Origin of the sequence: Bacillus sp. AFS073361 (assembly GCF_002567005.1) — a bacterium.
Classification (GTDB): Bacteria; Bacillota; Bacilli; order Bacillales; family Cytobacillaceae; genus Neobacillus.
On sequence record NZ_NUZU01000029.1, the window covers coordinates 1 to 57671 of the forward strand.

Here is a 57671-nt window from a genome sequence, read left to right on the forward strand (position 1 = left end):
TGTTTGAATACGGGCTTACAAAAGACACTTGGATTCTCCCAAGTAATATGTAACTTTACTGCCGAAGGTAGAGCAAAGATTCATAATAGCCTCAAGGCTATTGATAAAAATACGCTTTCTTACATCATGAGAAATTACATTCCAAACAGATCCATTGAATATAACGACAATAGAATCAGTAAATTTATAGCCCAGTATGGTAAGTGTGCCATATTAGGAGAAGAGTTAGGGATACATGAATGGCATTGTCATCACATAAACCCTTATTATCTTTCGAAAGACGATAGTTATTCAAATTTGATTATTGTTCATAAAGCAATTCATCAATTAATTCATCTAAAAGATAATGTCAAAATAGAAACTCTTTTACAATCTTTAAAGCTTACTAGTAAGCAGAAAGAAAAAATAAATGAGCTACGATTAAAATGTCTAAATGAAATAATCTAACTTTGGAAAAACAGCACTCGTCTGCTTAATACATAGAACGAATAAATTGGATTAGTTGGAACGCCGTATGATTCGAAAGTTTCACGTACGGTGTGAACAGGGGGGTGCGACAAGAAGCAACTTCTTCCGCACAAAGTCAGTGTCTCTTCGAGACTATCTAAGTTGCATAGGATATTCCCTTCCGAAACTGCATTATGAGTAATCGTTATGTGGGTTGCAAGAGGAGATGCCAAACCAAATGCTAGTGTCTAAGCAGATGGAGGCTAGGGAAAGAGTAGTACGGTTAACGATAAGTGAACCTTTATAAGCATCGTCACCACAGTCGTTAGGTAAGACACAGGTATACTAGCGTTTTATAGGTAGGGAAAGTATTATCCCCTTAAATACTTTCAATGCAACCCACAGACCTATCGGTGTATTGGAGGAACCTAACCTACTCGCATCTGACAGAAGTTGAACTTGATAAGTCCAATTGGGGTCCTAAAACTTAGGTAAGCTTAGCGTAAGCGATGCCCAATTCCCCAAGGGGATATAGGAGATTGGAAAAAGCAAATGCCAACAAGTCGAAAGACAACAGGAATCGGAAATAACTGGGTGGATAATGTCATTTTACATAACCCGAAAGGGTGCAGAATTCCAATAGGTGTGCAACATGGGATAAAGCGTTAAAGAACAATTCAAAGGATGGTAAAAGTCGATGAATACTTCAATTAAGAAGTCCGCATTACCAGACATTACTGACTGGGATAATATTAATTGGATAAACATTAGTCAGTATGTAGAGAAATTCCAACAACGAATATACCATGCCGAACGTTTTGGAAAAATCCGCAAAGTAAGGGAAATGCAAAGGCTACTAATGAGAAGCCAAGCCGCATTACTGCTCTCAGTTCGCAGAGTTACCCAAATTAACAAAGGGAAACGTACAGCGGGAGTTGATGGATATAAAGCCTTAACTCCGTATGAGAGAATAGAACTCTACTATAATATGAAGGATATGGACATTTTTCGTCATAGACCTAAGCCAACTTATCGGACATATATCGAAAAAAAGAACGGTAAACTTAGACCATTAGGGATACCAACCATAAAAGATAGAGTCTATCAAAATATTGCTAAATTAGCACTTGAACCACAGTGGGAAGCCAAATTTGAACCAACAACATATGGGTTCAGACCAAAAAGGAATTGTCACGATGCAATTGAAAGAATCTTCAATACTATTGGAAACAAAAAGCAATGGATTTTCGAAGGGGACTTCAAAGGTTGTTTCGATAACCTAAATCACGACTATATCCTTGAACAAATAAAGGGCTTCCCAGCCTTTAATGTAGTAGACAAGTGGTTAAAAGCAGGCTTTGTGGACAACACGGTATTTCATATATCAGAAAATGGCACCCCGCAAGGGGGGATTATCTCACCTCTTCTAGCTAATATTGCATTACATGGTTTAGAAAGTCTGCTCAATATTAGTTATAGAGAAGAAAAGAGAAAAACTAAGCTATATTTTGTTAATCAGACTAAGTATGCAGTGGCAAAGTATGCAGATGACTTCGTCATCATGTGTGAATCTGAGGCAGAGGCTAACAATTTATATAACAAGCTAAAACCCTATCTAGTAAAAAGAGGTTTAGAGTTAGCATTTGAAAAGACAAAAGTAACTCATATCGAAAATGGGTTTGATTTCTTAGGTTTTAATATAAGAAAATACAAAACTCACAATGGGAGCAAAGTTCTTATCAAACCTTCTAAGGATAGCATCAGAGTTACTAAAAAGAAAATAACCGATAAAACAAGACAATTCTATGGAAAAAATGTACAAGTTCTTGTCAGTACCCTAAATCCAATAATTATAGGTACGGCAAATTATTGGAGTCCAAGTGTCGCCAAAGAAGTGTTTTCCGAAATGGATTCTCATATTTGAAAAATACAATATAAGTTTCTAAGAAGGCTGCACCCGAAAAAGAGTGGGCGATGGATTAGTCAGAAGTATTACAAACCTGACAAAACTGGTCAAAGTAAGAATAATTGGATACTAACTGATCCAATAACCAATAACCAACTCAAAAGGATGTCATGGACACCAATTGTAAGGCATGTACAAATCAAATATGACTACAGTCCTTTTAACAAAAACCTCAAAGGATACTTTGAGAAACGTGATATTAAAGAGTTCGATAAAAATAATGTGGCTTATAGGCAGAAGTTAGCTAAGAAGCAAAAAAACAAATGTCCGCTATGCAGCCATTCAATAACAGATGGTGCTGAAGGATTAGAAACACATCACAAAATCCCTAGAGTTAAAGGCGGAAGTAATGAATATAAAAATCTAGAATTAGTCCACATTTCTTGTCACCTGGAATACCATAAGGTATTCCCTGCAAAGGGAGAAACTCCAAATGACATTCAACTTAGAAGCATTAAGAGATATATCAAAGGAAAGAAATTATCAGGACTAATCTAGCTAAAACTTGGATAAAGGCATGCTTGAGCCGTATGTTGGGAAACTAACACGTACGGTTCTTAGGGGGGACGGTGACTGAGAGGTTGCCCTCCTACCCGACAAAAGGGAGCGATTACTTCAAACCCTTACCTATCTGTATTAAGAAGGAATCTACTAACAAGGGAAGGAAACTAAGCATTTCTCCACTAAATTGTACATTAGCTTATAAGTAATTAAGAAGATTAATGATCACAATTCCTAGCATGCAAACGATAAGCAAATAGGACCCATTGTCTTTTAATCCGACACCAATACTGGATTTTTTCACCAAAGTGCTGACCAAAAGATTGATTGGATTTACGGGACTCAATACGGAGGAAGCAGACCAAGCAATCATTATGACCATCGCGAGAATTTCTTTGGACGTGCCAATCATCTCCGGATCCATTTGGGTAGCCAAGACAGTCACCACAACCAACTGATGGATCCCTACAAACGTCACACAAATCATGGTGATGAGAATAAATAAAGCAAAAAGTAAGAAAGATTTCTGCGCGACATGAGTCATGAAAACATTAATCCCCTGTCCAAAGACGGTACCTTTGAGTGATTGTCCGAAGAATCCGGCACTAATATACATGATAATTTCATTATTCATGATGGGAACGGCTTTGTCCCGGTAATCCACAAAATGATGCTTCAACGAATCCCACTGTTTAGAAAATAGCCCCCAGATGCCGGGAAAAAGAATCGATAACAGGCTGACGATGACAAGCATCGACCAATGAGTGATGGATTCTGTTGCTATCGTTACGACCATGATGGAAAGGATCATATAGACCAAAATCTTTATCTTTTTACGGTGGTCCGGCGTAATGACTTCCCGATGACCCCCTTCTACATCGAGATTATGTTTTTTTGCCCAGACCCCAAACATGAAATTGCCGATCAATAAAAATAAAACAGCAAAACCAACTCCATAAGACATATAGTCTTTAACAGAAACGTGCAGATACAATAAAGTGACACCTACTGCAGCGTAATAGGGTGACCATAAAATGGTCGTAGAAAATCCGATAAGGTATGCTTTGGACAGAAAAGTGGGCTTCAAACGCAACCCCTTTATTAATTCATCAATAATGCGAATAGCCCCGATATTCAATATAGGACCGAGAAAAAACAGAACGGTTGTAATCCCCATAAACATTTTCCGAGGATGGTTTTGGTATCGATTAAGATACAGCAAGATAGAGTCAAAAAAACCACCCATTTTCAGCGGTATCGATAATAAAGGCACAAGCACTAGGAGGGTAAGCAAAGAAAGGTTGGATGTAATCCCTTCGGCAGCTGCACCGATTCCTTGCCCTTTCGCGTAGGTTAATGCGAGACCGGCAGCAAACATAAGAACACTAAAGAATCGCGGGACCTTCTTTGCCAGCGGTACACTAGCCAGAAAAGCAAGGGTTGCCATAATCGCCAAAATATATTGGAATGTCTGAAAATGAACAAAATATTGGACCAAAAATAAAAGACACATTCCCAGTATAAAGTTACTTCTCAATGAAGGATCCTCTCCCTTTAAAATGGATTGTTCATTTTCTAATGGTATATTGTATACAATTTGTGAATTTACATTTATTATAAAGAGTGGTCTATTTTCCGTCAATGCGAAATAAAATTTTCACCTCTTTGCTATTTGAAACCATTTCTGTTCATTTAAATTGATTTTTGTCATTCCTTTATCTCCTTTTAATTCATTTGAAATACCATTTAATTATGCTGATTTTTAGTAAGAATTTCTCATATGAAGCGTAAAAGTATTTTGTGAAATACTCTTAAAGGGATTATTGACAGGGTTTTCGAAATCGAAACGGAGAGCCTCATCAACTATCTGGGCAGGCATGTTGAACAAGAAAAATTTTCCATTTTTGGATAATGTAACTTCATATAAATACATTAGAAAAAATTTAGATGGTAGATGTTAAAGATTACAAGTATAATAAAGTTAGAACATTAAATTATAAGCAAACTAGGTGCCCGTGTGAAAACATGGGGTAACAGGGAATCGGGTGAAAATCCCGAGTGGTCCCGCCACTGTAATTGAGGAGCTTTCTATCATTGTGTCACTCAACTATGTAGTTGGGGAAGACGATAGAGCGTGATGATTCAAAAGCCAGGAGACCTACCTAGGTTGTAACACCAAAACAGCCTTCGCGGAAAGGAGAGGTGTACGAAGATGAAACGACAATTGTATTCTGCCAGTTTGTCGTCTATTTGCACGTACCCATAAATCCTCAATCTGTCAAAGGTTGAGGATTTTTTATGTTGTATTTTGTTTATAAAGGGGAGGAATTTTTAATGGAAACTGTATCACTGTTTTTACTTGTTTTTGTATTGGGACTTCGACATGGGTTAGATGCGGATCATCTTGCCTTTATTGATGGACAAACCCGTTATAACTGGAGAATGGGAAGTCCATTTGCACGTTGGGTTGGTACGTTATTTTCATTTGGTCATGGAGGAATGGTAGCGTTGACGGCGGGGATTTTGGGAATGGTGATAAAGAATTTTTCATTCCCAGCTTATTTTGATAATTTTGCATCATGGGTATCCATTATTTCTTTATTCCTCATTGGCACTTTAAATACTTACAATCTGTTACGCACTAAAAATAATAAGGAAGAATTTCAACTTAGTGGATTAAAGGGAAAGTTTATTCCGAAAGTTGCGAAGGGAACAACAAATCCCTTTCTTATCATTTTAGTAGGGGCTTTGTTTGCCTTAGCTGCAGAAACGGTAAGTCAAACAGCTGTCTGGTCCATGGCAGCAAGTAACTCTGGTAAATACACACCTTTATTTTTAGGATTAGTTTTTATGTTTGGCATGATGATTACAGATACAATTGATTCCATGATTGTTTATAAAATGGTGAATCAGTCCAGCAAAATCGGTCAAGCTGCGTCAAGACTAATGGGTTGGGTGATTGTCTTCTTAGCATACGGAGTTTCCTTCTATCTGGCATTTACTTTCTTTAACCCTTGGGCAGAACTAGATTTCGAAATCGTGGGAATCATTCTTTTCATTTTCTTAGTCACTTCATTTATTTTTATAAGCTTTCGCTCTAAGAGACAAATACATGAAATAAATACTACGAATTAATTAAAAACGCTCTGACAATTTTATTGTGTCAGAGCTCTTTTTTTTACCTATCAATTCTATTGTCTACACATTATGTAGATCATCTGAGTAATCCGGTTTTATCGATGGATAATTTTTTAAAAGCACTATTTCAACCTAAGAAGGAGATTATATTAAATTTTCAAAAAAAAAAATAGTATGTTAACTTTCGAGATTATATGGTATAGTTATAAAAAAATTTAATAAATACTTTAAATAAGTGCTCACTATTGTGAGGTAAAAGGGAAACTAGTGAAAGTCTAGTACAGCCCCCGCTACTGTAAGAGCTGATGAAATTACAATGCCACTGAGAAATTGGGAAGGTGTAAGAGTAAAAAGAAGCTTAAGTCAGGAAACCTGCTTATTTAAACGACACTTGCTTTTCGGAGGGAGAAGTATAGGCGGGACAATGATACCTATTGTTTTTTGTGTTTCAGTATGCTTTTTTTATACTGCCATTTCACATGCCTGTATTCCTTTTAAAAGGAGTGCAGGCATTTTTTATTTGGAGGTAAGTTTATGAAAAAGGGAAAAATTTTTGTTGTTGGCTTTGGTCCCGGTGATCGTGAGCATATTACAAATCGAGCTGTAGTTGCATTGCAGCAAAGTGATTGTATTATTGGCTATAAAACATACGTGGAGCTAATTGAACCTTTTGTGACAGCAAAATCCATTGTCAGTACGGGAATGACAGAAGAAGTGTCACGTGCACAGGATGCAGTTAAGAAAGCTGAAGCAGGCCATATTGTCTCAGTCATTTCCAGCGGAGATTCAGGCGTTTATGGTATGGCTGGATTAGTGTATGAAGTGCTGATTGAAAAGGGGTGGACTGAAAAAGAAGGAATTGCAGTAGAAATTGTTCCAGGTATTTCAGCCATTAATTCTTGTGCGAGTTTATTGGGTGCGCCAGTCATGCATGATTCCTGCACGATCAGTCTAAGTGATCATTTGACGCCTTGGACTGTAATAGAAAAGCGTATTGAAGCAGCTGCGATGGCGGATTTCGTTATAGCTTTATATAATCCGAAAAGCGGTAGACGGACACGCCAAATTGTAGAGGCGCAAAATATTCTATTAAAATATCGTTCGCCTGAAACACCGGTGGGACTTGTGAAAAGTGCTTATCGTGAAAATCAAAATGTAGTGCTGACAACACTGGCTGAAATGCTTGAACATGATATCGGAATGCTGACAACGGTTATTATCGGGAATTCTTCTACTTTCTTTTATAACAATAAAATCATTACCCCTCGAGGTTATCAGCGTAAATATACGTTAGGTGAAGAAAAGCAAAGCTTAAAACCACATCAGCGTTTGAAAAAGGAAGCCGAACCATGGGCATTAAATCAAGAAACAGGGGAAGCGCAAGCCGGTTATGAGCAAATTGAAAGAAAAAAACAGGAAGTAAGCTCAGTAGATTTGGCCTTAAAGGCTTTATTTATGGTGTCAAAATCGGAAATAGAACATCCGAATTTGGTTCACCAGCCGATCGAAAATATATTTGAATTTGCAGTTTCACCTGGTGTTGCTAATAAATTTATTAAGCCAGATCAAATGCGCTTATTGGCAGAAACCATTGGCGAGACAGGCACCATGGAATATACACCAGACCATCGTTTTTTACTTAAGATTCCAACAGACCAGCCTGAATCGATTGTTGAAAAACTTGAACAAAATCATTTAATTGTCATGCCTGTGGGCGATGTATTAAATTTAAAAGCTTGTGATTTTTGCTACGGTGAAAAAGCAGAATCGATTCCATACGCAGAAGAAATAGCAGCAAAATTAGGGGGCTTAAAGCTTCCAAAAGAATTACATATTGGTTTCAACGGCTGTGGTATGGCCTGTTATCGGGCAGTATTCGATGATATCGGGATCGTTTACCGCAAGAAAAAATTTGATTTATTCATTGGCGCAAAGCCGGTTGGCCGTACAGCCCATGCAGCACAGCCAGCAGCAGAAGGAATTGAACCAGATCAGCTGCTGCCGTTATTAACGAAAATTATAGAAGAGTACAAACAAAATGCTCATCCAAACGAACGCCTTTTTAAATATTTTAAAAGAGTGAAAAAAATTCAGTATTTTAACTATCAGGATATGAGCTCAAAAATTGAAGTCGAGCCGGCACCATGTGGAGATTAGGAGGAAGACATGATTTTATTTTTAGCAGGCACAAGTGATGCGAGAGCATTAGCCATTCAATTGCAAAATCAAGGCTATCCTTTATTAGCAACAGTTGTCACAGTATCTGCAGCCGAAAGTTTAAATGCCCACAATATTCCTTATCAAGTCGGGCGGTTATCAGTTGATGACATGATGGCGCTAATTCAGAAGCAAAAGATGACCTGTGTCATCGATGCCAGCCATCCATATGCGGAAGAAGCGTCGAAAACCGCAATGGCAGCAGCACAAGCATGTGATATTCCCTATATTCGTTATGAAAGGCCAGAAGAACAGTTTATTTCTCCACTAATAACAGAAGTTGAAAGTTATGAAGAAGCAGCAAAATTAGCTCAATCTCATAAAGGGACGATCATGCTGACAACAGGCAGCAAAACGTTGGAGATATTCACCAAATATTTAATACGTGATGAAATCCGGCTTATTTGCAGAATGCTTCCAAATATAGGGAACATGGAAAAGTGCAATAGTTTAGGTATCAGACAAAAGGACATTATTGCGATCCAGGGACCATTTTCGGAATCTTTAAATAAAGCACTATGTGAGCAATATAATGTGACTCTAATGATTACAAAAGAAAGTGGCAAAGTAGGCTCTGTAGATGAAAAAATGACAGCTGCTCTGCAATTAGGGATTCCTGTAATTTTAATTAAGCGGCCAGCGATAGAATATGAAAATTTTGGTACTTCTTTCGAAGAAGTAACTCAACTATTGGGAGGTTTTATTCATGGCAAACATGAACTTTAATACAAAATTTATTCCTGTAACGGTCGATCCAGACAAGATTTATGATCACAGTTTCGCCATTATAAAAGAAGAAATGGGCGAACATTTATTTACAGATGAACAATGGCTAGTTGTTCGGCGGGTGATTCATGCTTCAGCAGATTTTGAGTTAGGCCGCAGCATGATTTTTACACCTGATGCCATTGAGGCAGGGATTCAATCCATTTTAGCGGGCCGTCATGTAGTGGCGGATGTACAAATGATTGAAAGTGGTTCAGGTCGGAAACGATTCCAAAAGCATGGCGGGGACTTGCATTGTTATATTGCGGATGAGGATGTCTCAAAGGAAGCAAAGGCTCAAGGAACAACACGGGCTATTATTTCCATGCAAAAAGCAACGCGTTTACATGAAGGAGGAATTTATGCCATTGGCAATGCGCCAACCGCGCTGCTGGAGTTAATTCGTTTAATAAAAGACGGTGTGGCAAAACCGGATTTAATTATTGGAATGCCAGTCGGCTTTGTATCAGCAGCAGAGTCGAAAGCGGAGTTAGCAGTGCTGGAAGGGATTCCATTTATTACGAACGCAGGGAGAAAGGGTGGCAGTACAGTGACGGTCGCTGCACTTAATGCCATTTCGATTATGGCGGATGAACGAGCAAAAGAAACGAAATAAAAAAGATCCTTCACAAATGCGCCACGGCTACACGACAGGAGCTTGTGCAACAGCGATGACAAAGGCAGCACTGCAAGCTCTTGTCGTGGGAAAGGTACCAGATGAAGTCACGATTTATTTACCCGTTGGACAGTATGCAACATTTAAAGTAACCGCATTTGAAGTGTCAGATAGCAGAGTAATGTGTGAAACGATTAAAGATGCCGGTGACGACCCTGATGCTACGCATCAAGCACGAATTCAGAGTACCGTTTGTTATTCCAAAGAAAAAGGCATCCATTTAGATGGCGGGGTTGGTGTAGGGCGTGTGACAAAAGCGGGACTACCAGTACCAGTGGGTCAAGCAGCGATAAACCCTGTACCGCGTAAAATGATATGTGGTGTTGTACAAGAAGCAATTGAAAAATATAAATTGGATTGTGGAATTGAAGTGGTCATTTCCGTACCAGATGGTGAAGAAATTGCTGAAAAAACATTGAATGGGCGTTTAGGCATTATAGGCGGAATTTCGATATTAGGCACACGAGGAACAGTTGTTCCGTTTTCAAGTTCTGCTTATATGGCAAGTATCGTACAAGCGATCAATGTAGCAAAAGAATCAGGATGTGATCATTTAGTCATTACAACGGGTGGACGCAGTGAAAAATATGCTATGCAGCAGTATCCTCATTTACCAGAAGAAGCATTTATTGAAATGGGCGATTTTGTCGGTTTTACGTTAAAAAATATTGCGCGAAAGAAGATTCCGAGAGTCTCATTGGTAGGGATGATGGGGAAGTTCTCAAAAGTTGCCCAAGGCGTTATGATGGTTCACTCAAAAAGCGCACCGATAAGCTTTGAGTTTTTAGCAGGCATTGCCAATAAAGTGGGTGTTGATGAGGGGGCACAGCGAGAAATTTTACAGGCGAATACAGCTTCACAGGTTGGTGAAATGCTTCAGGGAAACGAGGCATTCTTTGCAGCACTTTGCAAAAACTGCTGCTACTATGCACTGAATCATATGGATACTGACATGAAAGTATCGACAACATTGTATGCCATGAATGGAGACTGTTTAGGAAAGGCTGAGAACATTGACAAATTGGATGAAGATGATTGGTATAGGGGATAATGGCGCGGAAGGATTGCTCCCCCAATATGCTGAGTGGATCAATGAATGTGATGTGCTTGTAGGCGGGGAGCGTCATTTGAAATTTTTCCCGGAGTATAAAAAAGAGAAAAGAGTAATCAAAGGTGGTTTGTCAGCGTTAATGGCTGAATTACAGCAAGAAACGCGGAATGCCGTTATTTTAGTGTCTGGTGACCCACTGTTTTATGGACTTGGCAGTTTACTTGCGAAGAAGCTTTCATTAGAGATTTATCCTTATACCAGCTCGGTACAGCTTGCTTTTTCTAAAATGCAGGAAAGCTGGCAGGATGCGTATATTGTCAGCTTGCACGGCCGTTCTATTAAAGGGTTTGCGCAAAGAATTGATGGACGTAAAAAAATTGCTATTTTAACTGATGAAACGAATTCTCCGCAGGCAATTGCAAAGTATTTAAAGCAATTCGGCATGACAGAATATGATGCCTTCGTTGCTGAAAATCTACAAGGTGAAAACGAGCGCTGCCGTTGTTTCACATTGGACGAAATGGAGCAAACCTCCTTTTTTCCATTGAATGTTGTGATTTTAAAACAGCGTAAGGTAGTGGAACGTTCTTCTCTTGGAATTCCTGATGAGGCATTTCTTCAGCGAAAGCCAGATAAAGGATTGATTACGAAAAGAGAAATTCGGACACTTTGTCTGCAAGAGTTAGGGATTAAGGAAAATAGCATTGTTTGGGATATAGGAACCTGCACAGGTTCAGTTGCGATTGAAGCAGCTAAAATGGCTCGGGAAGGTGCAGTGTATGCCATTGAAAAAAATGATGCTGACCTTGAAAACTGCCTGGAAAATCAATTAAAACATCGTACAGATTTTGTTGCAGTGCTGGGGAAGGCACCTGACCGTCTGGATGAATTTCCAGATCCACATGCGATTTTTATTGGCGGTAACGGTGGGAATATGGAGCATTTATTGCAAACATGTATTTCACGCTTACAGCCAAATGGACGCCTTGTTATGAATATTGCAACGATCGAAAATCTGGCAGAAGCGCTGCAGCATCTAAAACTATTAGGCTGTGAAGTATCGATATTACAGGCACAAATTTCAAAAAGTAAGCCAATCTTAAATTTAACACGTTTTGAACCGTTAAATCCAATATATATTGTGACAGCAAAGAAAGGAAAAGAATCATGAAAATGGGAACCTTATTTGGATTAGGTGTCGGGCCGGGAGATCCAGAATTAATCACAGTAAAAGCATTTCGAAGATTGCAGGAAAGCCCCGTCATTGCTTATCCCAAAAAATTAAAGGGCAGTAAATCTTATGCCCATCGTATTGTGGAAGTGTATATTAACCCGGCAGAAAAAGAGATGCTTGGTTTAGTTTTCCCCATGACTAAAGATGAAGATACACTAAGAACTGAGTGGACAAAATCTGTGGAAGCTATTTATAGCTATTTAGCTCAAGGAAAAGATGTAGCTTTTGTGACTGAAGGGGATCCGATGCTGTTTAGCACATTTATACATTTAATGAATTTAATGAAATCGATGTACCCTGATGTTCCGATTGAAACGGTAGCAGGCATTTCGTCGTTTAATGGTTCTGTTAATCGCTTAGGGATTGCATTAGCTGATGGTGATGACCATGTCGCTATGATTCCTGCTACGGAGGACATTGAAGAAATGCGCCGAGTAATTGAAAACCACGATGCAATTGTCTTTATCAAAGTAGCAAAAGTTTTAGACGCAATGCTCGATCTATTAGAGGAAATGAATTTATTAGAAAATGCCCATGTTGTTACAAAAGTTACCTCTGATGAAGAGGTCATTTGGAAGATTAATGAACTACGGGGTGCAGAATTAAATTACTTGTCATGTATGGTGGTGCGCAAATAATGAAGAAAATTTGGATTATCGGAGCAGGTCCGGGCGATCCGGATTTAATCACGGTGAAAGGTTTAAAGCTATTAAAAGATGCGGATGTTGTGATGTATACTGATTCACTCGTAAGCGAAACGTTAGTGGCGGAGGCGAAGGAGTCGGCAGAAATTATCCGCACAGCAGGGATGCATCTTCAAGAAATGGTAGATTGTATTGTCGAGCGTGTCGATGCAGGCAAAAAGGTTGTACGTTTACATACAGGCGACCCGGCGATGTACGGGGCAACGATGGAGCAAGTGGCTCTATTGAAGCAGCATGAGATTAGCTATGAAGTGGTGCCAGGTGTAAGTTCTGTTTTTGCATCTGCAGCCGCTGTTGGTGCAGAACTGACCATTCCTGATCTTAGCCAAACGCTTATTTTAACACGGGCTGAAGGGCGTACACCTGTGCCAGAGCGTGAAAAATTACAGGCACTGGCAAGCCATCACTGTACGATTGCCATGTTTTTAAGTGCGACATTAACAAAGAAAATTATAAAGGAATTGCAGGCAGCGGGATGGGCAGACGATACACCAGTTGCGGTTGTACAGCGTGCTTCGTGGCCAGACCAAAAAATTGTCCGAACAACACTGGCTGAATTAAATGAAGCAATGCGTGTCAATGGCATTCGTAAGCATGCAATGATTCTAGCTGGCTGGGCATTAGACCCGCATATCCATGAAAAAAATTATCGTTCGAAGCTTTATGACAAAACCTTTACTCACGGCTTCCGCAAAGGTGTGAAGGGGAATGATTAGTTTACGTGAAGGGGAAATTCCTGTAATCGAAAAACGCAAACCATATGCTCTTGTTGCCATTACAAAACATGGGGTGGCCCATGCAAGAAGCTACACGGAAAAATTCCCATATGCGGATCTATATTATATGAAGAAATTCGAACAGGGGGACGAAGAGGCGCGCCAAATTCAGTTATTTGATGGTACGGTTCGCCTATTATTGCCCGCTTTGTTCCAGCAGTATAAAGGAATTATTTGCATTATTTCCCTTGGTGCTGTTGTTCGCATGATTGCTCCGCTTTTAATTGATAAAAAGAAAGATCCTGCCGTGTTAGTGGTGGATGATAAAGGCCAGTATGTCGTCAGCGTTTTATCAGGTCATATTGGCGGTGCCAATGCCTTAACCCATGAGTTTGCCCATGCGATTGGCGCTTCACCTGTTGTCACAACCGCGTCTGATGTTCAAAAAACGATTCCCGTGGATTTATTTGGCGCCCAATTTGGGTGGATGTGGGAAAGTGAAGAAAAATTAACACCTGTTAGTGCATCGGTTGTCAATGAAGAGCATGTTGCGATCGTGCAGGAAACGGGCGAAAAAAATTGGTGGATGTACGATCGCTCGATGCCGGACAATTTAAAAATTTATCCAACAATAGAGGAAGCGATCATGGCAAAGCCACAAGCGGCACTGCTTATTACAGATCGCTTAATTGAGGCACATGAAGAGGTCTTGCTCGAGAACGGAGTGATGTATCGCCCAAAATCAATTGTACTTGGCATTGGGTGTAATCGTGGTACATCAATGACAGAAATGGAACAAGTTATAGATGAAACATTAGCGGAGCTTCGTTTAAGTAAAAAAAGTGTCAAAGCAGTTGCGACCATCGATTTAAAGAAAAACGAAACAGGTCTGCTTGAATTAACTGCTAAATATAACTGGCCGTTTGTAACTTACACACCTGACCAGCTAAATGAAATACCGATGCAAAACCCATCGGAAACAGTCTTTAAATTTACAGGGGCATATGGAGTAAGTGAGCCGGCTGCATTGCGCTATGCGAATGCGAAAGAGTTACTGCTGGAGAAAAAGAAAAGCGGAAATGTGACGATATCCATCGCACGTGTCAACTTTGAGGAGGATGTACGATGAATCGATTTGTTCTAGCCGGCACAGGAAGCGGTGTTGGAAAAACAACATTCACGATCGGCATCATGCGTACGCTTATGAAGCGTGGATTAACAGTCCAGGGCTTTAAATGCGGACCGGACTATATTGACCCAACGTATCATACAGCTGTCACAAAACGCCCTTCTCGGAATATTGATAGTTTCATGATGTCCCATGATACTGTCCGTGCCATTGTCGCAAGAGCGAGCCAAGATGCAGATGCAGCGATTATTGAAGGGGTGATGGGCTTTTATGATGGTAAATCGCCATTATCAAATGAAGGATCTGCTGCACATATTAGTGCGATTACAAAAAGTCCCGTCATTTTAATTGTCAATGCAGCAAGTATGGCAAGAAGTGCGGCTGCGATTGTCAAAGGATTTCAACTGTTAGATGAACATTCAAATATTGTTGGTGTTATTGCCAATCAATTAGGAAGTAAAAGCCATTTTGAAATTGTCAAAGCAGCGATTGAACAAGAATGTGGAATTCCCGTCATTGGTTATTTGCCAAAAGGAGCTGTCCCAATGATGCCAAGCCGTCATCTGGGTTTAGTACCAGCCATTGAACGTGGTGATTTAGATTCCTATTTTGATAGTCTTGCAGAAGCAATCGAAGAAACAGTGGATATTGAACAACTGCTGGAAATTACAAAAACACAACCATTGGACGTTGCTGAATCTATCTTTGATGCACAGCCGCAAAAACAAGAAGTACATATTGCCGTTGCAAAGGATGCCGCCTTTAACTTCTATTATGAAGAAAATCTAGAATTACTCCGTACATATGGTGCCACATTGCATTACTTCTCTCCATTACAAAATGAGGAAGTTCCAGAAAAAGCGCAGGGGCTGTATATCGGCGGCGGTTTCCCGGAAGAGTTTGCTAAAAGCTTGGCGAAAAATGAGGAAACGAAGCAATCAATAAGAGCCGCGATTATGCGAGGATTACCAACATTAGCGGAATGCGGCGGTTTTATGTATTTAACAGAGGAAATTAGGAATCGTCAAGGACAGGTATTTCCGATGCTCGGGATCATTCCAGGACGTGTGCGGATGCAAGATAAATTAGCAGCACTAGGATACCGGGAAATTACAGGTGTTCCAGGTAACTTTCTAATCAATGAAGAGGAGCAGGCAAAAGGTCATGAGTTCCATTACTCAACGTATGAGGGGGAGCATACATCTCCGGCTTATGTTAGTAAAGGCCGTTTTCGTGCTCAGCAGGAAGGTTATCTACATAAAAATATTGTTGCTGGTTATACACACTTTCATTTTGCTTCGAATCCACAGCTTGTGGAAAATTGGCTGACAGCATGTTTGGAGGTAAACAATGGATTATTTCCCACTATTAATGAATATTGACTACAAAAAGGTTGTTATTGTTGGGGGCGGACATGTAGCACGTCAAAAGGCGGAAGCGCTGCTGCCAACAAAGGCGCTAGTGACAGTAATAAGCCCAGCAGTAACTGAGAAATTGCAGCATTACATCAATGAAGGGCTTGTAACATGGAAAGAAAAAGCATTTGAACCTGCTGATTTAGATGATGCAGCACTGATTTTCGCTGTTACAAATGACGAAGAGGTAAATAATGCAGTGGAAGAAGCGGCACAGCATTGGCAATTACTCAGCCGTGCGGATGCAAAAGGACGTGTTGATTTCATCAATCCAGCAGTCGTTCGCCGTGGTGATTTCGTATGAGCGGATTTGTATATATTGTAGGAGCTGGTCCTGGTGACCCAAAACTATTGACGATTCGCGGGCTTGAGTGCATTCAGCAAGCAGATGTGATTTTATATGACCGACTGGTGAATGCTGAATTATTAAAACATGCGAAAGCAGACGCCGAGCTGATTTATTGTGGAAAAGAACCAGGCAGGCATGGACTGATTCAAGATGAAATTCATCGTGTGCTAGTGGAACAAGCCAATCTTGGCAAGCAGGTTCTTCGCTTAAAAGGCGGTGACCCATTTGTCTTTGGACGTGGTGCAGAAGAAGCCGCGATGTTACGGCAATCCGATATTCCGTTTGAAATCGTGCCTGGTATTACAGCCGGGATTGCCGCGCCTGCTTATGCAGGGATTCCTGTGACACATCGTGATCATGCTGCAAGCTTTGCGATTGTTACAGGTCATGGCCGCCCAGAAAAGGAGCAGGACTTTTTAAATTGGTCCGCGCTTGCTCAAATTGATACGGTCGCCTTTTATATGAGCATAGGCAATATCGCGCATATATCGAAAAGCCTAATAACCTATGGCAAAAGTGAAACAACCCCTGTTGCCGTCATTGAATGGGGCACAACTAAAAATCAGCGTACGATTACTGGCAATCTCTCCACGATTGCACAAGATATTCAAATCCATCGTATCACTAATCCAGCCATGATTTTAGTTGGCGATGTGGTTAGTGTAAGGGATCAAATTTCCTGGTTTATAGAAAAGGAGCATGAATTATGTTAGATGCCTTAAAAAAGCGCCGTGCGATTCGCCAATTTGAAACGCGCGAAGTGGAACGTGACAAAATTGAGACGTTATTAGAAGCGGCAACGTTTGCCCCAAATGACCGTATGCGGGAGCCCTGGCATTTCTATGTATTACAGGGCGACAGCTTAAAACGTTATGAGCAGGTGGCACTGGATTATTTACAAAAACGTTTCCCAACAAAACCACATTTAGTGGAAAGTTCAATGGAGGCCATCACAAAAACACCACTTGTCATAGTGGTGACATCTGCCATTGTTGAAGGAGATGAAGGCGCAACAAAAGATAATACCTTTGCAGTCAGCGGTGCGATTATGTCGATGTGGTTAATGGCCGAACAGCTGGGTTTAGGCATGGTCTGGCGTACACGCGGTGTTGGCTTAGTGCATGATACAGCATTAAATGATTTTATTGGTGCATCGGATGGAGAGCAATTAGTAGGGACGTTATGCATTGGTTACCCTGCAGAAGAAATCTCTTCCGCGAAAAAGCGTACACCATTTGCAGAAAAAACAACGTGGCTATAGGGAGGTTTGTACATGGCTCGACAAGGGATGCTGTTAGTTTATACAGGAGAAGGCAAAGGAAAAACAACTGCTTCACTTGGTGTGGCATTACGTGCAATTGGCCGCGGCATGAAGGTGAAATACTTTCAATTTATTAAATCACCTGAACGTACATATGGTGAACAAATTGCTCTGCGAAAACTTGGTGTTGAAACAGTGCAATTAGGAATCGGTTTTACATGGACTAAAACACCGGAGGAGCATCGTGATGCACTTGCGAAAGCTTGGCAGACTGTAAAAGAAGAGCTAAAGGATGAAACAACAGATGTTTTAGTACTGGATGAGCTGAATAATGCGCTAGCCATCACTCGTTTTCCAATCGATGATGTATTGCCAGTACAAGAGGTGTTAACGGCCATACAAAACCGTCCTAAAACGATGCACCTTGTCATCACAGGCCGTTCTGCACATCCATCGCTACTCGCTTTAGCTGATTTAGTGTCAACAATTGATGCCACAAAACATTATTATGCGGAACAGGATGTTAAAGCGATGAAGGGGCTTGAGTTTTAAGCACTCAGGACGCCATGGGTAAATCACAAACTGGCACCCAATTCACCAGAAAAGGGTTTTCCAGTTTTGTTGTCGAGATTGAGGAGAAAATTCAATGATAAAAGAATCCCCTTTACAATTTGATTTTGAAAAGCTGTGGAAAGAAGGCATGTTAGACTGGCATGGCAAGATGCCAGAACGAATGATCGATGATGAGCTGGAAGAAGCATTTTGGGCTCAGTCCATGAAGAAAAAAACATACAAGCAAACAGATGACTATGCAAAAAAAATCTACGAAAAAATGAAACCGCATATCCCGCAAAATTCATCTTGTATTGAAATGGGGCCGGGATGGGGCAACTATACCTTCCAACTCTGTCAGGATGTCAAAAGTTTAACGTTAGTGGATGGTTCTGAAAGTGTGCTTGCTTATTTACAACAATACTTTGAAAACGATGCAAATGTTCAGTTCGTTCATAGTAAATGGGAAGAAACGCAAATTGAGCAGCATGATGTTGTGCTTGGGGTGAACTGCTTTTATCGTATGTATGAAATGAATGCGGCGCTGAAAAAAATGAACAGGCTTGCCAAAAAGCGCGCCATCATTGGCGTAACAACAGGACCTATTCAGCCGCATTACGTTATTTTAGATGAGCAGTTTGGCTATGACATTAAATATCCCCGCCGTGATTATATTACCATCGTCAATATGCTGTATCAGTTAGGAATTTATGCAAATTGTGAAATGCTCAAGCTGGAGCGTGAGTATCGTTATGATACATTGCAGCAATTATATGAAGCACAAAGCAAAAAAATCCTATCACCCCGGTTTGATATGACACATGTCAAAGCATCACTCGAACGCTTCATTGTAATAGATGATGGCCAATATGTGTACCGACACCCATTCTATGCAGCGATCATTAGTTGGGAGCCTCGGGTTTTACATGACTAAGTTCCGTTTTGCATTACTAAAATATCGGGGGCGCTGTTGCTATAACAAAGAGACATAGGGTGTACAAGGGATAGAAGAGGGGGAGGTCACTTTATGACAACATGGAATTTAACGCAAATGCAGCGTCACTTACTCATTTGCAATGGGGCAACCTGTATGGGAGCAGGAGCTGAAGAGGTCACGCAGCAAATTCGTGATGAGATCCGTAAAAACCGTTTGGATGAACATATTCATACATCGCGTACACGCTGTAACGGCCGCTGTAAAGATAAATGCGTCGTAATTGATTACCCAAAAGGGACATGGTATTCGGTTCAACATGAAGAAACCGCTCGTGATCTTGTTCATGAAGCAGTTGAACAAGATGCGATTATTTATTCAATGGAGCACGGTGTGCGAAAACGGAGCGAAGACCGCATAAAAGGAATTGAAAAATACAGAAAAGGTAATGGACCGGTGAAAAAAGCTGTATTATTTGTTGGACATGGCAGCAGGCTGGAGGCAGGGAATACAGAGGTTCGCGAATTTGTCGGGCAAATGACAGAATACATTGATCCAGCCCTTTTAGTTGAAACATGTTTTTTAGAATTTGCATCACCAAATATTGAAGATGGGATTCAGTTGTGTGTTGAAAAAGGTGCAGATGAAATCCATGTAATTCCCATCATTTTATTACATGCAGGACATTCAAAACTGCACATTCCTGCAGAAATAGAACATGCTAAAGAGCATTTCCCGGATGTTCGATTTACCTATGGCCAAACGATTGGTATTCATGAGGAAGTCTTTGAAATTTTAAAAACAAGACTGACTGAAGCAGGTTTTGATGTAGATCAAAAGCATGAGGATACGGCTATTCTATTAATTGGACGAGGCGGCAGCGATCCATATGCTAATGGTGATTTTTATAAAATCAGCAGATTATTGTGGGAGAAATTAAATGTACCTATTGTTGAAAGTGCCTTTATGGGGGTAACGACGCCAACTGTGGAGGATGGGATGGAAAGGTGCATTAAATTAGGCGCAAAAAAAATCATCATGCTGCCGTATTTTTTATTTACGGGAATTTTAATGAAAAGAATGAATAATTTGGCCGAACAGTTTAAAGAGTCTTATCCGCATATATCAATTGATATCGCTCAGTATTTTGGCTATCATCCAAAGTTAAGAACGGTACTGTTAGAACGTATGAATCAGGCCTTAAACGGCACTTCGACTGGAATGCTAGATTTAGAAAATTTCCGTAAATATGCGGAAGAACATGGGTATGAACATCATCATCACCATAATTAGAGGGTAGGCAACTGGTATTGTATACTCATTTTGATTTTGGCTCGTGCCCTGGGCTGGTCGGAAATTAAATCAAGAAATGTTAGGAGTTCAAAGAAAATGGCGAAAGCTCTTAAACTGATGTTTCAAGGTACCAATTCTGATGTCGGCAAAAGTGTCGTCGTGACGGCCTTTTGCCGTATATTCGCCCAGGATGGATATAAAACGGTTCCTTTTAAATCGCAAAATATGGCCTTAAACTCTTATATCACAGTTGACGGAAAAGAGATAGGAAGAGCACAGGGGGTCCAGGCCGAAGCAGCAGGGATTCAGGCGACAACTGATATGAATCCGATTCTGATCAAACCGAATCGGGATAACCAATCCCAAATTGTGGTCCATGGAAAACCGTATAAAAATATGGAAGCCAGTGCGTATCGCAAGGAATTCTTTCAAACGGGTATTGAGCTTATTAAAGAATCGCTTGTTGTTCTGTCAGAAAAGTATGAACGTATTGTCATTGAAGGGGCGGGCAGTCCTGCCGAGATTAATCTGAATGACAGGGAAATGGTCAATATGCGGGTTGCAAGTATGGCTGACGCCCCTGTGATTTTGATTGGGGATATCGAGAAAGGCGGAGTCTTTGCCAGTTTAGTAGGAACCCTTCTGCTAATGGAGCCTGAAGACCGTGCCCGTGTCATTGGCGTCATCATTAATAAATTCCGCGGCGATATTCGGCTCCTGGAACCTGGATTAATGTGGTTTGAGGAATATACAGGTAAACCAGTTCTCGGTGTGATTCCATATTTGCAAAATTTAAATATCGATGCCGAGGATTCAGTTATTTTAAATCAATATACATCTGTCCAAAATACCGAAAAAGAACTTGATATTGCAGTGGTTCAGTATCCGAAAATTTCCAACTTCACTGATGTGGATCCTTTTTTTGCCGAACCTGATTGCCATGTCCGGTTTATTACAAGAGCGGATCAATTACACAATCCAGATTTAGTGATTCTTCCAGGAACTAAGAATACCATCGAGGATTTGCTCTTTTTAAGAAAAAGTGGAATATCCGAGAAAATCGTGGAATTACAGAAAAAGAACCAAACCGTGCTATTTGGAGTCTGCGGCGGCTATCAAATGCTTGGCGAAAAAATCGAGGACCCGTTGGCAATCGAGTCACTCCACCAAGAAATCGAAGGTCTTGACTTACTGCCCATTCGGACGACGATTACAAAAGACAAGACAACCGTATTATCAAACGGGCTCTTAAGTCTTTACGGCAAACATTTCAACGTGTCAGGTTATGAGATTCATATGGGAGAAACAAAGAAGACCAGAGAATCCAATGGGCTCATTGAAACACAAGGCCGATCAGATGGCTGTAAAACGTCAGATGAAAGGATCATTGGCACATACTTTCATGGGATTTTTCATAATGATGAATTTCGTAAGGAGCTATTGAATCAGATTCGCCAAACAAAGGGATTGGCACCTATTAATCAGCGGGTATCTTTTAATCAATTGCGTGAAGAAGCGTTTGATTTGTTAGCGGATCATGTAAGGGCACACGTAAAACTTGATTTGATTGAACAAAAAATGAATGAATTCAAAAAAAGGGGATTACACAATGAATGATCTAAAAACGACGATTCCACCTCTGGATGCAGAAATGGGTCAAAAGGTCCGTGAGTATATCGATATTTTAACCAAACCTCCAGGCAGTTTAGGCAGATTGGAAGAATTGGCGATACAACTGGCGGAAATGACTTCCGAAGCCTTTCCTGTCGTGTCGCCTCCTGGTGTAATTGTGTTTGCCGCGGATCATGGAGTGTCCGAAGAAGGGGTATCTGCTTACCCGCAGGAAGTGACCGCGCAAATGGTAATGAACTTTTTAAACAGCGGTGCTGCGATTAATGTCTTTAGCAGACAAATTGGAGCGATGTTTGAGGTAGTCGATATTGGTGTCGCCGCTGATATCGAGGCGGACGGTGTCGTGCAACGGAAGATTCGTTACGGAACAAGAAATTTTTGCAAGCACAATGCGATGACAAGAGAAGAAGTGGAAAAAGCGATCACCGTTGGCTATGAACGGGCTGAACATATGATTAAGCATGGATGCAAATGTTTAATTCTTGGTGAAATGGGAATCGGCAATACGACACCAAGCAGTGCCATACTAGCCGTTTTAAGCGGTCAGGACATCCGTACGCTTGTTGGACGGGGAACAGGGATTGCACCTGAAAAAATCAGCCATAAGCAAGATGTTATTTCCAGAGCACTAATGGAAAGAAATCCTGACCGGAACGATCCGATCGATATTTTAATCAAAATAGGCGGCTTGGAAATTGCGGGAATGACGGGTGCAATGCTAGCGGCAGCGGCAAACAGGATTCCGATTTTGGTCGACGGGTTTATCTGCACCGTTTCAGCACTACTGGCAAAGGAAATGTGCGAGACTGCAAGTGATTATATGATTGCTGGACATCAGTCCGTGGAACCGGGACACAAAATAGCCCTTCAGTTATTAAGAAAGAAGCCGCTTGTTGATCTGGATTTGCGTTTAGGGGAAGGAAGCGGGGCAGCGATTGCCTTCCCAATCTTACAGGCAGCCACATTAATGCTGAAGGAAATGGCCACGTTTACATCGGCAGGTATTTTAATAGAGTAGCGTAAAGGAGGCTCATCATGACATTTTGCCATTGTTACGGGCCATAGCGAACCGGGGATGGAGAGGAGATTAAAAATGAAACTTGGTAAAGGAAGCTGTAATGGGACGTTTGGAGAACTTGTACAAGGGGTCATCGGTGACCGCCCTTTTTTAATCACTCTGCCAATCCCAAGTTTAAGAAGCGAGGCTAGTTTTACCCCAGACCCGTCCATTTCCAAAATAAGAGTAGAAGATTCAAAGACAAAAGCCATGAGAGCAGGGGAATTGTTACTCAAACGATTTCACATAAAGGAAGGAGGGCATCTTGAAATACACTCCAATATCCCAGCTGGCAAGGGGCTGGCCAGCAGCTCCGCTGATATCACAGCCGCATTAAGAGCCATTTCTGACAGTTATTCTCTTCCACTGACCAATGAAATGATTTCAACCATTTCCACACAGGTTGAGCCAACAGATGGGGTGATGTATGAAGGGATTGTGGCCTATGATTATTTTAACGGTAAGCTCTTGGAAAGCTTCGAGGACTTACCTCCGTATATCCTCGTAGGGATAGACCTCGGAGGAACCATCGATACAATCCAATTTAATCAAGTTCGAAAAGCCTATAGCGGAGAGGATCAAAAGCAATTCTTAGAAGCCTATCATCTGGTGAAAAAAGGTTGTAAGGAAAGAAATTTTGCTGATATTTGCAAGGCAGCTACGATAAGTGCACGAGTGAATCAAAAAATATTGCCTAAGCCTGTTTTTCATCATTTAGAAAAAATAGCTGATACCTATCAGGGAGGAACCATTGTGGCCCATAGTGGAACGGTCGCGGGTATTTTACTAGATCATAATATCCCAAATCGCGATAAGGTGGTATCACATCTATTACGGGAAATATCGATTGCTTTCGTGAACTCGAATCTAAGACTTTTTCAATATGATAGCTATGAAAGAATAATAGTTTACGACTAAAAATTGTGATAACTTGGTATGAATAGAGTATACATATAAAAATCAAGTAGCATCAATAGGTAATTTGTTTGTTAAGAGGAGGACGTTATTAAAAAGTGAGTAATGAAAAAGTAAAGGAGAGGTGTTTTTGAAAAAATATATATGTGAAACTTGTGGAGTTCAGTATTCAAGTTCAATCGAAGCACCAAAACAATGTTTGATTTGCGAGGAAGAAAGACAATTTGTTAGTTCCAAAGGACAGGTGTGGACCACATTAGAAAAGCTGATAAAGGTCGGTACATATAGTAATATCATTGAGCTCCAAGAAGAAGGATTACATAGCATAAAGACGAATCCAAGTTTTGGAATTGGACAGTCATCTTACCTTGTAAAAGATAGACATTACAACTTATTGTGGGATTGTATTACATATATTGATCCATCAACCATTTCACATATTAACAAATTAGGCGGAATTGATGCTATTGCTTTATCACATCCCCATTATTACTCTAGTCAAGTAGAATGGGCTGAAGCATTCGATGCACCAATTTATATTCACGAAGATGATAAAGAATGGGTGACAAGACCCAGCGAGAAAATTATTTTTTGGTCTGGAGAATCGAAAGAATTGCAGGAAGGCCTTATCCTTCATAGAATCGGAGGACATTGTAAAGGCGGTACTGTTTTAGAGTGGAAAAATGGAAGCAGTCAAAATGGAATTTTATTGAGTGGAGATATTATACGCGTGGCAGCTGATTGTAAATGGGTGAGTTTTATGTATAGTTATCCTAACTTCATTCCCCTGCCCAGTGTAACAGTTGAGAGAATCGCCGATAGGGTAAAAAAATTTACATTTCATCGATTATACGACGCATTTCATCGCATTATTAAAGATGAAGCCGATTTGGTCGTTAATAGGTCAGCGAAAAGGTACATTGAAGCACTAAATGGAACACTATTTAATTCTTAATGCGTTAATTATTTAAGCGATAGACTAAAAAAAACAGAAGATTGACACTTATCTAAATGATATATAAAATATTTTTATATATTAGAAGAATAAGATTGGGGCAATGACATGATTAAAACTGAGATGAACAACGTTGTAACTCTATGTCAGCTTCACACAGACCTATCGGAACAAGATATACAAAAGATTCAAGATGTGGTTCAAAACCTGCAATTAATTGCCGATTTAAATCAAGCAAATTTATAAGTAACCCTTCTAAACTTGATGTTTCATGATAAAAAGTATTTGTTAACAAGCATAAATACATAAAATAAATTGGCATTGACTGCCTTGACTGATATAATAATAAAATAATAACTGAAATACGATGAAATGTGGGGGAACCGGTGTTGCCGGTTGAGATTTAGTCCGTGAGACTTATGACCCTTGGAACCTGATCTGGTTGATACCGGCGGAGGGAACATATTCTTAAACAATTAATTGTTTGCTGATATGCACTCAGGTTCTTTGCCTGAGTGCTTTATTTTGTTTAAGCAAGTTTTTGCCTTCTAACCAACACTAAGGTTTCGCTCTATTTCATTTGTTTCACTTTAGATTTTATTTTACATATGGAGGGATACAACATGAAGAAATGGCTAGTACTACTCCTTTCAGTCCTTCTAGTGACTGGATGCAGCAGCAAAAAAGAAACAGAAAACACAAAAGAAAAAAAACAGCCGCTTAAAAAGGTCTCGGTTGTACTGGATTGGACGCCAAATACCAATCATACTGGATTATATGTAGCAAAAGAAAAAGGATTCTTTAAAAAAGAAGGCTTGGATGTGGATATTATCATGCCGGGTGAGACTGGTGCTGACCAACTAGTCGCTTCTGGCAAGGCGCAGTTTGGTGTAGGTTACCAAGAAGCGATTACCCAGGCACGGATACAAGGGGTACCGCTCGTATCGATCGCTGCAGTGATTCAGCACAATACATCAGGATTCGCTTCACCAGCTGGCAAACAGATTCAATCTCCGAAGGATTTTGAAGGAAAAACATATGGTGGATGGGGATCGCCAGTCGAAAAATCTGTCATCACTTCTCTAATGAAAAAGGAAAACGCTGATGCCAATAAGGTGAAAATCGTGAACATGGGGGATACCGACTTTTTTACGGCTGTGAAACGAGACATCGATTTCGCTTGGATTTACTATGGGTGGACTGGTGTAGAAGCAGAGCTTCGTAATGAAAAAATTAATATGGTTTACTTAACAGATTACTCTGACAAACTGGACTACTATACACCTGTTTTAGAAACAAACGAAAAGATGATTGAAGAGAACCCAGAAACGGTTAAGGCATTCGTAAATGCCGCTGCCAAGGGGTATGAATTTGCCATTAAAAACCCTGATCAAGCTGCAGATATCCTGATTAAAGCAGCACCGGATTTAGATCCAAAGCTGGTAAAGAAGAGTCAAGAATGGTTGTCTCCGAAATATCAGGATGATGCAAAGGAATGGGGAATTCAAAAGCAAGAGATTTGGGAAAATTATGCCCAATGGATGTATGAGAATAAACTTCTAGATAAGAAATTAGATGCGAAAAAAGCATTTACAAATGAATTTTTACCAAAACAGTAGGGGGTAGAAAAATATGGCGAATTCATTAATCAGCATTCAAATCATCCCGAAAACAAAGGATGGAGAAGACGTCATTCCATACGTCGATGAAGCGATTAAAGTCATTGCTGAATCTGGTGTGAAATATGAGGTACACCCGTTAGAAACAACCATGGAAGGCGAACTCCACGAATTATTTACGGTGATTTCAAAAATGAATGAACGAATGATTGAAATGGGAAGCAAAAATGTCATTTCTCAAGTGAAAATCCTTTATCAGCCATCTGGCATTGCCATGGATGACTTAACGGAGAAATATCGATGATGAAGAAGAATCTTGGAAAAGGGTGGAGACCGATTTTGGTTCTCCTCCTTTTGTTTGTCATTTGGGAGATTGTTGTTAAAATAGCAGAAGTGCCGGAATGGCTTCTTCCGCCGCCATCAAAGATTTTCATTGAGGCCATTGCCGGTTGGCGTGATTTTTATCCTGATGTGTTTTCAACGGTTAAAATTTCACTATTTGGATTTGTCGTTGGAGCATTCATTGGACTGGCGGTCGCTATTTTATTCCATCTGGTGCCTGTTTTAAGGGATTCTTTCTATCCATTGTTGATTTTATCGCAAAATGTTCCCATTATCGTTCTGGCTCCACTGTTGGTCATTTGGTTTGGGTTTGGATTATTGCCCAAAATGATTGTCATCACGCTTGTTTGTTTCTTTCCGATTACAGTCGCTGCTTTGGATGGATTTAGCCAAACCCCTTCCGAGTTGAAGCATTATATGAAAATGGCAGGTGCAACCAAAACACAGCTTTTTTGGAAATTGGAGCTGCCGTCATCACTGCCCTCGATTTTTTCAGGCTTTAAGGTTTCTGCCACGTATAGTGTAATGGGTGCCGTTATTTCTGAATGGCTTGGTGCCAAGCAAGGGATTGGTGTCTTTATGACATTCGCCTCGTCGTCTTTTCGAACGGATCGGGTATTCGTTGCCATTTTTACGATCATGTTCTTAAGCCTCTTTTTTTTCTTTTTCATCGTTTTTATAGAACAAAGAGTGGTTCGCTGGCAGCCGAAAGGGGATAAGAAAAAATGAGCTATCTTCGTTTTCAACACGTTTCGAAACGTTTCCGGCAAAATGAAGTACTGAAAGACCTTGATTTTTCCATTAATAAAGATGAATTTGTTTCTATTATTGGTCCTTCAGGCAGTGGAAAAAGCACCATTTTCAATTTAATTGGAGGAATTCTTTCGCCAGATGAAGGGGAGATCCTATTAGACGGCCAGTGCATTAATGGCAAGCGTGGTTTTATTAGCTATATGCCTCAGACTTCTTCTCTTTTCCCGTGGAGGACAATTCTTGAAAATGTCCTTCTTGGCCAAGAGCTTCATGGTAAAAAAGACGTAAAAGCAGCACGAGAAATGCTGGCGATTGCCGGACTCTCAGATTATGAAAACGCCTATCCTCACATGCTGTCTGGAGGAATGAAGCAGCGAGCTGCTTTTATCCGTGCCTTATTGAGCCCGCAAGAGGTGATCTGTCTTGATGAACCTTTTTCCGCTTTAGATGAGCTAACCCGGTTTGAAATGCAGAAATGGTTAATGGACATGTGGGAATCGCATCGACGGACGATTCTTTTTATTACTCACAATATTGAGGAAGCACTGTATCTATCCGATCGAGTAATGATGCTGTCTGGTAAGCAAGCAACGGTCGTTTCAAACATAGAGATTCCTTTTGATAGGCCGCGGCACGAAGGGATTCTGCTGGATGAAAGCTTTATTCAATGCAAAAGGGATATATATTACCAATTAGTAGGTGAAGTCAAATGAAGATGATCGACGCTCATATCCATTTGGATCACTATCAGGATGAGGAAATCAAACGGATGGTATTGGATTCTGCCCAAATCGAGGCCTTGATTTCTGTATCGTTTCATTTGGATTCCAGTAAAAGAAACCTCTTGCTTTCACAAAAATATCAAAAGGTAAAACCTGCATTTGGCTACCATCCAGAACAAACATTGCCTTCTGAAAACGAGCTGAAGGTTCTGCTCAATTGGATGGACGACCACCGTGATGAAATGATTGCGGTAGGAGAGGTGGGTCTGCCATACTACTTAAGGCAAGAGCAGGGCATTTCAATTGCTCCTTATCTTGAAGTATTGGAAGTGTTTATCAGGAAGGCGAAAATATGGGACAAACCGATTGTTCTTCATGCTGTTTACGATGATGCACCTCTCGTTTGTGACCTTCTCGAAACATATTCTGTTTCCAAAGCGCATTTTCATTGGTTTAAAGGGGATCAGAAAACAATAGACCGAATGATACGAAACGGCTATCATATTTCTATTACCCCGGATGTGGTGTATGAACAAGAAATCCAGCAGCTTGTCAGCGTCTATCCTCTCGAATATATGATGGTTGAAACCGATGGTCCTTGGCCATTTGAAGGTCCATTTGCGGGGAAAGTGACCCATCCGAATATGATGGAGGAATCCATAAGGAAAATTGCTCTGTTCAAAAAGCTTTCCGCTGAGGAAGTTTCAGATGTCTTACATCAAAACACAAAAGGGTTTTACCACATAACAACTTGAAGCTGCCGATCAAACATTGGCAGCTTTCTTTATTTAGAAATAATGAACAGAAAACCAAGTGATTCATAAAGATCTGTGATACATAGAAATGTGTTTTAGTTATCGGTTGGCTCTTTTTTAAATTCTCATCAATTACTTGTGAATTAAACTTTTATTCTAGGTTTCGTATAATAATCAGGGGTATACGAAACGAACCCTATTAAAAAAAAAAGCACAAGAGCTGCTATTTTAATATAAAGGAAGGGTATCTGTTTCAGGTAGATTCCGATTAATTTTCTTATATAAGGTAATAATAATGCTAACAGAAAAATGATGAATTTATTATAAATAAGATAACAACATTTTACAGAAGATGGTCCTTGTGCTAGCTGTAGGCAGGGGACATTAGTTGATAAATATGTGGAAAAATATTGTTTCCTATCTTCTAGACTCGATTGTTTTTATGCAAGTATTTATTGCGTTTTTCATCCCATGTTCTATCTCGAGATTTTTTAGTTGGATCAGTACTTCAAAGGAAGAGTGATGAGAATGTGGAGATCAAAGATCAGAAAAACAAAAAAACATGGAATTGAAAGTGAAAATAAGGAAGAATATAAGCCTTATGAAAATTTAACAGGTTATTTTACGGGCGATTTCACCTTGGATTTGGACCTTATTAGGCAAGAAATCAATCATAATTCGGATATGCACATTCGAGAGTTTAATATCGGGCGCACAGGTATTCGGGCGGCCATCATTGTTGTAGAAGGACTTTCCGATAAAGATCTCATCGACAAACATATTATGAAATCATTGATGGTTGATTTTTTCGACGAATTTAAACAGGAACCATCTTATGTGAAAGGAACCATTTCAAAAGAGTTTATAAAAAATCAAATTCTTTCCATTAGTGATGTAAAAGAAGCCCATCATATAAAAGAGTTGATACCAAAAGTATTGACAGGTTCAACAGCCCTATTGATTGATGGATTATCAGATGTGTTCATACTTGGTACAACCAAAGCAAACAAACGGAATATTGAAGAGCCGGCATCAGAAGCATTGGTCAGAGGTCCACGAGTTGGTTTCACTGAAAGTTTAACCGATAATACCGCCCTTTTGAGGAGCCATGGTGAAAACGTGGACTTATCATTAATAAAATTCCAAGTAGGAAAAAATGCAAAAAAAGATTTGGTCATCGCCTATATGAAAGAGATTGCTGACCCGGAATTAGTTGAAGAGGTAAAGAAAAGAATTCAGAAAATCGATATTGATCATGTACCGGAATCAGGCTATGTAGAGCAGCTCATCGAAGATAATTACCTCAGTCCCTTTCCTCAAGTACAAAGTACAGAGCGTCCCGATCGTGTAATCAGCGGATTGATGGAAGGACGAGTTGCGATCTTGTTAGATGGAACGCCTTTCGCTTTGATCGCTCCAGTTACATTCAGTATGCTATTGCAATCGCCGGAAGATTATTATGAACGATGGATTCCCGGCACTTTCTTCCGTCTATTGCGTTTTGGAGCAGCCATTATTGCGTTGTTTGCACCTTCATTGTATATTTCTTTTATCTCGTTTCATCAGGGATTGATCCCAACCGAGTTAGCTATTTCAATCATAGAAACTAGGGAAGGTGTGCCCTTTCCCGCATTAATAGAAGCACTCCTTATGGAAGTAGCTATCGAAATTTTACGGGAGGCTGGGCTGCGTTTACCTAAAGCCATTGGCCCAGCGATGGGGATTGTTGGCGGACTAATCATCGGTGAAGCAGCCGTACAAGCAGGGATTGTTAGTAATATTATGGTTATTGTAGTATCAATAACCGCCATTTCTTCCTTTGCCATTCCGAGTTATAATGCAGGGATCCCATCGCGTATTCTTCGCTTTGCAGCCATGTTTTGTGCTGCATTGTTTGGATTGTTCGGAGTCATTCTGTTTTTCCTCTTTCTTTGCAGTCATTTGGTGAAACTGAAGAGTTTTGGCGTACCTTATGTAAGTCCTGCTGTGCCTTATCGATTAAGTGACTGGAAAGATTTTATGGTTCGCATGCCACTTCAGATGATGAAACGTCGTCCGAAGATGATGCAGACAAAAAATCAAGTTCGTAAAAGATAGCCTACTTAGAAAGGAAGTGAACCCTAGATGATTCTCAGTCCGAAAGACCGAATAACCACTCCGCAAGCAGCTGTTGTTGTCATCAATTTTATCCTCGGAACAGGGATCCTCACTCTGCCCAGGACATCTGTGGATAAGGTAAAAACACCGGATGTTTGGATTACCGTTATTTTAGGTGGTCTAATCGCGATGATGGCAGGGGTGATCATTGTGAAATTGAGCCAACAGTTTCCCGAAAAAACCTTTTATCAATATAGTCGAGAAATCGTAGGGAAATGGGTAGGTGGGCTGCTCAGTCTCATTATTGTTTGTTATTTATTAATAACTTCTGGGTTTCAAGTTCGTTCAATGGTGGAAGTAACAGGCTTTTATTTACTGGAAGGCACCCCTAATTGGGCAACCACCATGTCATTTATTTGGGTAGGTCTCTTTTTGATCATTGGAGGAATCAATCCGATTGCCCGTCTGTTTGAAATTATATTCCCTATTACGGTCATCCTTTTTTTGCTAGTTGCCTTTTTGAGTTTCGGAATATTTGAGCTGGATAACCTCCGTCCAGTATTAGGATTGGGGGTCATACCAGTGTTAAAAGGGGTAAAGACAACGGCTCTCTCGTTTACAGGTTTTGAAATCATGTTTTTCCTTCCGGCATTTATGAAGCATCCGCATAAAGCAGTAAAAGCTGTTGTAGTCGGAATAGCTATACCCTTAGTCTTTTATTTAATAACCGTCATTATGGTAATTGGAGCGTTTTCCGTCGATGGTGTGGTCACAAGAACTTGGCCTTCCCTTGATCTTATAAGAAGTTTTGAAATCCAAGGCCTGTTCTTTGAAAGGTTTGAGTCTATGTTGCTCGTGATATGGATCATGCAAATATTTGCTACATTTACCATCACCTACTATTCTGCTGCTTTGGGGCTGGCTCAACTCTTAAAAAAGAACATTCATCCATTTATGTATGGATTACTTCCTGTTATTTACATTATCTCTATGGTGCCGAAAAATATCAATGACCAATTTAAACTCGGTGATATGCTTGGCAATGTCGCGTTTTACTTATTTGGTTTACTACCGTTGCTACTTCTCATTGTTTCAAGATGGAAGGTGGGAAAGTATGAAGCAAAATCATAACAATGTACTGTCCCTCAAAGGTATGCTCTCTGTTCTATTACTCCTGTTTCTTACGGGATGCTGGAGCAGTAATGAAATTGAAGATCTAGGTTTAAGTGTAGGTTTAGCATTAGATGAAGGAAAAGAGTCAACAATTGAGAATGAGTTAAAGGAAAAAGGAGGGGGATATAACCAAACAGGAAAAATAACCTTAACTTATCAATTCGTTAAACCACAAGGAAAAGGTTCGGAGAGTAAGGGAGGGGAATCGCAACAAAACCCTTACGTGAGTATTTCTGAAACCGGAGATTCCATCCATCAAATGACTCGCGAATTTTCATTGAGAAGTACTCGCCACATGTACAGTCCACACCTTAAAGTGATCGTTATTAGTGAGGATCTTGCACGTAAGTATAGATTGGAACATTTACTTGATCAATTTCTTCGTGATAATGAGATTAGACCAAGCTGTCTTGTGTTCATTAGCAAGGGGCAAGCAAGCGAGACGCTGGAATCAAAGGAATCAGGAGAAATTCCAGCGTTGCGTTTGATTGGAATTTCAGATAATGAAGATCGAACAACAAGGATTTTGCCCACTATGTCACTCGCTAAATTAGAGGGAAAGATGCAATCAGGATCTAGTTTTCTTTTGCAAAATGTAATTTCGACGAACGGAGAAGTTAAATTTTCAGGAGCTGCCGTGATAACAGGAAAGACAAAAAAGCTGATTGGTTTTTTGAATGAAGAGGAACTGGATGGCTTAACGTGGATGACTGGACAGGGAAAAGGCGGTTTGGTGAAAAACTTTGATAAAGAGACAAATCAGCCAATCATTTACGAGGTAAAGTCTATGAAAAGCAAAATCACTCCTCATATTAATGGGAACAACATCTCTTTTGATGTAAAAATCGAGTCAGAAGGGCGTATTTCTGAAAATTGGGTGGTTTCTGAGGAAAATTCCGGAAAAAAATTTTTGAAAAGGGCTGAAAAAGCGGCTGAAGAAGAAGTGAATCAATTGGTAAATAATGTAGGAGAAAAAATGCAAAAGGAGTACCAAGTCGACTTTGCCGGCTTTGGAAATCGATTGAGAATTGAACATCCTAAAGTATGGGAAAAAGTCAAAAAAGATTGGGACCAAACATTTAGTGAAGTTCCAATCGAATACAAAGTGAATTTAACTATTATAGATTCTGGGGCGTCAAGCTTCAAAAAGTGAGATTACTTTATAGTCTTGCTGATACCACCCAGGAAAATCCATTATGAAAGGAATATTTGTATGAGTGATAAATCATGGAGAGTTGATACATACCAAGAAGGAAAGTACAAGATAAGTGTTAGAAAAAATTTGGAAAATGACCGTGTGGATGAAGGAGATTTCCCTGAAAAGGGACTTAAGGAACAAACTAACCCTAAACATAACTCATAAGGAAAGTTTACTTTAATAAATTAAGAAGGGATACCTCGAATTGAGATATCCTTTTTGCAATTGAATAGCAGTGAAATCAAAACATTATTAATGATAACAGATGGCTTTTTTCATCCAAATTATTCAATTGAAGAAACATTTACAAAAATACATACAAACGGTTTACAAATATATTCTATGGAATTAGAACAATATGAGAAAAGGAATAATCTTCGCTCAGATGATAAGACGGGGATCATGATTAAGCTTATATGATGAGGAGAAGTCTACATGAAAGTAGAATCGGGATGGATTAAAGATATTAATTTATCATTTAACCAACCGCTTATTGCTTTAAAAGATGTCATGTACATCATTGTACACCATACAGAAGAAATAGGTTGGGATATTAATAAGATTCATAGTTTTCATCAGGATCAACGTGGTTGGAGTGGGTCACATTCTGGGACATCCTGAATTAAAAGGGGTCACAAAAAGTTGTCCAGGTAAAAACTTTAATATGGGCCTTATAAATTAAACTTAATCAAAATAAACTGCTTCATAGGGATTTTTTAAGTATTTAAAAGCCAGTTCAATTTGTGTTTTTGTATTCCTAGCTGTTGACAGAGGAGGTAGTTCGTTTTCAGCAAAGAACTTCACTTCACTTGTTTCAATTCCTTTAGCTGGCTCTTGCCGCCTGAAGAGTGGCTCACCAAATCGTAAATACGGATGGAGGCCTTATCTCGATGCAACTCATGCTTGTCGCCCGATCAAAAGGTTACGACACTGTTCCGATGGGAGGTTACGATAAAGCGAAGTTCGTAGAAGCTTTCGGAATTTCCGAACAGTTTGTGCCAGTTATGCTCAACGAACGGCTTGGTAAAAGCCTTTATTGATCATGTTGCACAGTTCAAATGCCTTCTCTTGACATTCCCCATGGAACTTTTTTGCATATTTTCCAGCCGGAATGGGCAATTTTTATCAGTATAGTACTTGGTGAAAAATGCCTTTTTGGGGGGAATAATTTGATTTTTAATAAAGAGCAGTTAAGAGAAGAAGCGCATAAAACAGCATTAACCCACGATCCTTACATAAGTCGAAAGAAATCAACACGCTTTATACGGTCAAATGAGTCCGACTTTGAGAAATTGCGTAACTTTGTTAACGACTTAAGAGATAATCGTTCATCCTGTTCACAGCCAGCCGAAGAATGGTTACTAGATAACGCGGAATTTTTGGAAGAGCAGGTGCTTGTAGTAAACCAAGAGTTGACGAAAAATTTTGTTCACTCTTTACCCCACCTCAAAAAAACGGGGGATTCTAGAGTTTATTCGATTTGTACAAACTATCTTCAATTTAACGACGGGCTTTTAGATATGGATTCATATATTTCCTATCTACAGTCTTATCAAGAAGTTTCTGTACTGACAATGGGTGAAGTTTGGGCTGTGCCGCTTATTATGAGGGTGGCTTTGATTCGCCGGTTGGCCGAAATCATGGATACAGTTAAGGAAAGACGCGATGTTTGTGTGTTGGTTGAAAAGTTACTTACCGATATCAAGACCACAGAGATCACCCCTGAAAAACTGAAGCAAGTATTAGAGGAAGCTGGACAAGAAATGCCTCTTTCTGGTCCGATGATTGTCCATTTGGTAAAACATCTGCGCGAGCGAGCGGATTATACGGCAACAGTCGGTGAATGGCTTATTTGCAAATTGGAGAATGGACCAGAGAGCCTGGATCACATATTGTCATATGAATATCAGCTCCAAGCAGCCTTCCAAGTAACAACAGGTAACCTAATCACTAGCTTGCGTAAGCTTTCTCGATGGGATTGGAAGGAAACCTTTGAGCAAATTAGCATGGTGGAGCAATCACTAAGGAAAGAGAGGACTGGCCTTTATGCGCAACTTGATTTCTCTAGTCGTGATACTCTTCGAAAGAGGATCGAGAGCCTTTCGAGACGTTTAAATCTGCCGGAAAATCTTGTGGCAACACAAGCAGTGGAGCTCGCAGATAAATATGGAGAGAAACTATCAAGTGAGGAATCGCAAGAACAGGAAAATAGCGAGGAACGAGCAGATACATATGGAAAGGAACTTAACGAAAAATATAGCAAGGATAAAAATCGTCAATTATTTGTTGCCTATTACTTATTAGATCCCAATGGCATGATGCTATTGAGACAAGCGTTAAAAATGTGTGGTAAACCACGAGCTCTCCCAGAAACAGGTTTAATGCGCCGAGCCACAGGGACCTATTTTAATATGTTAGCAGTATACTTCGCAGTGTTCTTGATTGCCTTTTCAATATGGATAGGTTGGGATGAATTTTTTACACCGCTTCAATGGCTTGCTATTCTAGGAACTCTTTTGTTCCCAGTGACAGAATGGGCGGTTACTTCAGCTCATTGGTTTATTGAACGAGTCAAAAGTCCAGTCCCATTATTGAGATTTGATTTTTCAAAAGGAATTTCCGCTGATGCGAAAACGATTGTCGTGATTCCTGTCATCTGGTCATCGATCACAGAAGTAAAGGAGTTGACAGACCGGCTTGAATTGCATTATTTAGCGAATCGGGATTCCAATCTCCACTTTGCGTTACTTGGCGACTTCCATGATGCGGAGACAGAGTCACTAGAACAGGATGAAGTCATTTTAACAGCGGCTAAAAAAGAAATTGAACGATTGCGAACGACCTATTCCAGCACAAACTTTCATCTCTTTCAGCGAAAGAGGCAATGGAACCCGTCAGAAGGTGTTTGGATGGGATGGGAGAGAAAGCGTGGAAAGCTAGTCGAATTTGTAGAGCTTCTAAAAGGGAGAAAGGATACAAGCTTTGCTTTAATAAAAGCCGAGTTGACTACGCTTCAGGATGTGCGTTATATCATTACGCTCGATTCTGATACGCAGCTTCCACTGGAAAGCGCCCAGCGAATGATTGGTACACTGCATCTACCCTATAATCAACCGATCCTAAATGATACAAAGACAAGAGTAATCGAGGGCTACGGGGTGCTTCAACCAAGACTCAGTATGAGTCATGAGGCGTCATTGAAATCGCGCTTTGCCCGTCTATTTTCAGCGGATCCAGGGTTTGATCCATATGCGTTTGCCGTTTCTGATCCGTATCAAGATGCAATGGGTCAGGGGATTTTCACTGGAAAAGGAATATTTAATGTAGATGCGTTTTATCAAGTGCTATGTGAACGGATTCCGGATAACCGGGTGTTGAGTCATGATTTACTTGAAGGGAGTTTCCTGCGTGCAGGCCTGCTTTCCGATATTGAATTAATTGATCATTATCCAGCGAAGTTTATCGTCTTTCAAAAGCGGCTGCATCGCTGGGTAAGAGGAGATTGGCAGCTATTACTATGGTTGCTGCCAAGAGTGAAGAACCGAAGAGGTGAACTGCTGCCAGTCGATATGTCTGTCCTGACAAAGTGGCAGATCATTGATAATTTACGGCGGAGTCTAATGTCTACGTCACTATTTATTACCACACTATTAGCAGTCACGATCCTTCCGGGATCACCTTTACGCTGGATCGCATTGGTGGCTGCGACATGGTTCTTGCCTGTTCTTCGCCAACTTGTTACCTTTCAGACAAGTTTCATGAATCTGCGTAGTATTTTAAACACGGCGGCTCAAGTCTTGTTAGGGATTGTTACCTTGCCGTTTCAAATAGTCCTTTTGCTTGATGCTATTGTGAGATCGTTGTATCGTTTATGGTTTTCAAAAAAACGGATGCTCGAGTGGGTCTCAACGGATGAAGTGAATCGGAATAGTGAACGGAAGGGGACTCCTTTGCTCCAATCCATGTTAGGAGGTTATGTTCTTTGTCTTTTGTTCTTGGCGGCAACCTTATTTCATGAAAATACAGTGGTGCAGATCATTGGGCTTACATTAACGGTGATGTGGATATGTGCTCCACTTGTCATAAGGTGGCTCGATCAGCCATCTCCAGAGGAACGTTTGGCATTTTCGGAAGAGGAGCTCGAAGAATTAACGAACCTGGCTCAGCAAATATGGTCTTTTTATGAAGATTTTGTTACCGAAAAAGAGAACTGGCTGCCGCCTGACAATGTGCAAATGGAACCGCCGAACGGGGTAGCGCATCGAACCTCTCCTACCAATATAGGGATGTATCTTACCTGCGCATTAGCGGCGAGGGATTTTGCGTTTATTGATACCCCTGGATTAATTTTACGGTTGGAGCGGACATTGGAGACACTTGAGCGGATGGAAAAGTGGGAAGGGCATTTATACAATTGGTATGACACGGAAACACTGAACCCGTTGTCACCGAAGTATATATCAACAGTTGACTCTGGAAATTTAGTGGGCTGTCTGATTACGGTAAAGGAAGGCTTAGCTGAGTGGCTAGACTCTTTTGATAAAAAGGAAACACCGATTTACCACTTTCATAACGATGAAAGACTGAAAACGGCTTTTTCCGAAGAAATCGCACCAGATGTCTCGAGACAACGAAGTGGTAAGAAGGCAAATAGTATATGGCGCGATAGGGGTCATGTGTTGCTTAAACGGATTGAAAAATTGATTGAAGAAACCAATTTCCAGCCACTATTTGATCATAGAGCTAATCTTTTTTCCTTAGGATACCATGCTGATCGAAATACACAGGATGAAGTGCTATATGATTTAATGGCGTCTGAGGCAAGAATTGCTAGCTTTGTCGCGATTGCGCTTGGTCAAGTGTCTGTATCCCATTGGCATGTACTTGGAAGAACGATGACAAAAGTGGGGAAACGGCCCGTCCTCTTGTCCTGGTCTGGAACCATGTTTGAATTTTTAATGCCATGGCTGTTAATGAGGACCTATCGAAATACCTTGTGGGAAAAGACGTATGCTGCAGTTGTGGATCGCCAAATTCAATACGCACACCAGAGAGGAGTGCCATTCGGGATCTCTGAGTCAGGCTATTATGCGTTTGATTACCAAATGAATTACCAATATCGGGCCTTCGGTGTCCCGGGTCTCGGTTTTAAACGAGGACTTGAACAAGATTTAGTTACTGCACCGTATGCAACGATCATGGCTCTGCCATTTGCAAAGGATCAGGCTTTGGATGCTTTGAAAAAAATAGAGAAGTTAAATGGTCGAGGTAAATATGGCTTTTATGAAGCAATGGATTTTACGCAAGAAAGGCTCCCTAATGGGAAGCAGCATCAGGTGATTCAAAGTTTTATGGCCCATCATCAAGGGATGAGTTTCTTAACCTTAGCGAACCTATTGCTGCCAAAAACAATGGTAGAGAGATTCCATCGGAACAAACAAATCCGTTCAGCAGAATTACTTTTACAAGAGCGGATTCCTAAAACGCCGAAGTATATTAAGCATCCAGCCTTGGGACGTGTGCACAAGCCTTATTCCAAAACCGCTCAGGATGTTCCAACTGTAAGAGAGTATATTTCACCTGACACAAAGGTTCCTGAGGTCAGTGTTCTCTCAAATGGTTCGTTCACAACAGTGGTAACGAATACCGGCAGTGGTTTTAGCCAGTACAAAGGTTTATTGCTCTCTAGATGGCGTGAGGATCCGGTAATGGATCCATGGGGGAGCTATGTTTATATAAGGGATATCTCCCAAGATAAAGTATGGTCGCCGTCGTACCAGCCATGCCGAGTGAATTCTCCGGAACAACTCGTAAAATTTGAATTAGATCGTGCTACGTATATGCGGGAGGATGGAGAGGTTAAGACAAATATGGAAATTTGCGTTTCATCGGAATGGAATGCGGAGCTGCGTAGAATAACATTAACCAATAAAGGTGACGAAGCAAAAGTTTTGGAGGTTACTACTTTTGTTGAGCTTGCTTTGTCCAATCCGATCGCAGATGCTGCACATACTGCTTTTAGCAAGCTTTTTATCCGGACGGCTTTCGATGCTGGATCAGGCTGCCTTATTGCTGGCCGAAGACCTCGTGAAGCAAAGGACCAGACACTCTGGTCGGCACATTCACTCATGGTGGAGGGTGATACCCTTGGAACGGTAGAATTTGAAACAGACCGCGCAAGCTTTATTGGCCGAGGCTATCGGCTATCCAATCCCCAAGGAATCCGGTCTCGCCTTCGTGGTAAGGTTGGTTCAGTGGCCGATCCAGCCTTTGTGATGAGACGGCGGATTTGCATTGAACCTGGCAAGGAAATTCGATTAGTGGCCGTCACTTCGGTTAGTGAGACAAAGGAAGATGCCATCGAAATTATCCGTAAGTTTGCTCCTAATCAAGCTGTGGAACGGGCGTTTCAATTATCATGGAACCGAGGACAGATTGAAATTCGTAATCTGCATCTAACGAATCGAGAGGCAACTGATTTTCAAAGGCTGGCAGGTCATATTTTATATACTCCTCCGCTTAAAGAGGGACGTAGTGAAAATATTTCAATTAATAGAAAAGGTCAGTCTGGACTATGGAGTTTTGGGGTATCTGGTGATCGACCGATCGTCCTCGTCCGAATTGAAGACCGAAGCCAAATGCCGTTCGTTGTAAAAATGTTAACAGGCCATGAATACATTAGGAGACTTGGTCTCTTATTCGACCTTGTACTCCTTAACGAATCGGAGGAAGGTTATCAACAATTCTTGCAAGAAGCACTTCAGCAGGCGGCAGAACATGGAGTGGACCGTTTTGGTGCAGGTTTATCTGGAGTATATGTGATTGCCTCTAATCAATTGGCTGCGGAGGACAAAGCATTGTTAATGGCTGTAGCTCGTGTCGAGTTCCGTGCAGGCGGTGCTAGTATAGAAACGCAAATGCGATTGCCTAAGGTTGAAACAGAAAATGAACCGCTTAGGTCTGAAACGAAGAATGGGTTGCCGGACCAACTGAATCCAGTATCTTCTGCAAGAAATAAGTTCGTTTCTTCAGGTCAAGCCATTCAAGCGGAAACGAAAGATTGGTTATTTTTCAACGGGTGGGGTGGTTTTTCCCCCGATGGAAAAGAGTACCGGCTCATGATTAAAAATGGAAACCACTTACCGGCGCCGTGGATTAATGTCCTGTCCAATCCTCGTTTTGGCTGTCTCATTTCCGAGATGGGAACGGGTTATACCTGGTGGCAGAACAGCCGTGAATGCAAGCTAACGCCATGGTCTAATGATCCCGTCCTTGATCCGCCCACGGAAACAGCCTATTTAAGAGATGAGGAAAGTGGTCAGTTCTGGTCAGTTGCACCATCCGCAGATCATTCAAACGAGCCATATAAAATAACACATGGCAAAGGATTTACAAAGTTTGATCACGAAAGAAACGGCATTAAACACGAAATGACGGTATATGTACCATTAGAGGATCCGGTGAAAATCATCAAGTTGAAGCTGCAAAACAAGACTACGGAGCAAAGGCAGATTTCTATTACCTATTATGCCGAATGGGTATTAGGGGTTCAGCGACAGATGAATGCACCATTTATTGTGACGGAATGGGATGAGTCTGCGCGGGTCATGATCGCCAAAAACACATATCAAGAAACCTTCCGTGATGCCACCGCATTTTTGGGGATGTATCCACAGATGGGTGCTGATAAGGGCCCAGACCATTTAAACGATCTTACGTGGACCGCGGACCGTAACGAATTTATAGGACGAAATGGAACTATGGAACATCCAGCGGGAATGGATCGTGTGGGATTGTCATGTCGGACAGGCACGCATTACGAATCTTGTGGTGCGATTCAGGCTAAGCTTACGTTAGACCCGGGGAAAGAACAGGTAATCTACATTTTATTAGGATGCGATGATTCTAAAGAGAGCGTCTTACAGTTAACTGAGAAATACAGCCAACCTTCGGCTTGTGATCAAGCGATGGAGGAGATTACTTCTTTTTGGGACCATCATTTAGGCCAAATTCAAGTGTCAACCCCGTCAAAGGAAACTGATTTTATGTTGAACGGGTGGTTATTATATCAGTCTCTTGCCTGTCGAATATGGGCCAGAACGGCCTTTTATCAAGCGGGAGGAGCATTTGGCTTTCGCGATCAATTGCAGGATTCGCTAGCACTCCTGCATACGATGCCAGAAAAAACAAGAGCACAAATCGTGCTCCACGCCTCCCACCAATATTTAGAGGGGGATGTGCAGCACTGGTGGCATGAAGAAACGGAGCGTGGGATCCGGACGACGTTTTCGGATGATTTATTATGGATGCCGTATGTGGTTTCACGTTACATCGAGCATACTGGTGATCGAACGGTTTTGGACGAAGTCGCACCGTTCCTAGTGAGTGAACAGCTTGCTGAGGGTGAACACGAACGCTATGAACCGACCGTACGTTCTTCTGAAACGGGATCTGTATATGAGCATTGCCTGCGAGCGATCGATCGGGCATTGAGCCGGATTGGTGAGCATGGTTTGCCATTAATCGGTGTAGGAGATTGGAATGATGGCATGAATCAGGTTGGTGTGAAAGGACGAGGCGAAAGCGTATGGCTCGGTTGGTTTATTTGTGACGTGCTGAACCGATTTGCCGAGATTTGCGAATTACGTGGGGATTCTGAACGGGTGGAGTCATTCCAGACAATGCGGCAACAGTTAACAGACTCTCTCAACAATGAGGGCTGGGATGGTCAATGGTACAGACGTGCATTTACCGATGCAGGACAATGGCTCGGCTCCATTCAAAATGAGGAGTGCCGGATTGACGCCATTGCGCAATCATGGTCCGTGATCTCAGGTGCGGCACCAATGGATCGTGCGGTTCAGGCCATGAACTCGTTCGACAGGGAACTTGTCGAGCAGGACCTTGCTATTGTTCGGCTATTGACTCCAGCTTTCGATCAGACTGAACCAAGCCCTGGATATATCCAAGGTTATCCACCAGGAATCAGGGAGAATGGTGCCCAATATACACATGGAGTTATTTGGGGCATCATCGCTTGGTGTCAGCTTGGTAATGGTGATAAGGCAATGGAGATGTTTACAATGCTTAATCCGATGACGCATACTCGTACTGACCAAGAAGTAAGAAGATATACAGGTGAACCCTACGCAATTGCCGCTGATGTGTATACGGCAGAACCGAATCAGGGTCATTCAGGATGGACATGGTATACGGGTGCATCAGGGTGGTTTTATCAGGCCGGTATCGAGTGGATCCTAGGGATTCGACGCCGAGAAACTCGTCTTTATATTGATCCGCGTATTCCAAGTGAGTGGCCGGGATTCTCTGCTACGTACCGGTTTGGGAAGACTCCTTACCACATTAACGTTAAGAATGGGTCTGGTGGCAGTGGAAGCGAGTTGACTGTTGACGGCGTGCAAATTCCGATTCTCGAACAGGAAAAAGCTGCAGGACCATTTGTGGAATTACGAGATGATGGACTCGACCATCATGTGGAATTGAGAATTTAGGAAAAATAAAAACATGGGTAAGCTTCTTTTACTTAATAAAAATAGGGTCTAGGATTATAGAACAGACCAATTAAAGTGAGACATTGAAAAAGAACCACTAATCAAAATATCTAATTATAGGGATAGGGAACACAACCTGCACTAAGGGGGTCAGTGTTCCCGTTTTTTTAATATTTTTAGTTATAATAACTTCAAAAGGAATTTCGAAATCAATATAGAATAATTATTTGTTAACGTTTTAATAGAATGGCTTGCTTGAAAATTAGCGGAGGTGCAAAAATGAAAGCTTTATTTATCGGTGGGACGGGAACGATTAGTTCTGCCATAACGAAGCAATTGGTAACAATGGGATGTGAGCTTTATCTTCTTAATAGGGGGAGTCGGAAGAATCGCTTGCCAGAAGGGGTATACTTACTTAAAGCCGATATTAATGATGAAGACCAAGTTTCCAGACTGATTGAAGATTTAGAGTTTGATGTTGTTGCTGATTTCATTGCGTTTGAACCTGCACAACTTGAAAGAGATTATCGATTATTTAACGGGAAAACGAAACAATTTATCTTTATTAGTTCCGCTTCTGCCTACCAAACTCCTTTGTCCGACTATCGAATTACAGAAGGAACGCCATTATCAAATCCATATTGGCAATATTCGAGAAATAAGATTGCCTGTGAAGAGTATTTGCTGAAGCTTTATCGAGAGGAAAGCTTTCCGATTACGATTGTAAGACCAAGTCACACCTATGACGAACGTTCGATTCCTCTTGGAGTACAAGGAAGCAAAGGTGCCTGGCAGGTAGCCAAACGAATGCTGGAGAATAAACCGGTTATTATTCATGGGGATGGAACATCATTGTGGACGATGACACACAATCGTGATTTTGCTAAGGGCTTTATTGGCTTAATGGGCAATATCCATGCAATCGGTGAGTCTGTTCATATCACTTCCGATGAAAGTCTTACCTGGAATCAAATTTACCAGGCCATCGCGGATGCACTCGGAGTTAAACTGAATGCGATCCATGTGTCATCTGAATTTTTGGATGCATGCAGTAAAGAGGATTACAGGGGGGGATTATTGGGGGATAAGGCCAATTCCGTCGTTTTCGATAATTCTAAACTAAAAAGACTGGTTCCCGATTTTGTTGCTACGACCCGATTTGACCAAGGGATTAAGCAAACGGTCGAATACATATTAGCACATCCTGAACTACAAATACCGGATGAAGATTTTGACAATTGGTGTGATAGGGTTGTTGACGCATTAAATACGGCATTAAAGATGATTAATGAATAGATCCTATAAAAGGATGTTCTTCCAAAAAGAAGAAAACTTTGGAAACGGGTGACAGAAAAAGTGCAGTTGTTCAAGTTCCTATTTTATTGAAATTAATGATTCAATCGGTGCTTAAATTATTGGAGAGATAAACCATTAACGTTGGCAGATCCTAATTTTCGTCACCAATAAAAACAAAAAATTAGGAATCCTGCTTTTTTTCATAAGAAAACAGACGGATAAGTTGCTCTGTTATTATTTAATGTTGATTTTCGTTTACGTGTGAGAATTCATAGGCGGAGAAATTCCGGTTAATGTAAATAGAAGAAGCTTAAGAAGTGGAAATAAGGGAAGATATTCCCTTTAACTGCTCTAAAATAAGACAAAATCCAACGATTTGGATCATATTAGGGGAAAAACTTCCTTTATTTATAGGGAAATATGGGTATTTCCCAATTTAAGTGGAATTTTTACCTTTATTTTCCCAACATCACAAAATCCACATTCAGTTATAACAAGAGTTAAAAATTTTAAACCAATAGTTGAAAAAAATTCGTAAAATGTTCACAAATCAATGAATCCATGTTACTATAAGAAAGGTTTATAGAGGATGGAACGTTCATTGATGTAAGTTAATAATAATTGACTGTATATCCTGTTCTTCCATTGTTTCTGTAGCGGGATGGATTGCTAGTATAATAAATGCTCAGTTATCAGCCCACTGTAAAACGGTCCATGTATGGCATGGAAACCGATTTATGGTGGGCTTTTTTGCGTTTTTATTTACACGTAAAAACAGTGTGCAAAGAGATCGGCTATAATCCCATTGTATGAACAAAAAGCTTTTACATTCAATTAACTGGAGGAAAAAATATGGCGTTTCATAGTTCGCAGCGTATTGCGGAATTAGCAGTGGATGCTGGCGCGAAAAAGGCATTCATGCGTGCTGAACATGCACTATTATTAGGATTCTTAGGTGGAGCTTTTATTGCACTTGGATTTTTATTAGATATTCGAGTCATTGCTGATCTGCCGAAAGAATGGGGGACCTTCAGCTCTCTATTGGGTGGAGCGGTTTTCCCAGTCGGCCTCATGTTAATCATTATTGCAGGCGGCGAATTGTTAACAGGGAATATGATGGCTCTTCCGATTGCTGTTCTAGCCAAGCGTGCGACACTTGCACAACTAGGTAGGAATTGGCTGCTAGTATTAATTAGTAACTTTATTGGAGCGATTTTCGTTGCCTATTTCTTTGGTCACATAGTAGGATTAACGGAATCTGGTCCATTTCTTACCAAAACTGTTGCGATTGCCCAAGCTAAAATAGATGAAACATTTATTAAAACCCTAATTTCTGCGATTGGTTGTAACTGGCTCGTTTGTTTGGGCGTTTGGCTTGCCTATGGTGCAGACGATATCGGTGGAAAAATATTAGCTATTTGGTTCCCGATTATGGGATTTGTAGCGATTGGTTTTCAGCACGTAGTGGCCAACATGTTTGTCATCCCGGCAGCGATCTTCGCGGGGCACTTCACATGGGCAGATTATATAGGAAACTTTATTCCAGTAGTTATCGGCAATGCAATTGGCGGCGGTGTTTTTGTAGCCTTGATCTATTGGACGGTTCACAAGGATTCTCTTCAATTATCATCTAAAGCAAAATCTAGTATTAAAAAAGCAAGTTAATAACTATTAATTTTTGTAGTTTAATAGATTTCTCTGTTTTTTTACTAAGGAGGACTTACTGTGAAGGAAAAAGTGAATGTTCTTATCAACGGAACAGCACACGAAGTAGAAAAAGGAACTCGTATTTTAGACTATTTACTAAAGCAGGAAATGGAGCATCCGCACATATGCTATTCCGAAGTTCTCGGACCGGTACAGAGCTGTGATACGTGTATGTGTGAAGTAAACGGCAGCATTATGCGAGCATGTTCCACTGTGGTCGAGGACGGAATGGACATTTTGACCTCCTCTGAGCTTGCAAAAGAAGCCCAAGAGGAAGCCATGGACCGTATTCTAGAAAACCATCTATTATATTGCACCGTATGTGATAATAACAATGGGAATTGTCGTGTACATAATACGGCAGAAATGATGGGAGTCGAACACCAAACTCGACCACATCGTTCAAAGGGCTATGAAGTAGATATGTCTCACCCGTTTTATCGCTATGACCCTGATCAATGTATTTTGTGCGGACGCTGTGTGGAAACCTGTCAGGATCTTCAAGTGAATGAAACACTAACTATTGACTGGGAAACCAATCAGCCGCGTGTCTTATGGGACGGTGGAAAAAGCATTAACGAATCATCATGTGTCTCCTGCGGTCAATGTGTGAGCGTTTGTCCATGTAACGCCTTAATGGAAAAATCCATGCTTGGTAATGCAGGATTTATGACAGGTATTTCCGATGACTTGCTTACACCCATGATTGATATCGTCAAAGCAGTAGAGCCGGATTATCAAACGATCATGGCCGTGTCAGAAGTAGAAGCAGCCATGCGTGAAGAGCGAATCGAAAAGACAAAAACCGTTTGTACATTCTGCGGTGTGGGTTGTTCCTTTGAAGTATGGACCAAAGACCGTGAAATTCTTAAAATTGAACCATCTGAAAATGCGCCAGTTAACAGTGTTTCCACTTGTGTAAAAGGGAAATTCGGCTGGGATTTTGTCAATTCACAAGAACGAATTACCACACCATTAATTCGAAAAGGTGATGTATTTGTAGAAGCAAGCTGGGACGAGGCTCTTTCACTCGTTGCGGAAAAACTCGGCGGGATCAAAGATACCTATGGCAGTGATGCGATTGGGTTTATTTCGTCATCTAAAATTACGAACGAGGAAAACTACCTGATTCAAAAGACGGCTCGTCAAGTATTTGGAACAAATAATGTAGATAACTGCTCTCGTTATTGCCAGTCACCTGCTTCATGGGGACTGCAGCAAACCGGAGGCATCGGCGGCGACTCTGGAACGATTCAGGATATCGCGGGTGCAGGGCTTGTCATCCTGGTGGGATGTGCGCCTGCAGAAGGACATCCTGTGCTTGCCACTCGTATTAAGCGTGCGCAAAAACTTCATGGGCAAAAATTAATCACCGTGGATGTGCGCAGACATGAAATGGGTGACCGTGCTGACTTGTTTGTTCGTCCAAAGCAAGGAACGGACTATGTATGGCTTTCCGCTATTACGAAGTATATCATTGACCAAGGTTGGCACGATGTGAAATTTATCACAGATCATGTTAATCACTATGATGAATTTTTGGATATGATGGAGCCTTATAGTTTGGAAGAGGCCGAGAAGATTACGGGTATTACAAAAGAAACATTAATCCGAATGGCTGAAATGATTCGTGATGCGGATGGAACAGTCATTTGTTGGGGAATGGGTGTAACGCAAAATATCGCGGGATCACATACATCTGTTGCCATAGCGAACCTGCTTCTGGCAACAGGAAACATGATGCGTCCGAACGCTGGTGCCTACCCATTACGAGGACATAATAATGTACAAGGTGCAGCTGACATGGGAACGATGCCAAATATCTTCCCTGGTTATCAATCAGTCACAAATATTGAAATCCGAGAAAAATTTGAGAAGGCTTATGGAGTGAAAATCTCTCCAAATCCTGGCCTTGACAATATTGAAATGCTTGGAGCTGTTGATAGAGGCGAGATGAAGGCAATGTACATCGCTGGGGAGGATATGGCATGGGTCGATGCTGATTCCAATCATACTCAGGCAATGCTTGCGAAGTTAGATTTCCTTGTCGTACAAGAAATCTTTTTAACAACAACCGCCCAATTTGCTGATGTAATTTTACCAGGCGCTCCATCTCTTGAAAAAGATGGAACGTTTACCAATACCGAACGTCGTGTGCAGCGCTTGTACCAAGCTTTACAGCCATTAGGAGATAGTAAACCGGACTGGTGGATTCTTACACAGCTCGCGAAAAAAATGGGCTTCGATTGGAATTATTCCCATCCAAGTGAGATTTTTGACGAAATGGCAAGCTTAACACCATTCTTCAGCCAGTGTAACTATGAGGTTCTTGAAGGATGGAACAGCTTTCACTGGGGCTCCCTTGATGGATCAAACACGCCACTGCTTTTCCAAGACGGCTTTAATTTCCCTGATAAAAAAGCACGGTTTGGTTTATTCGATTATGTACCGCCTATGGAGTTCCCGCAAGAGTTCGATCTCGCATTGGATAATGGACGATTGTTGGAGCACTTCCACGAAGGAAACTTAACACAAAAATCAGAGGGACTTAACTACAAATTCCCGAAAGTGTTTGTGGAAGTATCTCCGGAATTGGCAAAAGAACGCAGTGTAAAGGACGGTTCATTTGTACGTCTTGTATCACCATACGGTGCCATTAAACTCCCTGTTCTTGTAACCGATCGTGTGGAAGGAAAAACGGTTTATGTGCCAATGCATTCCTCAAGCCACGAGAGTGCGGTGAACCTGCTGACTGGTGGAGCAGTGGATGTCGTAACACATACACCAGCGTACAAACAAACAAAAGTGCGGATGGAAGTCCTTGAACAGAATGGTGAAAATCCACTTCCAAGGTATAATCCACGTAATGCCACTCGTACACCGCAAATGGGGCTTGAAATCTACCGCAAGTGGGAACGCGGGGATTACACTCCGATTGCAGAAGTAAACGAGCATATTAACCCTGGTTTCTATGACAGGAGGAATGCGTAATGGCTCAGCCGATTAAAGTCATTCAAAAAACAGAAATGACAGAAGAACAAAAAAAAATGCAATCCCTGGAGAATCTTCTCTGCGGAGTTGCAGAAAATAAAGATTCGCTTCTTGAGACAATGAATCTGCTCCAGGAATTACATGATAGTGGGATCCTAGACGCTTTTGGAAGTCTTCTAAAAGCGAAAGAGAAAGCAGCAAAAATTGCGGTCCATCAGTTTACACGTGAGCCTGTCACAAACATGATCAATAATGCGATGGCTGCAGGTGGAATTCTGACTGAGCTGGATCCCGAAACAACAAGTAAGCTCGCTAAAAGCTTAACGGCTGGCTTGAAAAAGGCGGAGCAGGGATTAAAAGAGGATTCGAAGATTGGCATCTTTGATTTAATGAAAGCCTTAAAGGATCCTGATATTAATCGTGTCTTAGGATTTGGATTTAACCTTTTAAAAGGTATGGGTGAAGGATTAAAAGAGTAGGATGAAAGACAAAATACAACCCATTCGTTATAGTCATGAATGGGTTTCCTTTTTAGAATCAAACTAACTGGTATAGATAGGGAGGACAGTCATGCCAAAGAATCTGGAGCATCAATTTAGTATGCTTGTTCGGGAAATTAGAAAAGAATATGTCGGCAATGGTCCAAAGGAAATCACCACTAAATTTATCGGTTCTTGGGCGATCAGTGAAATGAAAGGGAACCTGACAAATGTGGAGAAGTTTATGATTACTTCCGAAAATGGCGAACAGATGGTCCATGAAACGAGAACGAGATTTGTAAAGGAAATCTATAAAAAACCTGAGGTCCTTAAACGGTTTGAAAACCTGATGGGTACAAAAGTAGTACGGTTATTTTCTGATATTAATATAGATGAAGATATTGCCATGACTGTTTTTGTTTTTGACCAGCAGATCGCGGGAAAGTAATTAGGAGTGAAAAAGCATGGATCAGCCAATGAAAAGGGAAAGCAATATATGGCGGTACGAGGCAGGGGCCATACACAAAATAACGGATACCATCGTTACGGAATATCCGATTACCATTGTTCTGAATGACCAAGAATTCGCAACACTTGTTTGCAGCCCTGAGCACATTGAAGAACTAGTCGTTGGCTTTTTGGCATCTGAAGGGATTATCAGAAATATTACGGAAATTAAAGAGCTAACGATTATAGAAGCGACAGGCCGTGCGATTGTCAATACGCATAAGGTAAACAAATTAAACGAGTTGTTCCATTCCAAACGAGTTGTCACATCTTGCTGTGGAAAAAGCCGTCAAAGCTTTTATTTTTATAATGATGCTAGAACCGTTAAGCCGCTGGAAAACGTAGATGCTACAATTTCTATTGAGCAATGCTTTCATTTAATGCGACTAATGCAGGAGTCGTCCGTTATCTTCCAGGATACAGGGGGCGTTCACAATGCGGCCCTTTGTGACACTAACGGCATCATCGTCGACAGAACGGACATAGGACGCCACAATGCCCTTGATAAGATCTATGGTCATTGCTTGCAATATTCCATTTCTCTTTCAGATAAAATTATTGTTTTTAGTGGACGTATCTCCTCGGAGGTATTACTAAAGGTAGCCAAAATAGGCTGCGGCATCGTTCTATCAAAATCAGCTCCCACCGAACTGGCCCTAAGGCTGGCGGAAGAGCTTCAAATTACGACCGTTGGTTTTCTTCGCAATCATTCTTTAAATATTTATACAAGACCGGATCGTATTGAGGTACAGGGGGTTCAATCACTTACTTAAAGAAGTGCCGTTTCATCATTGGAGCGGTGCTTTTCTAATGTTAATTTTAGGATAGCCTTTGGCAAACGAAACGTTGGATCCGAAAATTAAAGGAAATTAACAAGGGACTTCAAAAGAGAAGTCCCTTTAAAATTAAAATCAATAATCTACTACTTCGAATTTATAACATAACCCTCATATATTATATTGTGTTGTTTGCCTGTTTCTATTGCAATCTTTAATGGTTGATAATCTGCAATGATATCTGACATAAACCATTGTCTACCTTTAGATACAGCAATTATAAGCCCATTCTCGTCTCCAATGGTACTAAATGTTGGAGATGGCGGTCTCCACGTAGTTAAACCAAAAGAAGAATGAAGTACATCTACTGCTCCTAATACGTCTTCAAATGGAAGCCCGATTTCACTAATGTTCAAGATATCCTTATATGTGAAAGGACCTGGTGTCGAGTTTAATAAGTTATGACGTGCAATAAACTCTAAAATATTACCTGCAGGATCTTCAAAATATAAGGAATGAGCATTCCAACTCTCAAAATGAATAACATATTCATCCTCATATTTAATTAAATCGACTTTTGATGAAAGCCAGTGCATTGCTTCGTCTATTTTATTATTTGGAATGTTAAATGCGAAGTGAAACTTAGTATTATTCTCACTTAGATGAAATGTTAATACCGTTTCTCCTGCATGCACCGAGAAGTTTTGTCTTGTTTGATTTATTAATGGTAGTTCTAAAACTTGTAAATAAAACTTTTTCATCTCTTCAAAATTAGAAGTGTCTAAATCTAAGTTTGTTATCTTCATAACTATAACCTCTTTCATCAGATGAATAAATTGTATATTGGAAATTTTAAGATAAATCACAAGATTAATCCCCCATAATTGGATGTAATTTACCTCAGACTTTTGGCTGAGATCAATGAGTAAAAAATTAGAAAGGTAAGGTTCGCGTCAAACAGCAGCAGGAGAAATTCCAAGATAAATTATTAACAACTTTTGTAAGGTTAAAGTGAAGATAGAGAAAATGATGTGATTTCGTTTCGGGACATGAAGAAGGAATTCGAGAGTGTTCCTGCTATAGCGGGGAATTTTAAGAGGGAGAAATGAAAGTGAGAGAGTCGAACAAACCCACATCTAGGATGGTTTAATCGGTACAGTCAAGCAAAGCTTCAACAAGCTTTGCACTTCTCCACTTTTATATCCAGATTACAAAAAAAAATACGATGCAATAAGAGATTCACTTCTTATCGCATCGTATGGATTATTTTACGACTTTAATCGTCCGGTATTTTTTATTACCAGCCTTATCAATCACGTAAACTTTTAAATAAGTATTAGCTTTCTGAGTTTTTATAGCTACTGAAAATTTGCCATTTGAATAAACCGACCCTTTGCCAATAAGTGTACTTCCTCTATAGATTTTCACTGAAGCGTATTTTTCTGCGCTTCCAGTTACCGTTTTAGATTTAGAAGTGACCTTATTAACACTTTGAATAGCTGGCGGCGTCTTATCAACGACTTTTAAACTCTTTGGTGCACTTACATATCCTACTTTATCTGTGGCAGTTACACTAATTGTTGTTCCGGCTTTTTGCTTCGAAATCGTAAATTTGTAGATGCCGTTTGATGCCGTCGTTGTGTTTTTTTGGTACTTACCGTTGATTGATAATTTCACTGTGGATCCAGCTTCAGCTTTCCCTGTTACAGTAGTCGAAAGATCTGAAACACTATTCATCGATGGTGTAACGGGTCTAGTTTTATCAATTGTAAATTTAATTGTAGTTGTGTTACTCTCTTCATCTTTTACAACTAACGTGTATTTGCCGTCTTTTGTAACTGTAGCACCATTTTTGAAAATAGCTCCATTTAATAAGGCGGTACCTTCATCAAAAGTAATCTTTACATCCTTATTATAATTCGAATTATTTTTAACCCCAGTTACAATTGGAGAAACGAAATCTTTCTTTTTCGCTAGATAAGCAGATGAGATATAACCTGATAATGCTCCATCAGTAGATTTAACTGGGAACCAAACATAGTGCTTTTCATTATAATCTTCGCTACCTAGTTTAGTGTATTCAAAATCTCCAGTGATAATAAACGTCTTATTTAAAGGTTGTTCACTTCCATTTGAGTCACTAGTAGGGTGAACCTCCCTTAATTTCGTCTTATTTTCAGTAACTATTACAACGTCACCTTTTTTCAGTAAATAACCTGACTCATGGAGCACATCAGTTAAAACATAGTCAAATTTATTAAACTTAAAACCTGTACTGAAATCTGTTTTGTATTCAAAATCATTATACTCAAATGGATATTGAACTAATTTTGTATCATCATAAAAGCTTTGTCTTTCAATTTTACTAAATACCTGATCTTGATATGTATACCAATTTCTAGCTCCATCGCTACGGAATATTGGGCTGTTCGATGGCACTATGCCATTGTATGCCATGACAGGAAAATACCAATTTTCAATGATTTCTCTTCCCGCACCCGCTATTCTAGGTATTCTAGGAACACTAGAAGGATTTTGTAATTTATACTTTTCATTTAAAATATTAACGCCTGTCTCAATATTATAAATAATGTCGTCCGTGAGTCTTTTAAGTGTTTCTTCAGTTGGGTCTTTAAGGGTAACTTGCATAATACCGATTCCATTTTTATCGTCAGAAACAACTTCACCGTTTTCATCAAACTGCCTCCAAGCAGATTCTTGCTCAGCGACTGCTTTTACAACTTCAGGTGGTATATTCTTACTTAATGCAGCGTTCGTTAATAAACAATTAATTTGTTGATAAGATGGATTTTTACCTGTTTGAATATCACCCATTGACAAACATTTTGTAGCCCAATCCATTTCTTCTGCTGATGCTTTTCCAGCAATTAAACCAACAGAAAGCGTTGTTAATAAACCTAATTTTAAAAAGATCGACTTCAATACTCCACTCCCTAATCTATGTAAATATTTGTCTATCAATCTATCTATTGTATCATAAATAGATTGATATCTTTTTATTTTCTCAATCATTAAAATAACAAAAAAAGTGACTCAGAAAATTGAGTCACACACAAATTATCGACAAATTAGTGAGTATCCCCTTAGTTGGAAAAGTGAAACTACTGTCAAGTATTACGGTGAAATAATATATCTTCGAGGTGAGAGATATTATTAGTTACCATCCCAATGATAGATTATTTGCACAACGCCAGACGAGAACGTTCTGGTATTAACCATTTTTAAATTTATTCTCTGTTTTAGATCAGCAAACAGCGGTTTTCCTTCTCCCAAAACAACCGGGTGAATAGATAATCTAAATTCATCAATAAGCCCTAATTTTATAAAAGTTGTAATGAGACTTGCTCCACCATATAGCCAGATGTCCTTCCCAGACTCTTTCTTCAATTGATTTACTTCTTCAAGAATATTATCATTTATAAATATGGCTTGATGATCAGGCTCTTTATGTGTTCTGGAAAACACATATTTCTTTTTACTATGAACCAATTTCCAGATTTCCTTTTCGGTATCAGGGTCTTCACTTTTTGGAAGATATTGTCCCCATAAATCGTAGCTTTTTCTACCATATAGAATAGTATCAATTTGATTCAAAAAATCAGTGAACCCCATATCAGGATCCATAATGCACCAATCAACCTCTCCATTTTTCCCTTCAATAAAACCATCTAAAGTAACTGCTAAATCTAAAATTATTCTTCTCTGTTTTATGGTATTTGTCATAACTCTTCATCCTTTTATCAATCAGATTTTTGATTCTTTCGCCCCGACGAATAAGGACTACGAAAGGATTAGATAATAGTAAGCTATACCTAATTCCGAATGTTTGTTCTTATCCTGATTTTATCAAAATTTCGGACAGGTATCAAATATCAACATTAAACCTATCCTATCCTTTTTCACTTTTTATTTCTATATAGAAGAGGGATGATGACTTAATCGCTGAAATCACGAGAAAACCTTGACTTGGAAGGGAGAACTAAGGAGGAGAAGAACATGAAGAAGAAATTAGCGGGAGGGGCCCTCATCGTAGCCGCATCCCTTTTTGCTATTCATCCTTCAGAATTAATCACAGGTGAAAATAGTTCAGAAAACCATATTCCAAAGAATGTGCCTACTGGAGAAGTAGTGGATCAGGCTCCTGAGCAAATTCCTTTTACACTAGTGGAAACCATCGATGGGGATACGATTAAAGCAAGAGTAAAGGGGAAGGTTGAAATTGTTCGTTATTTATTAGTTGATACGCCTGAAACAAAAAAGCCAGGAATGTGTGTCCAGCCATTTGCAGCGGAAGCTTTTCAAAGGAATAACGAGTTGGTAAAGGAAGGAAGTTTATCCTTGGAAGTTGAGGAGGGGACAAAAAGGGATGCTTACGGGAGATTGCTAGCATATGTATTTGTAGAAGGGCAGTCCGTTCAAGAAACGCTGATCAAGGAAGGTTATGCACGGGTAGCGTATATTATGGCTCCACCCTATAAATATCTTAACCTATATAAAACAGATGAAAATCTAGCAAAGAAGAGTAAATTAAAGATTTGGGGCACGAAGGAATATGTCTCGTATTACGGGTTTATTGGGTGTGTGCGATAAGGAAAAAGAGCTCTAATATACTAAAATAAAGGGTTCCGTCTTGAGGTGAATATCATATAAATGGCATTGAAAATGGCTTGCAAACTGACATCAGTATTGCAAGCCGTTGTCGGGTTTATGGAGCTTTATTGAAACCAAAATCTATCTTTTTCTTCAACTAAAGCACCCGTTAGCTTAAGTACAATCCTGCACAATCCAACCAAAAATATATAAAGAGGTTACTTAAAAGTTATTAGAATAAGGGCTCTTTAGAAGAACCCTAAATTAGATAACTAATCTAAAATCGATAATTTTAATGACTCCAGATTATTTTTCATAACATCTAAATAGTCTAAGCCCTTTTCTTGCTCTTTCTTCGTTAATCCCTCTAATGGATTTAATACTTCCGTTTTAGCACCTATTTCTTTTGCTAACGTTTCCGCCACTTTTGAAGATGTCATCTCCTCAAAATAAATAACTTCGGTATTTTTCTTCTTTGTTAGCTCTGTTAATTCGGTTAATTTTCCTAATGTTGGTTCGACATCTGGTGATATTCCTGCGATAGGAATTTGAGTCAATCCGTATTGTTTTGCCAAGTATCCAAATGCAGCATGTTGTGTAACAAATTCTTTCTTCTTGGCTTTATCGACAGTATCTTTATATAAGTTGTCCAAATCAGCTAGCTTCGCATTTAAAGCTTCTGCATTTTTTTGAAACTGATCTTTATTTTTTGGATCTGCCTGTTCTAAAGCCTTAGCAATATTGTTTACTTCTACCTGAGCTAGAACTGGGGAAAGCCAGACATGAGGATCTTTTGAAGATGTATGTTCCGAATGACCATGTTCCTCCTCATCCTCTGATTCGAGTGCATCCATCAATTTAATCCCATTAGCAGCCTCAACAACCTTTAAATTGGAATCATTAATACTTTTCAATACTTTTTCAGTCCAAAGCTCAAAGTATTGGCTATTGTATATAAAAACATCGGCGTTTTGAATTTTTATCATATCCTTTGCTGTCGGCTCCCAATCATGTGGTTCTGCACCATTTGGTATTAATAGTTCCACGTTTGCTGAACTGCAAGCCACCTCTTTTGTAAAATAGTACATCGGATAAAAAGTAGTGACAATTTGCAGTTTTTTAGATTCTACACTTGTTTTTTCATTTTTCGTTGACACTGTGTTAGAACAACCACTTACCATGAATAGAAAAATAATTACTGGGATTAAAATTTTTTTCACTACATTAACCTCCAAAGTTATGTTTAATTAGGAATTATTACGATTTAAGGAGCATAATTATTTTGTATAATTCAAGATTAATTGCAGTATGTAAATCGTAATTATTACGAATTAAATCTTATAACGATTATTTATTTATGTCAATCATCAAATTTTAATGAAATGAATTAACTAGAACTGCATATCCATATGATAGGAATGATAGATTTGAGGAGGTAGAATGGTTGTGAGCTTTATAAATAAGATGGTAAAAGATAGCCTCGCTTTACTATTATTTTGTTTATTCCTTTTTCTATTTCTTTTTGCGGAGGAATTAAAAAACCTTTCTTTTTTTACTAGAATCCCTAGTACGTTTTTTAATGTCAATACCATTTTTCTTAGTATTATTTTAGAAGCAATTCCATTTATTTTACTGGGTGTATTTGTATCAGCTATTATCCAATCATTTGTTTCCGAAAATGTAATCCGAAGGGTTGTGCCCTGTAATGCCTATTTAGCCCTTATACCTGCTGCTTTACTTGGAATAATCTTTCCTATATGTGAGTGTGCCATTGTTCCTGTCGTGCACAGGTTAATAAAAAAAGGTATGCCTTCACATGTAGGCGTTGTATTTATGCTTAGTGTTCCAATCTTAAACCCTGTGGTGTATGCGTCTACTTATTTTGCATTTAAAAGCACACCTTATGTAGCTAATGCAAGGATGCTTGTAGGATTTATTAGTTCCATTATTATTGGATTAATCATTTACAGACGTTTTAAAGGGGAAAATATTCTTAAAGTGCAGAAGGAAGACCATCATCACCACCACCACCAAAGAGGAAATAAACTATTAGAAACACTCTATCATGCTAGTGATGAATTATTTAATACAGGGAAGTATTTATTCATAGGTGCATTTCTTGCCAGTTTATTTCAAGCATTCTTAGACCGAAATACTCTCTTAACAATAGGGACAAGCACAACTTTTGCACCAATGGCTATGATGGGACTAGGATACGTCCTTTCA

Annotated in this window: 48 protein-coding genes, 1 pseudogene and 3 riboswitches (1 of these 52 running past the window's edge); of the genes and pseudogenes, 44 read left to right on the forward strand and 5 right to left on the reverse strand. The window is 40.1% G+C overall.

Annotation, left to right across the window (positions count from 1 at the left end; genetic code table 11):
* The 3 genes from COJ96_RS13555 to COJ96_RS29230 form a co-directional block, all read left to right on the forward strand.
* Window positions 1–447 (forward strand): HNH endonuclease signature motif containing protein (locus COJ96_RS13555; protein ID WP_218936512.1); only part of this gene is annotated, 447 nt, incomplete at its 5' end.
* Window positions 448–1144: 697 nt separating this feature from the next.
* Window positions 1145–2371 carry a group II intron reverse transcriptase/maturase gene (gene ltrA / locus COJ96_RS13560; protein ID WP_257148516.1) on the forward strand — a complete coding sequence of 409 codons (1227 nt, stop codon included), beginning with the start codon at window positions 1145–1147 and terminating at the stop codon, window positions 2369–2371.
* A gap of 147 nt (window positions 2372–2518) precedes the next feature.
* Window positions 2519–2911, forward strand: a complete 393-nt coding sequence (locus COJ96_RS29230) for an HNH endonuclease (RefSeq protein WP_257148517.1) — start codon at window positions 2519–2521, stop codon at window positions 2909–2911.
* 202 nt (window positions 2912–3113) lie between these two features.
* Here COJ96_RS29230 and COJ96_RS13565 read toward each other — a convergent pair whose 3' ends face one another.
* A complete protein-coding gene (locus COJ96_RS13565; RefSeq protein WP_180230114.1) occupies window positions 3114–4451 on the reverse strand; it encodes a hypothetical protein in 1338 nt (445 codons plus the stop codon).
* 453 nt (window positions 4452–4904) lie between these two features.
* Window positions 4905–5094, forward strand: a riboswitch (cobalamin riboswitch).
* 154 nt (window positions 5095–5248) lie between these two features.
* Here COJ96_RS13565 and COJ96_RS13570 point away from each other — a divergent pair.
* The 39 genes and pseudogenes from COJ96_RS13570 to fdhD all read left to right on the forward strand — a co-directional run bounded on the left by COJ96_RS13570 (window position 5249) and on the right by fdhD (window position 50831).
* A complete protein-coding gene (locus COJ96_RS13570; protein WP_098574103.1) occupies window positions 5249–6049 on the forward strand; it encodes a HoxN/HupN/NixA family nickel/cobalt transporter in 801 nt (266 codons plus the stop codon).
* Between the two features lie 219 nt (window positions 6050–6268).
* A riboswitch (cobalamin riboswitch) is annotated at window positions 6269–6446 on the forward strand.
* Between the two features lie 140 nt (window positions 6447–6586).
* Complete coding sequence (gene cobJ, locus COJ96_RS13575) at window positions 6587–8209, forward strand: precorrin-3B C(17)-methyltransferase (RefSeq protein ID WP_098574105.1); 1623 nt, start codon at window positions 6587–6589, stop codon at window positions 8207–8209.
* Window positions 8210–8218: 9 nt separating this feature from the next.
* Window positions 8219–8995, forward strand: a complete 777-nt coding sequence (gene cobK, locus COJ96_RS13580) for a precorrin-6A reductase (RefSeq protein WP_098574107.1) — start codon at window positions 8219–8221, stop codon at window positions 8993–8995.
* The gene (locus tag COJ96_RS13585) at window positions 8976–9650 is read left to right on the forward strand and encodes a precorrin-8X methylmutase (RefSeq protein ID WP_098574109.1); all 675 of its coding nucleotides are present in this window, start codon (window positions 8976–8978) and stop codon (window positions 9648–9650) included. The genes cobK and COJ96_RS13585 overlap by 20 nt, the downstream gene beginning before the upstream one ends.
* The gene (locus COJ96_RS13590; RefSeq protein ID WP_098574111.1) at window positions 9625–10761 is read left to right on the forward strand and encodes a cobalt-precorrin-5B (C(1))-methyltransferase; all 1137 of its coding nucleotides are present in this window, start codon (window positions 9625–9627) and stop codon (window positions 10759–10761) included. The genes COJ96_RS13585 and COJ96_RS13590 overlap by 26 nt, the downstream gene beginning before the upstream one ends.
* On the forward strand, window positions 10736–11932 hold the full coding sequence (cbiE, locus tag COJ96_RS13595; RefSeq protein ID WP_098574198.1) for a precorrin-6y C5,15-methyltransferase (decarboxylating) subunit CbiE: 1197 nt from the start codon (window positions 10736–10738) through the stop codon (window positions 11930–11932). The genes COJ96_RS13590 and cbiE overlap by 26 nt, the downstream gene beginning before the upstream one ends.
* A complete protein-coding gene (gene cobI / locus COJ96_RS13600; RefSeq protein ID WP_098574113.1) occupies window positions 11929–12633 on the forward strand; it encodes a precorrin-2 C(20)-methyltransferase in 705 nt (234 codons plus the stop codon). The genes cbiE and cobI overlap by 4 nt, the downstream gene beginning before the upstream one ends.
* Complete coding sequence (cobM, locus tag COJ96_RS13605; protein WP_098574115.1) at window positions 12633–13415, forward strand: precorrin-4 C(11)-methyltransferase; 783 nt, start codon at window positions 12633–12635, stop codon at window positions 13413–13415. The genes cobI and cobM overlap by 1 nt, the downstream gene beginning before the upstream one ends.
* Window positions 13408–14544, forward strand: a complete 1137-nt coding sequence (locus tag COJ96_RS13610; RefSeq protein ID WP_098574117.1) for a cobalt-precorrin 5A hydrolase — start codon at window positions 13408–13410, stop codon at window positions 14542–14544. The genes cobM and COJ96_RS13610 overlap by 8 nt, the downstream gene beginning before the upstream one ends.
* Window positions 14541–15926 carry a cobyrinic acid a,c-diamide synthase CobB gene (locus COJ96_RS13615; protein WP_098574119.1) on the forward strand — a complete coding sequence of 462 codons (1386 nt, stop codon included), beginning with the start codon at window positions 14541–14543 and terminating at the stop codon, window positions 15924–15926. The genes COJ96_RS13610 and COJ96_RS13615 overlap by 4 nt, the downstream gene beginning before the upstream one ends.
* Window positions 15895–16263: a precorrin-2 dehydrogenase/sirohydrochlorin ferrochelatase family protein gene (locus tag COJ96_RS13620; protein ID WP_257148518.1), complete on the forward strand. Its 369-nt coding sequence runs from the start codon at window positions 15895–15897 to the stop codon at window positions 16261–16263. The genes COJ96_RS13615 and COJ96_RS13620 overlap by 32 nt, the downstream gene beginning before the upstream one ends.
* Complete coding sequence (gene cobA / locus COJ96_RS13625; protein WP_098574121.1) at window positions 16260–17021, forward strand: uroporphyrinogen-III C-methyltransferase; 762 nt, start codon at window positions 16260–16262, stop codon at window positions 17019–17021. Before COJ96_RS13620 ends, cobA begins: the two co-directional genes overlap by 4 nt.
* Window positions 17015–17569 (forward strand): nitroreductase family protein, encoded by a 555-nt coding sequence (locus tag COJ96_RS13630; RefSeq protein WP_098574123.1) that lies wholly within the window; start codon window positions 17015–17017, stop codon window positions 17567–17569. Before cobA ends, COJ96_RS13630 begins: the two co-directional genes overlap by 7 nt.
* Before the next feature lie 12 nt (window positions 17570–17581).
* Complete coding sequence (locus COJ96_RS13635; RefSeq protein ID WP_098574125.1) at window positions 17582–18121, forward strand: cob(I)yrinic acid a,c-diamide adenosyltransferase; 540 nt, start codon at window positions 17582–17584, stop codon at window positions 18119–18121.
* A gap of 94 nt (window positions 18122–18215) precedes the next feature.
* Window positions 18216–19055: a methyltransferase domain-containing protein gene (locus COJ96_RS13640; RefSeq protein WP_098574127.1), complete on the forward strand. Its 840-nt coding sequence runs from the start codon at window positions 18216–18218 to the stop codon at window positions 19053–19055.
* A gap of 93 nt (window positions 19056–19148) precedes the next feature.
* Window positions 19149–20348, forward strand: a complete 1200-nt coding sequence (locus COJ96_RS13645) for a CbiX/SirB N-terminal domain-containing protein (protein ID WP_098574129.1) — start codon at window positions 19149–19151, stop codon at window positions 20346–20348.
* 96 nt (window positions 20349–20444) lie between these two features.
* Entirely contained in the window at window positions 20445–21965 is a 1521-nt protein-coding gene (locus tag COJ96_RS13650) for a cobyric acid synthase (RefSeq protein WP_098574131.1), read from the forward strand.
* The gene (cobT, locus tag COJ96_RS13655) at window positions 21958–22998 is read left to right on the forward strand and encodes a nicotinate-nucleotide--dimethylbenzimidazole phosphoribosyltransferase (RefSeq protein ID WP_098574133.1); all 1041 of its coding nucleotides are present in this window, start codon (window positions 21958–21960) and stop codon (window positions 22996–22998) included. Before COJ96_RS13650 ends, cobT begins: the two co-directional genes overlap by 8 nt.
* Window positions 22999–23073: 75 nt before the next feature.
* Window positions 23074–23955, forward strand: coding sequence for a GHMP family kinase ATP-binding protein (locus COJ96_RS13660; protein ID WP_180230115.1), 882 nt, complete (start codon window positions 23074–23076; stop codon window positions 23953–23955).
* A 127-nt stretch (window positions 23956–24082) separates the two neighbouring features.
* Window positions 24083–24907 carry an MBL fold metallo-hydrolase gene (locus tag COJ96_RS13665; protein ID WP_098574137.1) on the forward strand — a complete coding sequence of 275 codons (825 nt, stop codon included), beginning with the start codon at window positions 24083–24085 and terminating at the stop codon, window positions 24905–24907.
* Window positions 24908–25030: 123 nt separating this feature from the next.
* Window positions 25031–25153: a histidine kinase N-terminal domain-containing protein gene (locus tag COJ96_RS13670; protein WP_098574200.1), complete on the forward strand. Its 123-nt coding sequence runs from the start codon at window positions 25031–25033 to the stop codon at window positions 25151–25153.
* Window positions 25154–25273: 120 nt separating this feature from the next.
* Window positions 25274–25384: riboswitch (TPP riboswitch) on the forward strand.
* 146 nt (window positions 25385–25530) lie between these two features.
* Window positions 25531–26526 (forward strand): ABC transporter substrate-binding protein, encoded by a 996-nt coding sequence (locus tag COJ96_RS13675; protein ID WP_098574139.1) that lies wholly within the window; start codon window positions 25531–25533, stop codon window positions 26524–26526.
* Window positions 26527–26539: 13 nt separating this feature from the next.
* Window positions 26540–26830, forward strand: coding sequence for a thiamine-binding protein (locus COJ96_RS13680; RefSeq protein WP_098574141.1), 291 nt, complete (start codon window positions 26540–26542; stop codon window positions 26828–26830).
* A complete protein-coding gene (locus tag COJ96_RS13685; RefSeq protein WP_098574203.1) occupies window positions 26830–27597 on the forward strand; it encodes an ABC transporter permease in 768 nt (255 codons plus the stop codon). Before COJ96_RS13680 ends, COJ96_RS13685 begins: the two co-directional genes overlap by 1 nt.
* On the forward strand, window positions 27594–28334 hold the full coding sequence (locus COJ96_RS13690; RefSeq protein WP_098574144.1) for an ABC transporter ATP-binding protein: 741 nt from the start codon (window positions 27594–27596) through the stop codon (window positions 28332–28334). The genes COJ96_RS13685 and COJ96_RS13690 overlap by 4 nt, the downstream gene beginning before the upstream one ends.
* Entirely contained in the window at window positions 28331–29098 is a 768-nt protein-coding gene (locus tag COJ96_RS13695) for a TatD family hydrolase (RefSeq protein WP_098574146.1), read from the forward strand. Before COJ96_RS13690 ends, COJ96_RS13695 begins: the two co-directional genes overlap by 4 nt.
* A 522-nt stretch (window positions 29099–29620) precedes the next feature.
* Complete coding sequence (locus COJ96_RS13705; RefSeq protein ID WP_098574148.1) at window positions 29621–31195, forward strand: spore germination protein; 1575 nt, start codon at window positions 29621–29623, stop codon at window positions 31193–31195.
* A gap of 27 nt (window positions 31196–31222) precedes the next feature.
* Window positions 31223–32326 carry a spore germination protein gene (locus COJ96_RS13710; RefSeq protein WP_098574150.1) on the forward strand — a complete coding sequence of 368 codons (1104 nt, stop codon included), beginning with the start codon at window positions 31223–31225 and terminating at the stop codon, window positions 32324–32326.
* A complete protein-coding gene (locus COJ96_RS13715) occupies window positions 32310–33521 on the forward strand; it encodes a Ger(x)C family spore germination protein (protein WP_098574152.1) in 1212 nt (403 codons plus the stop codon). The genes COJ96_RS13710 and COJ96_RS13715 overlap by 17 nt, the downstream gene beginning before the upstream one ends.
* A 60-nt stretch (window positions 33522–33581) precedes the next feature.
* On the forward strand, window positions 33582–33731 hold the full coding sequence (locus COJ96_RS28660; RefSeq protein ID WP_180230116.1) for a hypothetical protein: 150 nt from the start codon (window positions 33582–33584) through the stop codon (window positions 33729–33731).
* 270 nt (window positions 33732–34001) lie between these two features.
* Window positions 34002–34187, forward strand: a complete 186-nt coding sequence (locus tag COJ96_RS28665) for a hypothetical protein (protein ID WP_373561696.1) — start codon at window positions 34002–34004, stop codon at window positions 34185–34187.
* A 236-nt stretch (window positions 34188–34423) separates the two neighbouring features.
* Window positions 34424–34576: pseudogene (locus COJ96_RS13735) on the forward strand (nitroreductase family protein); the annotation flags it as partial.
* A gap of 159 nt (window positions 34577–34735) precedes the next feature.
* The gene (locus COJ96_RS13740; protein WP_098574158.1) at window positions 34736–43078 is read left to right on the forward strand and encodes a glycoside hydrolase family 94 protein; all 8343 of its coding nucleotides are present in this window, start codon (window positions 34736–34738) and stop codon (window positions 43076–43078) included.
* A gap of 279 nt (window positions 43079–43357) precedes the next feature.
* A complete protein-coding gene (locus COJ96_RS13745) occupies window positions 43358–44374 on the forward strand; it encodes an SDR family oxidoreductase (RefSeq protein WP_098574160.1) in 1017 nt (338 codons plus the stop codon).
* Window positions 44375–45226: 852 nt separating this feature from the next.
* Complete coding sequence (locus tag COJ96_RS13750) at window positions 45227–46039, forward strand: formate/nitrite transporter family protein (RefSeq protein ID WP_098574162.1); 813 nt, start codon at window positions 45227–45229, stop codon at window positions 46037–46039.
* A 60-nt stretch (window positions 46040–46099) separates the two neighbouring features.
* Window positions 46100–49072, forward strand: coding sequence for a formate dehydrogenase subunit alpha (fdhF, locus tag COJ96_RS13755; protein WP_098574164.1), 2973 nt, complete (start codon window positions 46100–46102; stop codon window positions 49070–49072).
* Window positions 49072–49551 carry a helical membrane plugin domain-containing protein gene (locus tag COJ96_RS13760; RefSeq protein WP_098574166.1) on the forward strand — a complete coding sequence of 160 codons (480 nt, stop codon included), beginning with the start codon at window positions 49072–49074 and terminating at the stop codon, window positions 49549–49551. Before fdhF ends, COJ96_RS13760 begins: the two co-directional genes overlap by 1 nt.
* Before the next feature lie 91 nt (window positions 49552–49642).
* Window positions 49643–49999 carry a Na-translocating system protein MpsC family protein gene (locus tag COJ96_RS13765; RefSeq protein ID WP_098574168.1) on the forward strand — a complete coding sequence of 119 codons (357 nt, stop codon included), beginning with the start codon at window positions 49643–49645 and terminating at the stop codon, window positions 49997–49999.
* Window positions 50000–50015: 16 nt separating this feature from the next.
* On the forward strand, window positions 50016–50831 hold the full coding sequence (fdhD, locus tag COJ96_RS13770) for a formate dehydrogenase accessory sulfurtransferase FdhD (RefSeq protein ID WP_098574170.1): 816 nt from the start codon (window positions 50016–50018) through the stop codon (window positions 50829–50831).
* 149 nt (window positions 50832–50980) lie between these two features.
* Here fdhD and COJ96_RS13775 read toward each other — a convergent pair whose 3' ends face one another.
* The 3 genes from COJ96_RS13775 to COJ96_RS13785 form a co-directional block, all read right to left on the reverse strand.
* The gene (locus COJ96_RS13775; RefSeq protein ID WP_142333003.1) at window positions 50981–51640 is read right to left on the reverse strand and encodes a VOC family protein; all 660 of its coding nucleotides are present in this window, start codon (window positions 51638–51640) and stop codon (window positions 50981–50983) included.
* 457 nt (window positions 51641–52097) lie between these two features.
* Window positions 52098–53777, reverse strand: coding sequence for an Ig-like domain-containing protein (locus tag COJ96_RS13780; protein WP_257148519.1), 1680 nt, complete (start codon window positions 53775–53777; stop codon window positions 52098–52100).
* Window positions 53778–54008: 231 nt separating this feature from the next.
* A complete protein-coding gene (locus tag COJ96_RS13785) occupies window positions 54009–54578 on the reverse strand; it encodes a dihydrofolate reductase family protein (RefSeq protein ID WP_098574177.1) in 570 nt (189 codons plus the stop codon).
* Window positions 54579–54851: 273 nt separating this feature from the next.
* Between COJ96_RS13785 and COJ96_RS13790 the strand changes: the two genes are divergently transcribed.
* Window positions 54852–55445: a thermonuclease family protein gene (locus tag COJ96_RS13790; RefSeq protein ID WP_098574179.1), complete on the forward strand. Its 594-nt coding sequence runs from the start codon at window positions 54852–54854 to the stop codon at window positions 55443–55445.
* Window positions 55446–55717: 272 nt separating this feature from the next.
* On the opposite strand, the gene COJ96_RS13795 is transcribed toward COJ96_RS13790, so the two are convergent.
* Entirely contained in the window at window positions 55718–56626 is a 909-nt protein-coding gene (locus COJ96_RS13795; RefSeq protein WP_142333004.1) for a metal ABC transporter substrate-binding protein, read from the reverse strand.
* Window positions 56627–56885: 259 nt separating this feature from the next.
* On the opposite strand from COJ96_RS13795, the gene COJ96_RS13800 reads away from it, so the two are divergent.
* Window positions 56886–57671, forward strand: partial view of a permease gene (locus COJ96_RS13800; RefSeq protein WP_306460594.1) — the 5' portion only. 219 nt of this gene lie beyond the right edge of the window; 786 of the gene's 1005 nt are visible here — the first part of the coding sequence; the start codon lies at window positions 56886–56888; its stop codon lies beyond the right edge, outside the window.

Excerpts from the sequence above, each read along its gene's own strand:
- ltrA (WP_257148516.1), top strand. The coding sequence starts at position 1,145 with ATGAATACTTCAATTAAGAAGTCCGCATTACCAGACATTACTGACTGG.
- COJ96_RS29230 (WP_257148517.1), top strand. The coding sequence starts at position 2,519 with ATGTCATGGACACCAATTGTAAGGCATGTACAAATCAAATATGACTAC.
- COJ96_RS13570 (WP_098574103.1), top strand. The coding sequence starts at position 5,249 with ATGGAAACTGTATCACTGTTTTTACTTGTTTTTGTATTGGGACTTCGA.
- cobJ (WP_098574105.1), top strand. The coding sequence starts at position 6,587 with ATGAAAAAGGGAAAAATTTTTGTTGTTGGCTTTGGTCCCGGTGATCGT.
- cobK (WP_098574107.1), top strand. The coding sequence starts at position 8,219 with ATGATTTTATTTTTAGCAGGCACAAGTGATGCGAGAGCATTAGCCATT.
- COJ96_RS13585 (WP_098574109.1), top strand. The coding sequence starts at position 8,976 with ATGGCAAACATGAACTTTAATACAAAATTTATTCCTGTAACGGTCGAT.
- COJ96_RS13590 (WP_098574111.1), top strand. The coding sequence starts at position 9,625 with ATGAACGAGCAAAAGAAACGAAATAAAAAAGATCCTTCACAAATGCGC.
- cbiE (WP_098574198.1), top strand. The coding sequence starts at position 10,736 with ATGAAGATGATTGGTATAGGGGATAATGGCGCGGAAGGATTGCTCCCC.
- cobI (WP_098574113.1), top strand. The coding sequence starts at position 11,929 with ATGAAAATGGGAACCTTATTTGGATTAGGTGTCGGGCCGGGAGATCCA.
- cobM (WP_098574115.1), top strand. The coding sequence starts at position 12,633 with ATGAAGAAAATTTGGATTATCGGAGCAGGTCCGGGCGATCCGGATTTA.
- COJ96_RS13610 (WP_098574117.1), top strand. The coding sequence starts at position 13,408 with ATGATTAGTTTACGTGAAGGGGAAATTCCTGTAATCGAAAAACGCAAA.
- COJ96_RS13615 (WP_098574119.1), top strand. The coding sequence starts at position 14,541 with ATGAATCGATTTGTTCTAGCCGGCACAGGAAGCGGTGTTGGAAAAACA.
- COJ96_RS13620 (WP_257148518.1), top strand. The coding sequence starts at position 15,895 with ATGGATTATTTCCCACTATTAATGAATATTGACTACAAAAAGGTTGTT.
- cobA (WP_098574121.1), top strand. The coding sequence starts at position 16,260 with ATGAGCGGATTTGTATATATTGTAGGAGCTGGTCCTGGTGACCCAAAA.
- COJ96_RS13630 (WP_098574123.1), top strand. The coding sequence starts at position 17,015 with ATGTTAGATGCCTTAAAAAAGCGCCGTGCGATTCGCCAATTTGAAACG.
- COJ96_RS13635 (WP_098574125.1), top strand. The coding sequence starts at position 17,582 with ATGGCTCGACAAGGGATGCTGTTAGTTTATACAGGAGAAGGCAAAGGA.
- COJ96_RS13640 (WP_098574127.1), top strand. The coding sequence starts at position 18,216 with ATGATAAAAGAATCCCCTTTACAATTTGATTTTGAAAAGCTGTGGAAA.
- COJ96_RS13645 (WP_098574129.1), top strand. The coding sequence starts at position 19,149 with ATGACAACATGGAATTTAACGCAAATGCAGCGTCACTTACTCATTTGC.
- COJ96_RS13650 (WP_098574131.1), top strand. The coding sequence starts at position 20,445 with ATGGCGAAAGCTCTTAAACTGATGTTTCAAGGTACCAATTCTGATGTC.
- cobT (WP_098574133.1), top strand. The coding sequence starts at position 21,958 with ATGAATGATCTAAAAACGACGATTCCACCTCTGGATGCAGAAATGGGT.
- COJ96_RS13660 (WP_180230115.1), top strand. The coding sequence starts at position 23,074 with ATGAAACTTGGTAAAGGAAGCTGTAATGGGACGTTTGGAGAACTTGTA.
- COJ96_RS13670 (WP_098574200.1), top strand. The coding sequence starts at position 25,031 with ATGAACAACGTTGTAACTCTATGTCAGCTTCACACAGACCTATCGGAA.
- COJ96_RS13675 (WP_098574139.1), top strand. The coding sequence starts at position 25,531 with ATGAAGAAATGGCTAGTACTACTCCTTTCAGTCCTTCTAGTGACTGGA.
- COJ96_RS13680 (WP_098574141.1), top strand. The coding sequence starts at position 26,540 with ATGGCGAATTCATTAATCAGCATTCAAATCATCCCGAAAACAAAGGAT.
- COJ96_RS13685 (WP_098574203.1), top strand. The coding sequence starts at position 26,830 with ATGAAGAAGAATCTTGGAAAAGGGTGGAGACCGATTTTGGTTCTCCTC.
- COJ96_RS13690 (WP_098574144.1), top strand. The coding sequence starts at position 27,594 with ATGAGCTATCTTCGTTTTCAACACGTTTCGAAACGTTTCCGGCAAAAT.
- COJ96_RS13695 (WP_098574146.1), top strand. The coding sequence starts at position 28,331 with ATGAAGATGATCGACGCTCATATCCATTTGGATCACTATCAGGATGAG.
- COJ96_RS13705 (WP_098574148.1), top strand. The coding sequence starts at position 29,621 with ATGAGAATGTGGAGATCAAAGATCAGAAAAACAAAAAAACATGGAATT.
- COJ96_RS13710 (WP_098574150.1), top strand. The coding sequence starts at position 31,223 with ATGATTCTCAGTCCGAAAGACCGAATAACCACTCCGCAAGCAGCTGTT.
- COJ96_RS13715 (WP_098574152.1), top strand. The coding sequence starts at position 32,310 with ATGAAGCAAAATCATAACAATGTACTGTCCCTCAAAGGTATGCTCTCT.
- COJ96_RS28660 (WP_180230116.1), top strand. The coding sequence starts at position 33,582 with ATGAGTGATAAATCATGGAGAGTTGATACATACCAAGAAGGAAAGTAC.
- COJ96_RS28665 (WP_373561696.1), top strand. The coding sequence starts at position 34,002 with ATGAAAGTAGAATCGGGATGGATTAAAGATATTAATTTATCATTTAAC.
- COJ96_RS13745 (WP_098574160.1), top strand. The coding sequence starts at position 43,358 with ATGAAAGCTTTATTTATCGGTGGGACGGGAACGATTAGTTCTGCCATA.
- COJ96_RS13750 (WP_098574162.1), top strand. The coding sequence starts at position 45,227 with ATGGCGTTTCATAGTTCGCAGCGTATTGCGGAATTAGCAGTGGATGCT.
- COJ96_RS13760 (WP_098574166.1), top strand. The coding sequence starts at position 49,072 with ATGGCTCAGCCGATTAAAGTCATTCAAAAAACAGAAATGACAGAAGAA.
- COJ96_RS13765 (WP_098574168.1), top strand. The coding sequence starts at position 49,643 with ATGCCAAAGAATCTGGAGCATCAATTTAGTATGCTTGTTCGGGAAATT.
- fdhD (WP_098574170.1), top strand. The coding sequence starts at position 50,016 with ATGGATCAGCCAATGAAAAGGGAAAGCAATATATGGCGGTACGAGGCA.
- COJ96_RS13775 (WP_142333003.1), bottom strand. The coding sequence starts at position 51,640 with ATGAAGATAACAAACTTAGATTTAGACACTTCTAATTTTGAAGAGATG.
- COJ96_RS13785 (WP_098574177.1), bottom strand. The coding sequence starts at position 54,578 with ATGACAAATACCATAAAACAGAGAAGAATAATTTTAGATTTAGCAGTT.
- COJ96_RS13790 (WP_098574179.1), top strand. The coding sequence starts at position 54,852 with ATGAAGAAGAAATTAGCGGGAGGGGCCCTCATCGTAGCCGCATCCCTT.
- COJ96_RS13795 (WP_142333004.1), bottom strand. The coding sequence starts at position 56,626 with ATGGTAAGTGGTTGTTCTAACACAGTGTCAACGAAAAATGAAAAAACA.